The sequence below is a fragment of the Kitasatospora sp. NPDC043949 genome (genome assembly GCF_056435365.1).
Genome location: NZ_JBWKEQ010000048.1, coordinates 1 through 56,358, shown reverse-complemented (window position 1 = coordinate 56,358; position 56,358 = coordinate 1). Strand labels below are relative to the sequence as shown.

Genomic DNA, 56,358 nt, shown 5'->3' with positions numbered 1-56,358 from the left:
CCGCACCGCAAAGGACCTGGGTCTGTTGGTGCTGCCCGCTCCGAACAAGCGGGAGCTGGTGACCGCGTTGGTGTCCGCTCCGGACGATCCGTGGTGGGAGGTGCGGGTTTTGCACGTCAGGCTCTATCCGGTTCGGGACCGTGGGGTGTGACTGCTGCTGCCCTCACCTGCGCCGTGGGTCCGTGCATGGCGCGTCCCGTCGCCTGGTCGTGCCTGCCCAGTCTCACTGATCATGGCGGTGGCGCTTGTGCTGGGCTGAGGCTCGTGTCGAGCGGCACCAAAGAGTGCAGTACCGCAGGGAACAGTGCAGTAGGTAGTTCAGTGCCGCGCGGAAGAGTGCAGTCGGCTGGACTTTCGCCAACGTCTCCGCTGGTCAACGGACTTTCCGCCTCATCAGCGGACCGCCCGTCCGCCAGCGCGGGTCGAACCTTGCTCATCGGCTTGCGCCCTTCCGCGCGGTCGACGGCACCCGGCCCACCGCACGAAACAGTGCAGTCCGCAGGTCAGCGGGCTGCCGACTGCACTCTTCCGCGCCGCTCAACAGCTCGCCAGGTTTCATGAGACGGATCGGGGATGCCAAGCTCAGGGATCATGGCATTTCTTGACTGGCGCCATCGGTGTCGTCCCCGGGTGAGTTTGACCGCATCCCGTTTGGGGCACGACGTGCTCTCACGCGCGGTTGTCGCGCTCACGTGGGAGGCACGTGTCCGACGGCGGTTCCCACACGAGTCCTTCCGCCTCCAAACTGTCGATGATCCACTTCCGGCCAGTCTCCCCTGCCACTGCCCAGGTGTATTCCATACAGCGGCGCCGCTTCCGGCGGAGCCTCCACAGCCTCGTTCGCCCACGAGGCCCTGCCAGGTTGTGCACGAGGTCGGCAAGCCACCCGATGCAGACGACGTAGTCATCGCCCATCCACTGGTAGAAGGGCTGTCGCCGCCGGGCCATAGCGCGAATCTGAATCACAGCGAGGTACGTCAGGGCCGCAGCGGCCTCGTCATCATCTACCGCCTTCATAGCGAGTCCCCTCTCCTCCAAGCCGCCGAGTCCCACCCTGCCAAACTCCAGTGGCAGGAAACTACCGGTCGTCAACGCTCAGTGGCGAACGGTCAGGGTCCAGTGACGCCGGACAGAGTGGTTCGCCACCGGCCAGGCTCGCCGAGACTCCGCCAACGCCCAGTGCGAGCCCGGGACCGCGACCGGCAGGGCCAGACGTCCTTTGAGCGGGCGTGTGCTCACCGGGTGAGACCCACGTCAGGGAGGGCTTGGAGGGGGGTAGGCCGGATGGTTCGTGCCGGATGTGGTCCGGTAGGCGCGGTGCTTTCGTGGCTGGCAGCAGGTGGCGCCGGCCGCCCGACACCTCTCACCCGAAGGATGGACGTTCATGCCTGCTGCGCGTAGGGCCACGGTCGCTGCGGTACTTCTCGCCACGGTCGCCTTCACTCTTCCCGCTGCCGCCACCAGCGCGGACGTCGCGGAACCGGGGGTGACATGCGATGACGGCGTCGATACCGGCACGTTCTTTCCCGGGCTGGATGACGTTCCGAAGGACGAGGTCGTCACCCACGCCGAGGTGGGCGGAAACTGTTCGGGGTCCACCGCCGAGGGTCTGACCTCGTTCACCGGCAGCTTCACCGGCATCTCCTGTGGCGGCCCTCACGGGTCGGACTCCCTCGGGTCGGGCACCGAGATTCTGACCTGGAACGACGGTTCGACCTTGACCTGGCAGTTTGACGGACCCTACCTGGACCATTCCCCCAGCGGGATGTACATCGATTACGGCGGCCGGGTCACCGACAGCCGCTACCAGGGCCTGAGTCTCAACTCTCGTCTGAGTTGGCAGAGCTCAACCCGAGCAATAGTCAATACCTGTGGATGGCTTGGTCATGGCCGCGGGTTGGTTCCCCGGATGGCCTGCCAGCCGGAGTGCGGGGCAGCCGAGGTCAGGAGTTGTACTCCTGTGCCCCGGAGAGTCGCCAGCCCGGTGTGGACGGGGTCGAGTTCGTCGACGGATCGTCCGAAGTAGGCGAGGATCTGCGTCAGCTCCAGGTCGATGGCTTCTGCCGAGTCGCGGATGTGGTCGAAGCGGGCGCCGCGACGGACCGGGCCGAGGATGCAGCGCACCGTGGCCATGGCCTCAGCCGAGTTCACGATGGTGACCTGGTCGATCTGCAGTTCCACCTCGGCTGTGTGGCTGCCAGGGCTGAGGAGCTCGGTCACGCCGCCACCTCGGTGCGCTCGACCAGGGCGCTGTTCTCGAACCTGCCGCCGGCGCGGACCACGGCGACCAGGTGGGCGCCGGTGATCGCGCGCCAGCGGTCCAATCCAAGGTGGCACCCACCCACAACTGGTTCACCCTCCTCGACGTCGGAGACTTCGGCTGGCGCTTGGTCCACGGATATCTCGACGGCGCTCAAGGGGAGAATTATTCCATTTTCAAGCCGTACGACTGCATCGGCATGGACACCAGCGGTTACTTGCCCGCACAGGTATGGGGTTCCCAAAAGATGGCCCCGAATGTTCTCTTCCTCGGCAAGGCCCCCCTGACCGAAGTAGGACGTGAACTTGGGCCCTGCCTCCGGAAGCGTGAATATGGACGGATGGTGATGTCGTCAGCGAGTGTGCAGGATGCGGTGCCGCAGGAGGTGCTGGACGGCGGCGTAACGCTCGCGGGTCCGTCGCACGATGAGGCGATGCGGATAGCTCCTGGGTTCGGCCGGCTCGGCTCGTGACCTCTCCTCGTCCGAAAGGCGCCCACCGCGTTCGGCCTCCCTGGACCCAGGTGTTCGCTACCGGGGCGGGCGCCGTTTGAACGGCACGACGTTGGGGCCATCGGTCGTGAGTTCGTCGCGCAGGCTCTGGTTCTCCAGAGTGAGCTGGTTGACCACGCGGACCATGGCGGGAACGTCGACCCGGAGCTGGCTGAGCTCCTTGTTCTTCGCGGCGACGGTCTTCTTCAGCTTGGCGATCGTGGCCCGCAAGCGGGCTTCGGTGTCCAGGACGGCACCGCGCTGCTGGACGTGCTCGTAGAACTCGTTGCGCAGGTCCGGGTGGCCTTGCACGCCGAAGGCATGAGCCCCAGCCGTCCCAGCCCGTCGGCGCCGGGTTCACCACTGTTCCAGGAACGCACGCAGCTCGTCGCGCTGACGGGCTTCGTCGGCGAGGACGGCAGCCAGAACACGTCCCTGCGCCGGCCCAGGGAAGCAGCTGCATGATCTCTGCCGTCGTGGGTACCGTCTGAGTTAGCAGTCGTGGATCCGAAGTACCGCAGCACCGGCAGTCGGAGGACCAGGGCGATCACCTCAACCCCAGGGGTACGCACCAGCGCGTATCTCGTCCCCGACCAGGGAGCAGCAGCATGGCCACCGGCACCGTGAAGTGGTTCAACGCCGAGAAGGGCTTCGGTTTCATCGAGCAGGACGGCGGCGGCCCGGACGTCTTCGCCCACTACTCCAACATCGACTCGCAGGGCTTCCGTGAGCTCCAGGAGGGCCAGAAGGTGACCTTCGACGTCACCCAGGGCCAGAAGGGCCCCCAGGCCGAGCACATCCGCCCCGCCTGACGCTCGCAGCACGACGCCCCGTACCGGTCTGGTGCGGGGCGTTCGTCATGCTCGGACCTGGTCGTGCCGGTCAGCCGGCATGCGGCGCAGCAACTGGGCGGCGAGCTCGGTGTCCAGGCGCTCGGCGTCGCCGGGGAAGCCGTGGCTGGCTCGCAGCGCGGCGCGCAGTTCCTGCAGCGTGTCCATCGGCGGCAGACCGAGACGGCCGCCGCCGGGCCCGTGTTCGGCGGGCTGGGCGCTCATCCCCAGTCCCCCTTCTCTCTGTCGGCTGTGCCCGGCGCCACGCCGGGCCCGGGTCGGCGGGGCGTCCTGGCGCTACAGGTGCGGACCGACCATCAACACGGTTACCGTGCCATCCCTCTCGGCGTCGCCCTGGTGACCGTCGGCGTCGAGGTGGTCGTAGGTCCAGAACAGGCGCCAGGCGCTGGCACCCAGGTCGACGTACGACGTCCACGCCCGGCACCCGCCGTGGCAGGCCGGGGTGGCGGGGGTCGGCGGCCCGCACCTGTAGGGCGCGGCAGCTGACCGGTGCGCTGCGCGAGTCGGTGGAGCAGGTGCGCACCGCCGTCCTGGTGCTGGCCGAGCGGATGCGCAGCGCTGCACGCTGCTTTTCTGTCCTCGACCTGGCCGGTCGAGGACATGCGGACCCGCCTGGCGCGGCGGGCGGTGCGGGCCGAGTTGTCGGCCGTGGACGACAACCGGGTTCCCCAAGGACGGCAAGGCCTCGCCCGGGGTCGCCCGGCAGTACTCCGGCTCCCCCGGCACCGCGCCGCTGCCTGGCGATGGGCACCGCTAGGATCCGGGAGACGTCAGGGGACGGCGGACGGAGTCAGGGCATGGGCAGCGCGGACGAGGCAGCGGTCAAACGGAAGTTGGGGATCGAGACCTGGCGGAGCATGTCCAAGAACAAGGTGCTCAAGTTCGCGGCCGCGATGCCTGAGATGGCCACCGGGGTACGGCTCAAGCTCATCGAGCAGTTCCCCGCCTTCAAGGACCTGGGCAAGGCCGACATCGATGCGGTCAAGGAGGCCCACAAGTCCACGCTCGCGGCCAACGAGAACAGCCAGGAGCACTTCTACCGGGCTTCGCAGGACCAGCGGGACGCCCTGCGGGCCGACCTCGGTCGGGACGACCTCAGCTGGGAGCAGCGGGAGGCCCTCCACGACCGTCTCGACCGGAACGTGCGGCAAGTGTCTGAGAAGGACAGCGAGAGCAAGCAGTTCCTGGGGACAGGGATGAAGGTGGTGGCAGCCGCCGGTGCGGCCGCTCTCGCACTGAGCGTGGTCTTCGTCGGCGGCAAGGTCGGTGGTGCGAGCGAGGGTGGTTCCGAGGGGGCCCAGCAGGACTAGCTAGCGCTGGGCGGCTGAACCACCCGGTCTCTCCAGCGCACGCCTGCCACCTGGCGGCCCCCGGTCCGCGGCGAGGCGTAGCACGGCCGCGCCCGGGAACCTCGGGGGTGCGTTCCGTGCGGGCCCGGCCGGTGGGAGGCCAGCAGCGCCGGGGTCACGGCGCTGCTGCTCTGCTCGGCGCCCTGGTGGTGCTGTGGCGGGACCACCGTGGCGGGAATGCTAGACCTGTCTCCCGCCCGGGAATAGGGCTGCGACCTGCGGGGGCGGAGCACTCCGCGGCCCACCCGGGCGATGCGGCAGGCCGCGACGGCGGCCCGGTAGCCAACCGTACCCGGCGGAGCGGGAGGGCAGCAGGCGCGCCCGGCCGGGGGTGGGGAAGACCGAAGGGGAAGGGACGGAGACCTGGCTCGCGGGCTGGCGGGGCATCGTGGCGCTACAGGTGCGGACCGACGCGCAGCACGGTGACCACCGGGCCGTCGTGCCCTGCGACGTCCTGGTGGCTGTCGGCGTCGACCGGGCCCCAGGTCCAGTGGATCCGCCAGGCGCCGACGCCCTGGTCGACGTAGGACGTCCACGCCGACACCGCAGCGTGGCCGGGTAGGCCGGGGTAGCGATGGCTGCACAGCCCGGGGTGGTGCGGGTCGGCGGCGAGGTGGTCCAGGGCCCGGCGGACCCGGCGCAGCCGGCGCGGGTCGGCGCGGCGGTCCTTCTCCAGGCGGGCCAGGGTACGGGCGGCGGCGGAGGTGTAGCGCAGGCTCGGCATCGCGGTCTCCTTCGTCAGGGCATGCGAAAGGACCCGCCCCCGGTGTGCGGGGGCGGGCCCTGGTGGTGGGTCGTACGGGAGGCGCTGGCCGTCGGATCGGGTGGCGGCCGGGTGCGGGTGTGGGTCAGTCGGCGGCGCGGGCCTGGCTGGCGGTGGCGATGCACTGGACGTCCAGCTGGTGCCGGTGGGGCGCCGCGGCCGTGGTTCCACGGCTGGCCGGTGCACCCGGTTGCGGCGCAGCCTGGCGGTGCCGACCTCGTCGGCGAACAGCAGCCGGTCTTCGTCCAGACGGTCCGCCCGGCCGCAGCCCGCCCGCCCACGGCTCCGTGCTGCGGGCGGCCACGACGGCCAGGTGGAGCTGCGGCGCGGCTGCCGACGGCAGCGGCTGGCGCGTACACGCGCTGACCGTCGACCAGGTCCAGAGAGCTCATACGACCTCCGGGGAGTCCGGGAAGTACCGGTACCTGCCGGTCTTCGCCGTGACGGGCGTGCCGGCACCGGTGCCGGCAGCAGGGCTACAGCTCCAGGTCCATCCACGCGATGTCGTTCAACGCGACGCCCAGGCCGCTGGCACGTCGCCCGCCGTCCTTGAAATACGCGTTCCACAGTGCCTCGGCGAGGATTTTCTCCTGTTCCTCCTGGCTCTCCCCGCCGTCACGCGCGGCGTGGACCGCTGGGCGGCCTCGGGGGGCATCTTCTGCGTGATCATGCAGGGGGGCGAGGTCGCCATGGGGATGTCGCCCCGTCAGATCGACGTCGAGGCTGGCGGCGCGGCGCCCGTCGCACCGCCTGCGGCGAGGACGCAGCGTGTGGGCCTGCTGCGGCCGCAGGCAGTTGAGGGCGCCCGCCTGCTGCGGGTGCCCTCAACTGCCTGCTAGAAGATGCTGTGTTCCTTCAGGAGGTTCTGTGTTCCGAGCCCGGCCGGTGGATGGCCTCGGGAAGGCCCACGGCCAGCACCACGCTTTGGCCCTCCTGCCAGCACCGCAGCGAATCGCCTGACTTATTCTTCATCTGGGACGACTCTCCAGCCCCTTCTATTTTGACCGTCATTGCTTTTTCAGAGCAGCCGACGGTCGCAAAAGTGAAGGGCTGCATCTGGGACGACGCCAGGGTGTATTTCCCTTCAAGAACATTCCCAGGGAATTCCTGGTGGGAGTCCGAGGAACCCGTGCGGCCAGCCGGCCGGGGCGAACCGAGCGATGTCGGAGCCGTGGTGGTCGGCTCGGTCAACGAGTCCGGCAGGAGTGCCACCTGGCACGTTCCGTCCCTCACGGAGAGGACCACATCGGTACCCGAGAGCGCTGCGACCCCCAGGATCTTCGCGGCGCCCTTCGAGGGCGGGGCATCGATACTGTTTTGGACGGGTGCGCCGATGGGCGCGGGGGCGAGCCCGTTCAGGGCCCACGGCCCATCACCACCTTGAGGCGCGGTACCGCCGTCGGTGCATGCGGCGGCGAGGCCTGCTATGAGGAGAAGTGCCGCGCCCGCGAGCCGGCTGGATCGCCGCATGTGCCGAAGTCCCTTAGTTGGCCCAGTGGTTGTGGCAGAAGCCTACCGGGTGGGAGGCATCGCCGCCGCCGCCGTAGCGGTCGCCGACCGAGGTGTCGTAGACGTCGAAGGTGAAGTGGTCGAACAGCGGGTAGGCCTCCAGCGTGTGCCGAACTTGCCGTCCGGAAAAACGGTCAAGAGGGCCATGTACAGCCGAGCGTCCCTCCGTCTCCTACGGATTCGAATCCTCATCCGCCGGCGACAAAGGGCGTGAGGATCACCGGGTCTGCGTTCTATGCTGCTGTCCGGCCCCACGGTCCGAGGAGTCATGATGGCGGACGAGTACGTCTGGCTGATCTGCGATGAGGTGCCAAATGCGGTGGTTCTGACCGACCCCGGGCCCCATCCCATCGAGGTCGTGAAGTTGCTTCACCGGAGGACCGGGCTGAGCCTGTGGCGCAGCAAGTCCCTCATCAGCCGCGTGCCGGCCACCATCCTCGAAGACGTACCGCGCGAGATGGCTGAAGCCGCCGTACGTGAACTCCTCGAGGCAGGAGCCCACGCTGAGGTGCGGCAGCAGTAGCGCCCACAGACCGCTTTCACGGAGGCGCGGGCAGAGCCGATTCCAGGAGGCGCCAACAACGCCTTCGACGTCGCCGCTGGTCGCGACTCCACGCTACGAGGGGAATGGCGTAATAAGCTCCGAGAACGGGAGGACTGCGGCGACTACCACCGCCCGCGCGGTGCTCTCGACGGCCAGACGCCCTACGAACGGCTCGAGCAGAAGATCCCGACGGCGTAGACGCGGACCGGGTCTTTCCCGCTGATCAGGTGGAACCGGGCGGGGTCCGTGTTGACCGCCTTGGCGATCTCGCCGTCCCGCCAGTTGGACGGATCGAGCGCGAGGTACTGCGCACCGCTGCGTCGCAGGTCGGTGTAGAGGGCGTTGAGGTCGTCGGTGGCCGTGACCTGGACAAGCTTGCGTTCCATCTTGAGGCCGATGAGCGGCAGCCGGATGTCCGGTCCCTGGTCCGTGATCGCGATCACGGACCCGTGGGGCAGGCTCCGCACGTGGCCGAACGTGTTCCACGGCCAGACCTGGTCCTGCTGCTTGCGGCGGTGGCGCATCAGGTCGATCGTCTCGTTCACGGTGTAGTAGTGCGGCGCGATCTCCGTCGCCGACACGTGGACGGGTTCGGTTGTCTTCCACACCGAGTCGGCGCTGGTCCCTGCCAGGCCGAACCCGACGGCCACCGCGACCGCCCACCGGACGTATCCCGCCACGCCCGTCGGTCGCTGCCTGGTCCCGGTGATCCAGGTCAGGAACACCGCGAGGAAGACACCGCCGAGGATCGCCAGGTGGATCGTGTAGCGCGCCCACCACGGGCCCGGGCTGCGCGGCGCTTGCTCTTGCCTTTGCGGCGCGAGGTCACAATCTCGTCGCTCGTGGGCGTTGCGAGGGGCCGGCCGCTTGTGGGCGTGCCGCATCTCCTCAATGTGTGTGACCACGTCGGCTGGTGTCGTGTTCGGCTGATGGTGTGGCGTCGAGCTTCGGTCAGTCAACCCGTGTTCGGCGTGTCGCGGGTGCCGGTTCACCCGTTTCGGCGCCGTTGCTCAGGAAGTCCCCGTCCCTGCGGGTGATATGTGTGATCGGACGGGTCTTGCAATGTTCGATCACGCGGTGGCGGCCCTGTGGGGGCAGTGGTGGGTTCGCGTGGGTCATGGTGTCGTCGAGGCGGTGCGGGACGTGTGGTGTTGTGCGCGGGTGACAATGAGTGAGACGTTCTGTCCGCCGAAGCCGAATGAGTTGCTGAGTACGGCCTCCTGGGGGATGTCTCGTCGTGCTGTGGCGACATCGAGGTCGATGTCGGGTCCGATGCCGGCTGCGGTGAGGTTGCGGGTCGGCGGGATGACGCCGTGTTCCACGCTGAGGACGGCGATGAGCGCCTCTATCGCACCGGCCGCGCCGAAGAGGTGGCCGAGTGCCGCCTTGGGGGCTGTGACGGTGGCGCGGCCGAAGACCTTTCTGATCGCGTGTGCCTCGGCGGTGTCGCCGGCCGGGGTTCCGGTGGCGTGGGCGTTGATGTGGCTGATCTGCTCGGGAGTCAAACCGGCTTGGGCGAGGGCCTTGCGCATGGCGGAGACCTGGCCGGAGCCGTCGGGAGCGGGTGCCGTGATGTGGTGGGCGTCGGCGGCGATGCCGGCTCCCGCGAGCACGGCGTGGACGTGTGCGCGTCGGCGGCTGGCATGCTCGGCGCTTTCGAGTACCACGACGGCGGCGCCTTCGCTGAGGACGAATCCGCTGCGGTCCGCGGCGAACGGCCGGGACGCCGAGGCGGGTTCGGCGGTGTACCGCGACAGTGCTTGCGCCTGGGCGAAGCCGGCGACGGTGATCGGGGTGATCGCGGCCTCGGTCCCGCCCGCGATGACCACGTCCGCCTCGCCGGCACGGATGAGTCTGGCCCCCAGGGCGATCGCCTCGGCGCCGGAGGAGCATGCCGAGACAGGTGTGTAGGCCCCGGCCCGTGCGCCGTATTCGATGCTGATCAGCGCCGCTGCCGCGTTGGGCATGAGCATCGGTACCGTTCGTGGTGAGACGCGCCGTGTCCCGGCCGTCTCCAGTACGTCGTCTTCCTTCAGTAGCGTTCGGACGCCCCCGATGCCCGTGCCGATCGCTGATGCGAGCCGGTGCGGGTCGACCTGCGGGGCGCCGGCGTCGGCCCAGGCTTCGGCCGCTGCGGTGAAGGCTGCCTGCTGTGAGCGGTCGAGCCGCCTGGCCTGCGCCGGCGGCAGCGACTGGGCGGGGTCGATCGCCATCGTCCCTGCGGCGGTGTCGGGAAGGCCGGCGTCCTTGTGGCCGCGCAGGGCGCCGCCGCGGATGCCCGACCCGCCGGCGAGCAGGGCTTTCCAGGTGGACTCCACGTCTGCGCCGAGTGGTGTGATCGCGCCGAGTCCGGTGACGACGACTTCAGTCCTGTGCATGCCCTTCAACCTTTCTTGTATGCGATACAAGCGAACGGGCCTAGTTGTATCACATACAATTCGGGTGTGGAGAAGAAGCGAACCGAAGCCCGACCAACGCCGGCCCGGTCGCGTGACCGCGGTCGCGCGACCAGACGCCAGCTGATCGAGGCAACCGCACGGCTCTGCAAGGAGCGGCCCGGCGCCGAGGTGAGCGTCGCGGAGATCGCGAACGCGGCAGGCGCCTTCCCCAACCAGGTCACCTACCACTTCGGCTCCAAGGACTCGCTGCTCGTGCACGCCGCCTTTCTCGGCTTGCTGCACGACGCCCGACGGATCGAGCGCATCGGTCGCCAAGCCCCCGATGCGGCGACGTTTCGGCGCAACATCGCCCGCGCCGTACTGGCCATGCCCTCGCTCCCATCGGTCGCGCGAGCACTCGCCGCCGGGATCTCCAAGCCCGAACTCGCCCCTGTGGTCGACCGGCACCTCCAGTTGCTGTTCCGGCAATCCCAGCGCTTCGTGAGCCAGCTCGTCGACGGTCGCGGCTGGAGGGTCCGTCGACCGCTCGACGTGGAGGCCAGGACGTTCTGGAGCACCGCGCTCGGCGCAGTGCTGCTCGTCCGCGCCGGGGCACACGGCACTGTCGCCGACCTCGACCTTGCCGGAGCACTGACCATCCACGACGAAACCGAACACGGCTAGCCCGGTCGAACGGGCCTGCGGCGACGACGAACGCGGTTCCCGTCCGAAGGCGGCCCTGTCGTGCGAACGCGGCCCTGTCGCGGCCGGCACGTTCGCGGCCGGCATGTTCGCCGTCGCCGACGAACCCCGTTGCGGCTGGGGCAAGGCGTCAAGAACCTGCTCACCGGCAACAGCCCGGCCTGTTTCAGAAGTGGATCAACGGCTGTCGTCCCTCCTGACGTAGCGAAGCGAGCCAGCCCCCGTGCTGGAACTAGGCAGGAACCTCCTCCTCCCACGGATCGACCCCGCGACGCTCCAGTTCGCCGGACCGGCGATCCCGCTGCGACTCGGGAAGGCCCTGTCCGCGCCAAGGGCAGAAGCCGACCGCGATGCCCGATGCGCCACCGTCATGGATGATCAACCCGCGTTCCTGGAGTCCGGCACTGAACCGAATCAGTGCGTCCGGGCAGCCGAAGGGGCCGCCGTGCCGGTCACCAGGCCAGTTCACCCGGCTCGCCACTGCCTCACAGCAGTTGGGGCGGTGGCGAACCGGGGCGCGGGCGGGGCGGGGCACGGGCGGCCCCCCGCCGGCCCTCTTCTCACCCCGATCCGCCTACGCAAACCACCGCACCCGGACTCCCCCGGGCCCGTCCGGCAGGCTTGCCGGTTCACGGCGCCCGGTCTCGACTGACGCTGACCGTTACCGTCCTGCGCGACGGGGCGGGGGTCAGGTGAGTGCTTCCACGATCCGGGCGCAGCGCACCGGGTCCTCGGTGAAGCCGGCGCGCAGGCCCCATATCCAGTACTCGACGGCTCGCAGTAGTGCCCATTTGCGGGCGCGGTCGGGGTCGAGGTCCGCGGCGTCGGTCAGGGCGTCGATGCACCACTGGACGCGCGAGGGGCCGAGTTCGTCGAACCGGCTCCACAGCAGGGGTGCGACCTGGTATTCGAGGACGCCGCGCACGATCAGCGGGTCGACGACCGACCAGTGTCCGTCGGGGGTGCGCAGGACCTGGTCGTAGTGGAGGTCGTTGTTGACCAGGACGGTGTAGTCGTCGTGGGACAGTTCCTCGGCCAGGTCCAGTGCGTGGTCGAGTGTGTGTCGGGGTATCGGGCGGCCGAGTTCCTCCCACTGGGTGGGGAGTTCTCGTCGGTGGCCCGCAGCGATGTCTGCCGTCGTGCGCAGGCCGTCGGGTGGCTCGATGGCCAGCCGCCGTAGCAGTGTCCCGATCACGGGGACGGCCTGTGTCAGTGGCGCGTCGCGCAGTGGACGGGTGTGGTCGAGGCGTTGCAGCAGCATGACGCCCGCCGTGGTGTCGGTGTCGAGCAGGCGGACCGCGCCGTGGCCGTTCCACAGGCGCAGGGCGAGTACCTGTTCCTGCATCTGCTGGTCGGGCCACGTGACTTTCAGTGCCAGTGGCTCGCCGCCCCGGCGGACCGGCACGACGAGGCTGTTGTAGCCGTGCATGGGTGGCCCGTCGACCTTCAGGTTCCAGCGGTCGCACCATTGGGCGACGGTGTCCGGCAGGGCCGCCAGCCACCGGCGGCCCGCTTCGCCCTCGTGCTGCCAGCGGCCGAAGGCCCGAAGGGATTCGGGTACCTGCGTCAGGCGGTGTTGCTGCGGGCTTCCGGAAGTCACGGCGTCTCCATCCGGCGTCTCCGTTACGGTCTGGTCCAGGCCTTGTCGTCGGGCCCGTTCCTCGCTGATCGATGTGGTGCGGTTGCGGTGCACTGCGGGTGCGGCGCGCCTATCGGCGAGGTGCGGTGCGGTGCGTCCGCAGGGGCGGTCGGGTCGACAGGTGATCCTACGCACCGGATGCCCTTGCCTGTCAGGCCAGTTCACGCCGAGGGCCGGAGAACTCCCGTACGGATCCAGGACGGGTGTACCTGTGCGGAGGTGCTTGTGCCGCCCGTCGGCCGTATCCCCGGCCCACGGGAGGGACCACCTCGTCCTGGCCCTTGTGCGGCCCGGGCGGGCGGCCGCCGGAAGCACTCCTGGCCCGTCTCCCGCCCCCTCTGCACCCGGGAACAGTTCCCCGACCGTCTCCCGGCCCTGGGCGGTACCGGGTGGGGTTGTGCAACAGGTCGTCAACAGGTTCCGGTGAAACGGCCACGCAACCGTGGCCCGTGGGCGGATCATGTTCGGGTGCCGATCATTGCGAACCCGCCCCCGTCCCCGCCCGCCAGGCCGCCGTCCTGGGAAGACCGGCTGGAGGCCTGGGTCGGGATATGCGCGGCCCGACTGGCCTTGTGGGGCCACGACTTCACCGACGGCGCGTGGCCCGACACCGAGGACCTCGCCGTCCTGCTCGCCCGAACCGCGGACGAAGTCGCCGAGATCCCCTCGATGCGGCCGGCCCACCAGGCCCTCACCGCCGCCCTCGCCCGCGTCCACGCCGCCGAACGATGGCTCCGCCCCTACAGCGCGGTCTCTCCCTCCATGGCCTGCCACCATCTGCGCCAAGCCGCTGAACACCTCCACGCCGCCCACCGCCACCTCACCGACACCGCGCCCCGAGGCCGTCCCAGCCTTCCACCCCGGCGGGGCCCGGAACACACTCCCCCGAGCCCCTGACCGCACCAACAATCCGACCACCCGCCGACGGGCCGTCAACCCGGCCCGCGAGGGCACGAGGCGGGGAGGAGGCGACCGCGACGACAGTCGGCGATGCGGGGCGGCAGGGCAGCGGGGCGGCAGGGCGGGCAGGCGGGCAGGCGGGGACACCGGGCTCGCCACCATCCTGGCCATGACGGGCACGACGACCACGCGGGCACAGCAGGCCCGAACAGCTCGGCCCCGGGCAGCCCCCCCCTTTTTGCCTCATCCGGCCGGGGGACGACAGTGCGGCAGCCAGGCCGGGAGCGGGCCCGAGCGGGGCAGACCGGGGCAGGCGGTCACCGACGACAGACCGGGGCGGCGAACAGGCTCTCACCACCCCCGAGGCGGGGCGGTGACGACGACCGACAAGAGAACCCCGACAACAGGCTGCGGGCGGCGGCGCCGAAGAGAGCAGCGATCGGGACGACGTCATCCCCGGGGCGCAGCAGGATGGGACGGCCGACGCCTGCCACAACGACGGGGGCACGGCCGGGGACGGCGGGAGGACTGCGGGAACAAGGCCCGGTCGGTCGGGGCGCAGCCGGGCAGGCCACGCGGCACCGGGCGGCCCCGATGGCGCGACGCGCGAAACGGGAAATCCTCCTGTCGTGGATGGCTTCAAGGGGTCATCCGGGCGGGAGCACGCCGAAGAATTTCCGGTCCAGCAGCGCTGACGGGGCTGATGGCCGCTGGTATCGGCGACCCGGGGATGGGCAGTCATGAGGCGATCCACCCGCGCACGACTGTCCTGCGTCCCTACCGGGCCGGCCCACGGCAGCCAGGGCGGTCACCGATGGCAGACCAGACCAGCGAACAAGCGCCCCCGCCCCAGGGGACAAAGCGAGCCGGGACAGGCCACGCAGCCGCCGCGGAACAGCCAGGACGGGGTTGGTTCAGGGGCTCGGGCGGTTGCGTCTGGTGGCCGTGTGGAGGAAGCGCAGGGAGATGGCGAGGCCGGCAACGGCGGCGGTGGCCACGAGGATCATCGTGGGCTGGAGGGCGTCGTCGGGGTAATGGCTGCCGGTGACGCGTGAGGCCTCGGGGTCGTCGGCTGCGACCTCCAGCGGGACCGTCGCACCGATGCCCGGTGACCTGACGCCGTGCGGCGTGAGGGAGTCGGTGCTGTAGTCGCGGTCGGCAACCCGGTAGGTGAGCGTGTACCTCGTTCCGCCCTTCATGGCCACAGCAGCGGTGATGGTCGCGTCCACCCGTAACGGTGCGGCGTCGATGCGGCTCGCCGTCCGCCACTGCGACAGTGCCGCGACCGTGCTGAGAACCAGCGCCAGCAGTGCGGCCAGGGCGCCGGTCAACGGGAGGAACCACGCGCGGCGGATCAACGATCTCATGGTCTGTCACGCTACGCGCCGTCACAACGGTGAGTCGAGGAGTACCCAGCCCCCGTCCACCGGACAGACTTCCTTCCGCGGCTGCGCGGTGACGGATTACCGGCCAGCCGAGGCCGACCGGACGGTGTCCGGCCTTTCCCGCCGGCACGCGCCCGCGCCGCGACCTGGCGGCGTGGTACGGATACGACGATACGGACCTGCGAAGCGGATACTACCACGTCAGGACCCTGCTGGAACGGGCCGTTCGGGCCCTGCGGACCCGGGCCCGCCGAGAACTGCGCAGAGAACTCGGGCCTCTCGACGAACGCATCCTCGCCCGGACAGTCAACGACCCGTTCGCACCGGGTGACCTTCCCTGGTGGAAACGACGGATCGAGATATGACGAGGGGAGAACGCGGACGGGTACCGGGCCGCCGGTCACCCTGGCTGGTCCCGCCGAAAATCCGCAGGTCACATCCTCTGGTCCCTCACGGACCGCCTGCTTCATGAGCTACTGCCGCTGGTCGGACGAGGAAGCGACGCTCCGAGGAACCGGTGGAGTAGGAGGAGGGCTGGGCGACGCTGTGGGAGAAGCGGTCGCCGCCCCGCACGCGACGCGGGCGCGGTCGGGCAGGTCTCGCCGCACAGGAACCCCTTGCGGTGGCGGCATCGACGCGCGGAACGGGAAATCTTCCTGTCATGGATGGCTCTGGAGGGTTAACAGTACGGGATCGTGCCGAAGAATTTCCGGCCCGGTGGCGCCGGCGGGACCTGGTGCCCGCTGGTACCGGCGTCCCGGGGACGGGTGATCATGAAGCGATCCACCCGCGCACAACCGTCCTGCGTCCGCACCGGGCCGGCCCTGCGGCCTTGGAACCCGGACGGTAACCGCCGGCCGCGAGATCGCCACACCCCGGACCCGACCGGCCAGGCAGGCAGGTGGTCCCGGGTTCCGTCACCGCGAAATGGTGACTGGGCATCACGAACAGACCCGCCGTGCGCGTCGGTCCCCGATACAGTCGGCGACTTCCCGGCCGGCCCAAGGAGGTGGCGTCGAGGATCATCCGGGCGACCTGACGGGCGGCCGGTTCCCGGGACGTCAGCTTCGCGGTGCCCTCGACTTCGGGGACACGAGCCTCAATTCGGCCGTACGGGCGTTGACTTCAGCGGCATGCCGGCGCGTGGGCGGCGTGGGCGAGAGCGTCGGCCTGATCGGCCGCGATGGCCGGCGAGCGGGCCGCACCGTGTCGGCGTCTGCTGGCCGCTCAGTCTCCCCGGATGAAGCCGATCTGGATCTCCGCGAGGAACGACCGAACCCCGATGCACGGCCAGCCGGCTGCCTCCACTGCTCTGACGCTCAAGTCGATCTCTTTGCGGATCTTCTTCATCGTCACGCCGGGGCCGTCGATATCAAAAACAGCGGCGAAGTCGGTATCGCCCCGGTCAAAGGCCATCCTGGCGTCCGAAACAAGCTTTTGCATACGCCATGCATGGATCAAATCCCATGGCCATCCCCCTGAGCAGGTGCTGTGTACCTCGGTCCGCCGAGAAACTCGCTCATCAGGAAAGCCTTTACCCGGGCCCCAGTCTCCTAAAGCCCGATCTGGAGGTGCCGTGCCCCGACCCACGGTGGGTCCCTGGGGGCGGAAACCGCCGCCCGATGACCTGCGGTTGGTAGGTTTCCCCCAGGAAAAGCCAGCGGGGCGCCGGTGATGGTCGGTTTCAGGCGAGGCGGCCCGCGCGGGCGGGAGCAGCGGTACCGCTGCCGCGGCGGATCTCGTCGAGGACCGGCGTGCCGCGTTCGTCGCCGCGCAGGGCCAGGGCTGCGGCGGCTTCGAGGCGGGCGTCGAAGTGGGGGTCGGTGAGGTGGGCCGCCAGCACGGCGCGCAGGGCAGGGATGTCCAGCAGGACGCGGGTGCCGAGGGGGAAGTGAGTGAAGCTGTGAAGCGGACCGGGTGACGGAAGCAGGGTCGTCGACCAGGCGCAGAAAAGGACGGCGAGCGTGTCGGGCCGGTCGCCCAGGAGGGCGGGGAACGCCAGAGCGACGCAGTGGCGAACACCCGGGTCCGGGTGGTCGGCGTGGGCCAGGACGGCCGCGAGCTCCTCGCGGGAGCAGTAGCCGGTGAAGGCCGCGATGACGGTGTGCAGGGCGTACGGGTCCTGCTCGGTGTCCAGCCGGGGCCGGAGGAACTATGCGGCCTCCCGGGTGAACGGCGACTCGTCGTCGTTGTCGGCATCGAAGCCGAAGCCGAAGCCGAAGAAGTTGATCACGTCGAACGCGAAGCGCCGGCGATCGAGCTCGCCGCCGTCCTCGGCCTCCTCCGCGACCGCGCGGGCCCAGTCGAACCTGTCCTGGCTCTGCGGCTCGGCGACCCGGAACAACGACGCGAACCAGTCGTCGTGTTCGGGGCCGGCAAGGGCCAGGGCGCGGGCCATCAGCTCGTCCGGCGTGCGGTGGAGCGAGTTTCGCCTCCAGGCCGGTGACGACCGCCCGGTGGGCCGGGAGCGGCACCGCCCCAGTGCCCGCACCGGCCCCGGACTTCAGGGCCGCCCGTCTCCGCACAGGGCCCCGGACGTCCGCTCACCGTGGCAGCAGGCGCTCCAGATGGAACTGCGCCCGCCTGTCGGGCTCGGCCTTCAGCGACTGGACCAGGTAGCGCCCGGGCGGGAGCTCGACGGTCAGGTACTCGCCGCGCTCGAGGACGGCTCACCGTCGTAGAAGACGTCCGTGAGCAGGTACCGCCCGGCGGTCAGGTCGAGGAACGGCCCGTCCTCCCACACCCCCGACCGCAGCGCCTCGCGCACCAGCGGCCGGACGTCGTCCGCGCAGTCGAAGTGGAGCGGCCTGACGAACACCCGCTCCTCGGCCGGCCACCCGACCAGCAGCGGCTCCCCGCCCAACACCAGCACGTCCCCGTGCCCGGGCACCGGGTAGGCGGCCGCGTAGTCCGCAGCGGCCTCCAACAAGGCCTCGTCGCAGCCCGTCCACCCCTCGGCGACCGTCTCGGGACACAGCACGAACAGCCCCGAGTCGGTCCCGTCCAGCCAGCCCTGCTCCACGGTCAACATACGGGGGATCCCCGCACGTCAGAGGGGACTGACGGTGCGCGGGCAGGTGGGCCACACGACCCGCGCGTACCAGGCGATCGCTCACGATCCACGCGCCCGGGCGCAGCACGGCGAGCAGGTCCGTATACGCAACGGCCCGCCGCCGCCTTCCTGGAGGAGCAGGTCGTGCAGGCGCTCCCGCCCGCACAGCCGCAACAGCGCCGCCCCGGTCAGCGCCCGAAACTTCCGACAGCAGAACAAAACCAGCGGCCGAAAGCGGCACGGCCCCGCAGGCCACCCCCATCCACCTAGCTGATCACATCGACGCGGGACACCTACCCGGCCGGCCCGAACGAAGACGCCCGGTCTGGGCGGCGGCTTTGTCGAGCGCGACGGTCATCGGGCCGTCTGCTCCTCGGCCGGGACCTTCTCGCCCGTGTTCTCCGCCAGGACGAGGCCAGCACTGACGGCGACGTCGAGCACGTGCTCGCAGTACGCCGCCGGTGTCCTCCGGTGGTCCGGGCGCAGCGCGGCGGGTTCGGTCCGGGCCGGAAGCGTGGCGGCGGCGCGGCGTCCGGCGACGGTGGGACACCGCAGGGTGCGAGAGTCCGACCGGGTGGTCGTGCGGGCGGGTCCTCCCCTTCATCCGGTGTCGGCAGGATCAGCTCCGGTGGCCAGACAAAGGACCAGGCCCCCGACACGCGACCCGCACCCCGCGCCGAGGGATCGGCGCGGCCCGGACGGCCATGCGGGTCCGCGTGACAGGTGACAGGTGCGACAGGTGCGACAGGTGTGACAGGTGCGGAATTCAGCTCAGCAAAGTCCGGCAAAAGTCCCGGGAAATGGAATGATGTCCGAAAATCGTTACACCAGGTTGTGACCTGAACACCTCTTGTTAGTGTCCCTTCAGTTCGACTCGCATGCCCCACCTCACACACCAGGGAGTTTGCGTCATGCTGAAGCGACGAATCGCCGTGGCCGCCGGGGTCGCCATGATGGCTCTGGCCGTCGGCACCGTGCCCGCCCACGCGACCAACGAAGTCAACTTCGCCGAATGCCTGTTCGCCAGCGACTACTTCACCATCGGCATCACCAACGACAACGGCACCGGTTTCAGGAGGTGCTTCGCGAACGCCGGCGACATCTGGATCGACCAGAGGTCGGTCACGAGTTTCAGCAGCGGCAACAACGCCGGGTACTTCGAGTACGAGCCCGGCGACGGCTCCCTCTACCGCCACACCTTCGGCAAGAACCAGGCCATCACCAAGAACTACGGCACCATCACGACGCTCCACATCAACTGAACCACCGGCCGGTCACAGGAGGCCGTGCCCCTGTGACCGGCCCCCCACGGGGGGCCGTCCCTCGGCGGAGCCGTCGCGGGCGGGCCCCGTGGCACGCGGTCGGCGGGGCCCGGGACGAGGGGCGCGAGGACGCGCTGGGTGGGGTTGACGAACTCGTCGTTGCCGTCGTCGTCCGAGTTCACCGAGGCGGCGACCGACCCCGTCGCCCAGGAGGCCAGGCCGAGCAGGAGGAAGAGGACGAGCAGGCCGCGCCCGGCACCGACCAGGACCAGCGGACGGGTGCCCGACGCCGGGCCCTCCGGTTCGCTGCCCGGCTCCTCGCCGAACAGGCGCTCGGGGTAGGCCGACGAAAGCATCGTCAGGTAGATGGTGTGGCGCATCCGGTAGCGCAGGACCGCGGCCGTCGCCTCGTACAGCGGCTGTGACATCCGGCCGAGGGCCAGGACCACGAGCCAGACCACGAACGACGCCGTCCGCCAGCCCCCGTACGCCAGGCCCTGCGCGATCGAGGCCTCCGACAGCGTTCCCGGACACCCCCCTGTCCCTCGGTGGTGCTCCCTGCAGAACTGACCGACATGCAACTCCAGTGGCTCCATCGGAAGAAGACCGCCGTCCCGCCGCCGTCCGCGCCGCGACCGTGTCCCGGCACCCCCGGTGGCCGACCGGACGATGCGGCCGGCGGGTCGGGCGCGATGGTCCCGGTGTCGGACCCCCCGAGAGACCAGGGAGCGGGTGGTGCCGCGCGGGCAGCCGACCGGGGCCGTGGCGATGATCGCGGCGACGGCGCCGAAGGACGCTGGATCGGTGCCTTCGAGGCGCCCCGCGGTCTGGTGACCGCCTTCCGCGTGCCAGGGAGGCTCGCACTGCTCCCGAGGCCGGGCGAGTCCAGGGAAAACAGACCAGGAAGATGACCTGGACCACATATGCCACGACACATGTGTCGTGTAATGTGTCTGATATGAGCACTTCAGAGAAGAATCCGACCCTCGTCTTCATCCCCTGCTTCTCCGGCGCCCCGTGGAGCGCCGAGCAACTGGCCCCCTACGGCGAGGCACCCAAACGGACGCTGCGCCTGCCCGAGGGCGTCGACGACATCGAGCGCTACGCCGACCACGTCGAGAGCGCGATCGCGGACCTGGACGACTACGTGCTGGTCGGCGACTCCTTCGGCGCGAACATCGCCCTCGCACTGGCGACCCGCCGCCCGCGGGGCCTGCGCGCCCTGGTCGCGTCCGGCGGCTTCGCGGCCAACCCGGTCGACTCGAAGCCGTGGAAGGCCCTGATGCAGGCGATCGGCAGGGCCCGCGGGCCGCTCTACCGGCAGCTGACACTGCGCGCCCACGCCCACCGCCTCACCTCCCCGTTCGACGGCGAGGGCCAGGTGCCCTGGAGCCAGGCGCGCAGCCGCGAACTGTTCCTCGCCAACACCCCCGCCGTCTCCTTCGGCGCCCGCCTGCGGGCCGTCCTCACCGCCGACTACGTCGACGCGCTGGGCCGGGTCCAGGTCCCGGCCCTGATCCTGACCCCCTCCCACGACGTACTGATCGGCGAGAACGCCTCCAAGGTCATGCTCGCGGGCATCCCCGACGCCCGGGAGGTCGTGCTGCCGCGCACCGGCCACATGTTCCGCTTCTCCCACCCGGCCACCTACGCCGCCGCGGTCAACGACTTCCTCGCCACCGTGCCGACCACCCGGCGAGACGCCGATGCGTAAGGCCGAACACCTGCGGTTCGCGATCCTGGCGGCCCAGCGCGAAGGCAACCGGCTGCTGATCCAGGCCCTCAAACCGCACGGCATCACCCCGTCACAGGCCGAGGTGCTGCGCCTGCTCCAGCAGCACGGCACCTTGAGCCTCAACGGGCTCGGGCAACTCCTGGTGTGCGAGAGCGGCACCAACCCCAGCCGGCTGGTCGAACGCGTCGTCGCGGCCGGGCTGGTCGAGCGCCGCACCGACGCCGCGGACCGCCGCTACCTCCAGCTCAGCCTCACCCCCGAGGGCGAACGCCTGGCCACCGCCGTCGCCGGGATCGAGGAGTCCCTCTACGCCGCGATGGACACCGTCTGTCAGGGCCTGGACACCGACGCGATGCTCACGTTCCTGCACAACTTCATCGACCCCCTGCCCTCGGGCGAGGCCCTCAACAAACGCCTCGCCCTCGACTGACACCCCGCCCCCGACCGACGCCACGGCCCGTACGGGACCGCACGGCCGCACAGGACCGGCCGACCGCGCGCCGGGGAAGGAACGACCATGCGATTCGAGAACACCCCGACCGTCGACGCGCCCGCCACCGAGGTCCTCGCCCACCCCGCACGCCCACCTCGCACGGCCACCTCGCACGGCCCGAAACCTCCCGCGCTGGAACTACGCACTCGACACCACCGAGCAGGCCTCCCCGGGACCGATCGGGGCCGGCACGACCTACCGCCGGACCCACACGCTCCCGCGCCCGGCCGAGGAGCACTTCCGCATCACCGCGTACGCCCCCGAACCTGCTGACCGCGGACGGCGACTTCGACCCGTTCACCGGCACCACCACCAACCGGCTCACCCCGCTCGACCAGCACACCACCCGACCGGTCAACACCCGTCCACCTCACCGCCCCCGAAGTCCTCAAGGCCGTCACCACAGTCACCGCCGCGGCGGACCGCAGTTCCTCCTTCTCCGCGCTGGTCAGCCGGTCGTCGCGGCCGGGGCGAGGTCTTCGACCTTGGCCAGGTGGGCTGTGACGCAGTCGAGCACCATGGCGCGCATCCGGTCGACCGTGTCGGCGACGATGGCGCGGATGGCCGGGTTGGTGGTCGCCTCGCCCCAGGTCTGCACGCCGACCCGGGCCTCGGCGGGGTCGATCGTGGCGATCAGGCGGGCGAGCAGTTCGTCGGGGTCGGGCGGGCTGTCGCTCGCGGCGTACTGGCCGAGGGCTTCAGCGCGTTTGGCGAGCAGCGCGTGGGCGGAGGCCCGGACCAGGTCGTCCTTGCTGCGGTAGTGGGCGTAGATCGAGCCGGTCGAGAGGCCGGACTCGGCCGTGATGTCGGCGATCGAGGTCCGCTCCAGGCCGTCGCGGCTGAAGCAGCCTACGGCGGCCTCGGTGATCTGGGTGCGCCGGAGTTCCTTGCGTGCGTCGGTGAGCCGTGGCACCGCGCCCTCCGTCAAGAAGAATTGACGTTCTGCTTGCAGAGGGGACTCTGCAGAATCCCTGCTCTGTTTGGTGCGGGGGCGGGCCACGGGTGGACAAGCCCAGGCCGGAAGGGGGCCGGGAGGCTGTGCTGCCCGTTCCCGTGAACGGGGCCGGGCGCCTGGGCCTCGTGGCACGGGGACACCGCGATGCGCGGCCGGAGGCCCGTGTGGCACTGGCGGTCTGTCGGGCTGCGGGCACGGCGGCTAACGTACGGGTGCAGGCTCGGTGACGCTTCGTCACCAAGCGCCGCCATGGGTCCGCCATGGCCTGCGCAGTACGGACGGGACTCCATGCCCGGACGCACACCTGCCGAAGACGTCCATCGTGCGACTGGAGACCTCATGAATCCCCTCTCCGTTTCCCGCCGGCAGCGCCTGCGCGCTTCCGGCGCCGCGTGCGCCGCGATGGCGTGTGCCGTCGTCCTCGGTGCCGCGACACCGGCGCACGCCTTCAGCGGGGGGAACCACGAGAAGATCACCCGGGCCGCCCTGGGGCCGGGGGGCTGGCACCAGAACTCGCTGACGGCGATGGCGGACGGGAACTCGGGCGCGATCGTCGCCAACGACCACGGCGAGTACTTCGGCATCGGCAAGCTCCACTGCGACAACGCCGACTACCTCGACCCCAGGTACGACAGCCGCTACCCCCGCACCCGCGAGCAGGCCAACGCCGAGATCATCGACTGCGTCGAGGGCTCCATCGACCACGTCAGGAGGGCCGTCGCCGCCGCGGACCGGCTGGTCGACGCGAACGGGCGCGTCATCGCCACCCAGACCTCCATCTCCCCGGCTTGCTCGTGGAACGACCGACCGGGACGGGCGAAGTGCGAGGTGCTGGAGGACCTGGGCCGCGGCTGGCATCAGATCGAGGACTTCTACGCCCACAGCAACTGGGTCGACCAGGCCGGCCCGGGAGCCATCGGTGTCAAGAACCCCCCCGGCCTGGGGCGCACCGACCTGCCCGTGTTCTTCTCCATCGGCCGTTACAGCTCCATGAGCAGGGCGGACTGGGTCAAGGACGCCACTGGCCACATCCCTCACGACCTGGCGACGGGCTGCTATCCGGACCGCGACCACAGCGGGACGGTTTCCAACTGCACGGGTCGCGTCACTCATGACGGGGTCCTGAACAAGGACACGAAGGACAGTCCGCGCTCGGTCGTCGCCCACAACTTCGACCACGCCTACGACCTCGCCGTCAAGGACATCGCACGCCAGTGGAAGGACTTCGAGGACGAGCTTCAGCTCAGGTATCCGAACAACGGCCGGGCAAAGGCGATGATCTGCGCCATCACCCATGACCACCCGGACAAGACCTGCTCCTGACACACCACCGCGGCGCCGGCCAAGCCGGCCCGAACGGCCCGACCACACCCGCCGGTGGCACCAGAAGACCGGCGGACCCGATGTCCCGCATTCCGCAACGGGAGGAAGGCCCCGCGTGTCCCTTCGACGCACGGCCTTGAGGATCGCCGCCGCGGCGGCGGCCGTATCGGCGATCGCCCTGCCCGCCTCCGCCCACGCCACCGGCCTGTCGACGGCCGGACCGGCACACGCGACGGCGGCGGACCGGGCCGGCTTCGTCATGGGCAAGGCCCAGTTCGACCGGATGTTCCCGAACAGGGACCGGTTCTACACCTACGACGCACTGGTCGGCGCGATGAGCGCCTACCCCGGCACCAACCTGACCTGCTGAGCGGAACGGAGAAGTCATGCGCGGATTCCTGACCAGGCTGTTCGTCGCGGCGGCCGCCACCGCACTGACCGTGGTACTGCCGAACGCGGGCGCGGCGATGGGCGCGACCGTCACGGGTGCGACCGTCACGGGTGCGGGCGCGGCGACGGGCGCGACCGTCACGGGTGCGGCGGCGCCGACCCGCACCGCGCCGGTTGCGGCCGCCGCGGTCAACCACACGGTGACGTTCGTGAACCACTCGTCGCAGAAGCTGTGGATCGGAAACGGCGTCAACGCCGACGGGTCGAAGCAGTTCACCCGGCTGCCGGTCCTGGCTCCCGGCCAGTCGGCGACGGTGACGATCCCCGAGACGGCCGCCCCGTTCCACTGGCGTGGGAAGTTCTTCGCACGCCAGGGATGCGGCGGGGCCCTTGGCAGCACCTTCCACTGCCGGGTGGCCGACTGCGGCCCGGCCGCCGACCACTGCACGACGGGCGAACAACCCGCCAGCCTCGCGGAGTTCAACTTCGACGCCAAGGACGGCGCCGCCCCCTGGTACGACGTGAGCTACGTGAACGCGTTCTCGCTGCCGATCACGATCACTCCGGTGAACGCCACGATCCCGGCCGGCGGGGGCTGCGACACGCGGGGCTGCGCGGCGAACCTGCTGCCCTACTGCCCGCCCGCCGACCTGACGCGCGGGCCGGACGGCAAGCCGATGCTGTGCACCAACCCCAGCCGGGACACCCCCAGCAGCTACAGCCGCGCGCTCAGCGCGAAGTGTCCCAAGGCCTACACGTGGTCCAAGCAGGACCAGGTGCCGGGCAACAAGGTGATGCAGCAGTGCAGCCGCTGCAGCGGCTTCACCGTCACCTTCGGCCCCACCGCGTGAGCCACCCGCCCCGGACCCCGGCCCCCGGACTCCAGGGCCGCCGCGGCCCCCGTCACGACCGCGTGACCGAAGAGAGGAACGCCTTGCCACGTCGAATGCGCCTGTTCACCGCCCTGCTCGCGGTGCTCACCTGCCTCACCGTCGGCAGTGCGGCCGACGCGACCGCCGCCCCGGCGAAGAAGAAGGGCGTGAGCGCCTGGAACTTCACCGACGTCACCAAGGCGCTGGCCGACTCCAGGGCCGGCTGGTTCTACACCTGGGCCTCGGACCGCCAGCAGATCAAGCCGCCGGCCGGCGTCGAGTTCGTCCCCATGATCTGGGGCGCGGGCTCGGTGACCGACGCACAACTGCGAACGGCCAGGCAGGAGGGCACGACCCTGCTCGGCTTCAACGAACCCGACCTGCCGGCGCAGGCCAACATGAGCGTGACCAGGGCCCTCGACCTGTGGCCCCGGCTCCAGTCGACCGGGATGCGTCTGGGGGCACCCGCGGTGGCGGGCGGCGGCGACGTCGCGGGCGGCTGGCTCGACCAGTTCATGAAGGGCGCCGCCGCCCGTCACGACAAGGTCGACTTCATCCCCCTGCACTGGTACGGCTCGGACTTCCGCGCCGACGCCGCGACCGGTCAACTGCGCAACTACCTCCAGGCCGTGTACAACCGCTACAAGAAGCCGATCTGGCTCACCGAGTACGCCCTGATCGACTTCTCCAGCGGCACCCCGAAGTATCCGACACCGGAACAGCAGGCCGCGTTCGTGACGAAGTCGACCGCCATGCTCCAGGGACTTCCCTTCGTCGAGCGCTACGCGTGGTTCACCCTCTCCGCGGACCGTGGCGGCACCGGTCTCTACAACCGGGCGACCCCCAACCGGGTGGGTACGGCCTACCGCGCGGCCGGCTGAGCACACACCCCGCCCCCGTCCACGCACGGGCCCGATCGACCACGACACCCGGACCGGCGCAGAACCGGGGGTCGGCGAGCCCGGCGGGTGGACCGACGTGTCCACCCGCCGGGCGACGGCTCGCGGCCGTCGGCTCAGCTCGTGGCCGATCGGCTCGGCTCGTCGGCCGCCCCCGCGCCGGTCCAAGGGATTCCTCAGGTGGTCACCGCCCGCGAGCGCGCTGCTCGTCACGGCCGGTACGGGGTCGCCGCCAGGACCGCCCCGTCAGCGCTGGGCGGCAGCGGCGGCAGCAGCGGCAGCAGCAGCGGCAGCCAGAACGGATCCGGTGCCCAGGCCGGCCGGCCGCCGGCGAACGGACCGGTGCGGTCCTCCCGCATGCCGATCGCCCGGCGTCGGGCCCGCCCGACCTGACGGCCCGCGCAGTCGTCGACCACACCGAGGCGGCGCGGCTGGGCGTACCCCCCGGTCTCCTTCCAGCGGTGCCCCGACAGGTCGGAGGCGGTGGCCAGGCGGCCGGACGGCGGCAACGGTGGCGGCGTCCGGCCCCCGGGCCTCGTTCCCCGGCTCCGTCACGCGGGGCCCGCCGGCGGTCAGCCCCCGGCGCAGCCGCCGTTGCGGCAGTCGCGCCAGAGGCCCCAGGCACCGCCCGGGGCCTGCTCGGAGATCTCGGCGGACAATGAGCTTGTTCTTTTTCTTCGGTCCTCGAACGGCGTCTCGAACGGGGTCGCTCACTTGGGGATTCGCCGGACATGAAGGCGGCCTTCGTCTGATCCTGTGCTCCGACCAAGGTGCACGTGACCACGACGAAGGCCGCGAGGGTGAGTCTGCTGCCTGATGCTGTGCGGCGGGAAGCGTTCGCGGAAGCGTCACGTTTCCGGGGAGAGTTCTACGAGTGTCTGACCGCCCGGCGTGACGAGTTGTTCGAACTCGCCGACGCGGTGCTGTGTGCGGACGGTGCGGTGAAGTCCCGGTGGACCTGACACTGCTGCCCGAGCACCGGCGTGGGCACGGAGCGATGTACGGCGGCCTGAACCAAGGCCGGATCGACGTCGTCCGGCTGCGGACGGTGCTGGCCAGGCTGTCGCTGCCGCGCTTCGACGGCGGGCGCCTGGTCCTGGCGGTCGATGTGTCGCCGTGGCTTCGTTCGGACGCGCCGTGCTCGGCGGAGCGGCTGTTCTGCCACGTCTACGGCCGGGCGAAGACGGCTTCGCAGTTCATTCCGGGCTGGCCCTACTCCTTCGTGGCCGCGCTGGAGCCGGGGGCCACGTCCTGGACCGCGATTCTGGACGCGGTTCGGCTCGGTCCGGCGGACGACGCGACCGCGGTCACCGCCGCCCAGTTGCGGGGTGTCGTGGAGCGACTCATCACCGCGGGCCAGTGGCAGGCCGGAGGCCCGCACATCGTGATCGTCAACGACGCCCGCTACGACGTCACCCGCCTGGCCTGGGTCCTGCGTGATCTGCCGGTCGAGTCGGTGGGCCGGGTCCGCTCCGACCGCGTGATGCGCCTGCCGAAACCACCGAGGATGCACGGCGTCAACGGCCGACCGCCCAAGCACGGCCCGGAATTCCGCTTCGCCAAACCGGAGACCTGGCCCGAGCCCGCGATCACCACAGTCACCGACACCATCAACTACGGCAAGGCCGAGACCCAGGTGTGGGACCGGGTCCGCCCCCGGCTCACCCACCGCTCCTCCTGGCTCGACCACGACGGTGAACTACCTCTGGTAGAGCGAGCGTTGATCCGGGTAAAGGTCGAACACCTGTCGAAGGAACGAGAGGCCCCGCCGGTGTGGCTGTGGTCCTCCGAGACCGGCGCCACACCGGATGACGTGGACCGCTTCTGGCAGGCATTTCTCCGCCGCTTTGACCTGGAGCACACCTTCTGCTTCGCGAAGCAGACCCTCGGCTGGACCACCCCGAAACTCCGTACTCCCGAGGCCGCGGACCGCTGGACCTGGATCCTGATCGTCACTCACACCCAGCTCCGCCTCGCCCGCCCCCTCGCCGCGGACCTGCGCCGACCCTGGGAGAAGCCGGCCGCCTCCGAACGGCTCACCCCGGCCCGGGTCCGCCGGGGATTCAGGAACATCCGCCCCCACCTCATCTGCCCGACCCGTATTCCCAAACCCAGAGGCACGCGTCCCGGACGGTCACCAGGCGCCAAGAACAAACACCGCGCACCCCGCTACGACGTTGGCAAGACCGTCAAACGCCCGGAGACCCTCAAGGCCATCGGCAAACCCGGACGATCTTGGTAGATACTGACTTCGGCTCGTCAGGGTGAACTGTCATGGTTTGCCTGACGGGCTCGTTGTGGTGGCTGTATCCGATGGTGTGTGAGATATGCGGATGGGGGCGGGCTGACCGCCACGGGACGGCTGCGCCGGGAGTCGGTGCGGGTGCAGGCGGCCGAGCTGTTCGAGCAGGAGGTCAAGCCGGCAGAGGTGGCCCGACGTCTGCGGGTGAGTCCGAAGTCGGCCTACCAGTGGCACCAGTTGTGGCGCGAGGGCGGTGTCCAGGCGCTGGCCTCTCGCGGCCTGGGTGGGGCGCGGTGCCGGTTGTCTCCGCGTTGCCTGGAGAAGCTCGCCGCGTACCTGGAGCAGGGCCCGGCCGCACACGGCTGGGTGGAGGACCAGGTGTGGACCGCGGCCAGAGTGGCCACGCTGATCGGGCGGAAGTTCCACGTCTCGTACAGCGTCTCGGGCGCCACGAGGCTGATGCACCGGCTCGGCTTCAGCCCGCAGGTCCCCGTACGCAGGGTGGCCGAGCGGGACGAGCAGGCCGTCACCGCGTGGAAGAAGGTGACGTGGGCGGAGGTAAAAGCGCCCGGGCGGCCTGCGGGGGCTACATCTGCTTCGAGGACGAAGCAGGGTTCACCCGCCGACCGCCCAAAGGCCGCACCTGGGGCCGACGGGGCCGCACACCGGTCGTGACCGTCAGCGGCCGCCGCTCGGGACGCCTGTCGGTGGCCGAGCTGATCGCCATGCGGCCCGGCTCGCGCACCCGGCTGTGCCACCGCCTGCGCACGCACCCCGCAGGCAGGGGTCAGCGCCGCAGCATGGGCGAGCGCGACTTCATCGCCCTGGTCGACGGTGTCCACCACCTCGTCAAGGCACCGATCGTGCTGGTCTGGGACCGCCTCAACACCCACGCCTCCCACGCCATGCGCGAGTTGATCGCCCAGCGCACCTGGCTGACGGTCTTCCTCCTACCCGCCTACTCACCCGACCTCAACCCCGTCGAATGGGTCTGGGCACACGTCAAGCGCAGCCTCGCCGTGGTCGCCCTCGACCGACTCGAAACCCTCGTCCGCAACCGCCTCAAACGACTGCAGTACCGGCCCGACACCATCGACGGCTTCATAGCCGGCACCGGCCTCACCCTCGACACCCCAACCTCACCCTGACAAGCCGAAGTCAGTAACTACGTTGCGTTGTCACACCGCGACTCCACCGCCGCCGGGCTCTACCGCGACACCACTCAGACGAGCTACAGAGAAGTGCATCCGTCACCGTGACGGACATGTAGTCTATGGATCATCGCAGTTCAGAGCCGGTATCCGAGCTCCTGCGGTCGGTAAAGTTGAGTACAAGCGGGCGACTGACGCCGGGGTGATCCACCAGGGGCTGTTCTATCTGTCCTGGCTGATGGACCACCGGGACGAGTTCCAGCGACTGGTGCGTGACCGGCTCGGCGCCGAGGCTGCGGCCGGGGTCCTGTGGAGCGCGCCAAGGCTGATCTGTGTGGCCGGTGACTTCACCCGCTATGACGTCCACGCCGTACGCGAGCACCGCCGCAGCATCGATCTCGTGCGCTACCGCTTCTACGGCGATCACCACATCGGGCTGGAAACGGTGGCCTCCGTCACCGGACACGCCGCTGCTTCCCGGATGGCCTCCCGCCTGCGCGCGGCCGGGGGCCGGAGCGAGCGTACGGCGGGCGGGGCGATGACGGAGCTGGCCGCCGCGGTCGACGAGGCGCTGCTCGGGCTCGGAGACGACATCGTTCCCGTGCAGCGCAAGCAGTACCGGGCCTATCAGCGGCTGCGGAACTTCGCCTGCCTCTGCCCGCCCCAGCAGGCCAAGCTCCTCGTCTACCTGAAGGCCGACCCGGGCACGGTTGATCTCGTCCCCGGCTTCACCCGGGACGTGACAGGACTCGGCCACCACGGAACCGGTGACCTGGAAGTCCAGCTTCGCACGGAGCGGGACTTGGAGCGGGCTCAGGATCTGTTCCGCCTCAGCTGCGCCGCGGCGTAGGAGGGCTCGATCCCGTGTGCGTGTGACGGGCTCCGCTGGGGTCTGGTGTGAAGTTGTGGGTGGGGTGGTCGTTCTGGTGCCTCTCGACGGTGTGGGCAGGGCGTGGCAGTGGAGTAATCAATGGTCCAGTGGTTCTCCGGTTTCGCGAACCGGGGAACCACGGCTATGTTCCGCCGTCATCGCCCGAGAGGGTGGTGGTCCTGGTTGGCCGGCTCAGCGGCGGAGCAGGTCGTCCGGATTGATGGCCAGGTAGGTCTCGGGTGTGGTGGCTTCCAGCGCGGCGGGGCGAGGGTGAAGCCCAGGGTGTTCCCCAGGAGGGCTTCCCAGGCTGGTCCCGGGTGCTGGAGACGGCAGCTCGGAGTCTGCGCTGGACATGGGGCCTGGCCTCAGGTCTTGTCCGTGCAGTCTCCGTGGGGTTAGCGGTCGCCCTCGTGGGGACTCTCATCTCATGTCAGCTCCCGGTAAGTTGTGATCTTGATCGGTTCCGCCAGGAGTGATTCCACCGCGGCGGCGAGGTGCTGGGAGTGCGCGCTTCGGAAGTGGCGCTGGAGGTCTTCGGTGTGTCGCCACCGCTCGATGGCGATGAATTCCTCCGGGGTTTCGATGCTCTGCTGGATGGAGTAGTGCAGGCTTCCCTCCTCGTTCCGGGTGGGTTCGATGACCGCCTGGAGCAGTTGTGCGAGTTCTGCCTCCTTGCCCGCCCTGGCGACGACCCGGCCCACAACCGTTACTTCACTCATCGGCTTCGCCTCTCTCGGTGTTCCGTTTGCGTGTTGTTCCGTTCGGATGGGCGCTCTCCGCCCTTCCTGGCGGACCGGCTCTTCAGGTTCTCCGCTGTCGCCGTCCGACCGCGGGGGTGTGTCCATGGGCAGCGCCGATGGGGAGTGCGGGGAAGACCATGGACGGGTCGTCGAACAGGGAGGAGAGCCGTCGATCGGCGGTGTCGAGCAGACCGTGGTCCTGGAACGACGGTGCGAGGCGGGCGAGCGTGAGCGCGTAGAAGCCGCGTTTTCCACCGGAGACGAGGGGGTGTCGCCGCTGGTGGGTGATGCCCTCCAGACCCTGGGCGGCGAGGAGCACCGGGAGGGTGCTGCCGAGTTCGGGGTGTGCTCCGGCGAGTGTCATCAGCCGGTGCACCGCGGTTGCGAACTCCAGGAAGGCTGTGGCCGCTCTTCTGTCCGGGGCGTGTTTGGCGGCGATGGCGAGTGTCTCGCGACTGACGTCGATCGCTTCGGCGAAGAGCTGCCCGTGTGGTGCCAGCGAGGGGATCAGCCGGGCCAGGACGGATTCGGGGTCCGGCAGATGCTCCAGTACGGATCTGGCGTGGATCAGATCCCAGGAACCTGGTGGCAGAGGGCCTGCGGTGATGTCGTGTTCGATCACTTCGACCCCGGGATGTGCGATGTTCCTCAGAAATCGCGGATCGCTGTCGGTTGCCACCACTCTTCCGGTCTCTCCGGCGAGAGATGCCAGGAGACGGGCGATACTGCCCGCTCCCGCGCCGACTTCGAGGCATGACCACCCGGGTGCCGGGTTCACCCGGGTGAGGATCTCCTCGGTTCCGGGGTCGTAGACCTGCTCGATCGTGCGCAGGCGGTCGAATTCGAGATCCGCTCGGGCGGCTGAATCCAGAACGTAGGGGGCGGGTTGCGGACGGTCCGGGTCGGTCATGGTCTGCCTCTCTGGTTCCTCCGGGCCCGACGAGCGGTGCAGGGCCGCCGACGCGAGCACGAGCAGCCCAGATCAGGGTCCCGCCGGTCATCCGACATGTATGCCGAGTGAGCGAAGATGACTGGTCACCTCACTTGGAGTCTCGGTGGCCAGCGAGATGTATCCGTCCGGTCGTACGAGGAACAGGCCGTGCGGTGCGTACGCGCGGGAGGCGAACCCCGCGGGGTCCGAGACGTCGTGGCCGACGCGCACCACGCGGATCACCGCGGGACCCCGGGCGCTGACAGGCTGGATGGGCGGACTTCCGAAGGAAAGAAGGGTGAAGTGGGGTCCGCGGAAGAGATCGAAGAGACGTACCGGGGCTCCGCCACGGTCGGTACAAGGGGCATCCGGAGCGCGGTCCCCCGCGTGGAGGGCTTCCTCGACGAGAGCGGGGCGCATCTCCGCGTTGGGTGGAATACCCCGGTATCCGAGTGCCAGATGGTGCGTGGTGCGGTCACGGCGCGCGGCCAGCTCCCTGACCCGACCCGCCCCTTGGTGGATGCGAGTGCTCACTCCCAGCACCTCCGCCGCAGCGGGCCGGCGCTCCGCCTCGTAGGAGTCCAGGAGCGAGGGTGCTGCCTGGCCGGTTGCCGCGAGCGCCAGTTTCCATCCCAGGTTGTAGGCGTCCTGGATGCTCGCGTTGATGCCCTGGCCGCCCGCCGGGGAATGAACATGCGCGGAGTCACCGGCCAGGAACACCCGGCCGACCCGGAAGTGCTCCGCCAGCGCTGCTCGTGCCCGGAAGACCGATGACCACAGCACCTTCCGCACCCGCACTCCCGTGCGGGCGGCCACCAGTTCGCGGACCCGCTCGGGAGCGGGGTCGGGGGTTCCCGTCGCGAACCGTGCGATGACCTGGAAGTAGTCCGTTCTGGCGACGGGACAGATCGCGGTCATGATGCCGACCGCGTCACCCCAGGTGTGCCAGTGCTCGCGGTCCAGTCCGGGAATATCGGCATCGGCCACGAGCAGCGGCCGGGTGTCCACGTCTTCGCGGTCGAACCTCACACCCAGGATTTTCCGTACGGTGCTGCCGCCCCCGTCTGCCCCGACCAGGTAGTCGGCCGCGATCTCCCGCGTACCTCCGTCGGTCCGGACAACCTGGGCCAGCACGCCGGCCTCGTCCTGGGAGAATCCGTCGAGCCGCGCTCCGAACTCGACACGGTGGCCCAGATTCAGCAGTCGCTCGCGAAGCAGTTCCTGGGTGCGCGACTGAGGAAGCATCAGGGGCTCGGCATAGGGCGTGGCCCCAGTGGGCTCGCCACGGGCGATGACGTCCCACTCCCTGACGATCCTTCCCTCCTCCCAGGCCACCATCGGCGGCAGCGGCGCTCCCTCCGCCTGTACTGAGTCGATGATTCCGAGGTCGTCGAAGATCTCCAGGGTGCGCGGCTGGAGACCCTTGCCCCGTGATCCCGGAAAGGGACCCGCGCCGGCGTCGATGATCCGGAAGTCGACGTGCCGACGGGCCAGTTCCACCGCCAGGACCAGTCCGGCAGGTCCTCCTCCGGCAATCAGAACAGATGTGTGGTGGCGATTACTGTCCACGGCATGTCCCCTTTCCGGTCCTCCGTCATCGTGATGCGGAGGAGGTCGCAGCCGGCTGTATGCGGTTTCCCCTTTCTGGTGGTTCAGGCAGCCAGGAGCCGTCCTTCCGCGGTGGGATCGAATGTGAGGGTGAGTGATTCGGGGCCGCGGGAGTAGAAGCCGGTCTCTTCGTAGGAGGCGTCCTCGGGGAAGCCGATGTTCTCCATGAGGGCCAGCAGCATCGTCACGACCGTCTCCAGTTCCCTGCGCGCGAATGCGGCCCCGACGCACGAGTGCATGCCCGCGCCGAACCCGAAGTGGGTAGCGGCGGCGGTGAAGGACCGTTCGGGACCGAGGTCGGTGCGCTGGAGGTCGAAGGTGTCGGGCCGTTCGAAGACACGCGGGTCGCGGTTGGCGGCGGCGAGCATGCACCAGACCATGGTCTCGGCGGGTATGGCGACGCCGGAGATCTCGACGTTCTCCGCTGTCCTGCGGGGGATCAGTTGCACGGGCGGTGTGTAGCGGAGCGTCTCCGCGATGGCGTTGGTCACCAGTCCGGGATCGCCGCGGACCAGGGCCATCTGATCGGGGTGGGTGATCAGATGCCGGAACAGCAGGGCCAGTGTCTTGTCCGCCGGTTCGGTCGCGGCGAGGAGCACGTTGTGGCACAGAGCGGTGACCTCGTGCAGGCTCATCCTCCCGCTCTCGTACTCCGTGTGGCACATCAGCGAGATCACATCCTGGCCGGGGTTCTCGCGCCGTTCCTCGATGAAGGGCCGCAGATAGTCCTCCAGCCGGCGGGCGCACTGGACGCAATGCCGGTATCGCTCCTCGGTCAGAGTGACGCTCGTCACGAATTCGGCCACGCCCTGGAACCAGGAGTGCACATTCCGCCAGTTGTCCTTGGGCAGTCCAAGACTGTCCAGCGCGACCCAGATCGCCAGCTGCTGTCCGAAGTCCTTCACCAGGTCGAACCGGCCGCGCCGCAGATGGGGGCGGATGAGCTGCTCCACGTTGCGGCGGATGAGCGGGATCTGGTCTTCCAGCATCGGCCCGGTGTATCCGCGGATCATTGTCCGGTGTTTGGCGGTGTGTTCGGCGCCGGTCATCTGTGCCAGGACGCGACCGCGCATGACCGGCTCGGCCCGTTCCCGTAAGGCTTGGGTGGTGAAGATCTGGTCCTCGGCCAGAACCCGGCGAACGTCTTCGTGCCGGCTCAGGAAGTAGGCGCCGATGCCGGGTTCGTAGTGGACGGGGTCGTTCTCCCGCAGCTGGGGATACCAGGCGTACGGGTCCCGGGCGAACTTGTCGGACAGGACGCTGATGATGCGGGCAGTCGGATGCATGGTGTTCTCCTCTCATCGGGTTGGCCGTCACCAGGCCACGGGCAGACAGGCGGGACGGATGAACGTCAGATCATTTCTCCAGGGAATCTCGTGTTCATACACGGCCAGGCGCAGTTGTGGGAAGCGCTCGAACAGGGCGGGGCAGACGATGGTGAGAACCAGCCTGCTGAGGGCGTCGTCTGCCAGGGGCCCAGGATCCGTGCGAAGGTCTGTGGACCCGGCGTCCGGACGATGGATGTCGAATTTCGCCGGGGTGGGGTAGTGCTCCTCGTCCCAGGCCGCGCCGAGGGGCGAGGCGCATACCGCGTCTCGGGCCTTGATCAGGGTGCCGTGTAGTTCCAGGTCTCTGAGCGCGATATGGGTGGGGCCGAGCACCGTGCCCGGGTGGTAGCGGCGGAGTTCCCCGGCTGCCGCCCGCCACAGCACTGGATCGCGCAGGCACTCCCGTAGCGGTTTGGGGTGGAGCAGGAGAGTGAACGGTCCGGTCAGCAATGCCGAGAAGAGTGACCTCGCGCACCGGACGAGCAAGCCTGTCACCACGGTGTGCGACGGTTCAGTGTCGGCCTCCCGCTGTTCGCGGGCTTTAAAGGGCGTACCGGCGGCATTACCGCGGACGGGGCCATCCCGGAGGTGCTCTGTGAGCGAGTGCAGGACCGGGTGCCTGACAGCCGAATTTCCTGTCGGCTCTTCCTGGATCAGAAGGTTCCGCAATTCCTGGGGATCGAATGACAGCCCGAAGACATCGCGGCACACGGCGGCTGTTAGCGGCGCTGCCAGTTGTTCCAGCAGATCGGCAGGGTTGTTCCCGGTTTCCATGGCGTCCAGGACGAGACCCGTCTGTTTCACGATCGAGGCCCGGTGGGATTCCACCGCCCACGTCGCGCAATACTCGGCACCCGGCTGCCCGGCCCGCGAGCGCGCTGCCCCGCTGATCCCGGCCGGAGGGGGAAGTGCTTCAGCGGCATCGCTCAGGCGCACGAGGTCCGGGTCGGTGAATACTCGCAGGATGTCGTCCCGGCGGGAGATCATCCACAGCCAGGATCCGCCCGGAAGCTCGACCGGGCAGACCGGCTGCCGTCGGCGTGCCCAGTGGATCACGGGCGGAGGCGTGCCCAGGGGGCCCAGCACGAAGGGAAACCTCAACGGTACTTCCGGTGTCCTCGCCGGCATCGGGAGCTGCCTGAGCTGCCTCATCACGAACCACCCGGCAGTACGGGCTCGGCCACCACGAACCCCTGTTGTGCAGCTGACCGCAGCCCGGTCGCCGGACCGGCGAGCAGGGCCGCGGCGAGCTCGATCCGCCGGTGGTAGACGAACACCGAAGAAGCCACGTCAAAGATCGACGGGCTGTCCACGATCAGCGGCAACTCTGCGATCGGATAACTGACGCAGGCGTCGATCTGCTCCTCACCGGGCTCCGTATCCGCGATGGACTGGACCGCTCCCCGGGCAACCGCCCGGCAGGCCGCCCTGAGGGCGGGATCGACTCGGTATGCCGCTCTGGCCCGCTCACGCAACGCCGCGTACTCGGGTCGGCTCATCAGCTGAGTCCAGGTATGGACGCGCCTTTCCGGCGTGGACACACCGGCACGCGACAGCGCAAGCACCGCGGGATTCCTGAGCTGGTTCACAGCTCGCCGCACACGCCCCACTGCCTCCAGCGGCCTGACGCCCGCAGCGGTGAGGGTATGTGCCGCCTCGAATCCGGGAACGAGAACGTCGACCCTCGTGAAATGTCCGGCTGCCCACTGGACCAACGCCTCCACCCGGCATGGTGTGTAGTAGCCGTTGAACGGGCTCAGACCCACGACGCAGTGGTCGGAGGCATCGGCGATCCGACGGCAATTCTCGCTCTGTGGTCGAATCAGGAAATCCACGGTCACCACCGCTTACCTGCATCTGTATGCCACGTTCTCATGCCAATACCTTTCCCGGTCGCCAGGTCTGAAAGTCCGCCATGAAGTGGGCGGCCCAAAGAGAGAACGCCGTCACGCCAGAATTCACACCGAATTCTCTGCCCGAACGGCTCAGGTCATTTGGAGACGAAACCTGTCTTCTCGTCACGGCAGCCCTGCGGGCGGCGCCAATACAACTCGACGGTCGAGCCGTGCGCATCACCCGTGATCACTCCGCAGTGCGCCGACGCCTCCTCGCCGTGCTGCTACACACTACGGGATGTTATGAACATTCGATAGACCTTATTGCTGTATTAGTTTAGGCCCGGGAGGCCGCCCTCGGTGGTGGGCAGTGGAAATCGCCATTGTGTTCGTTAATGGAAATTTAGTTCGAATATACTTTCCCTCGGCTGCATTTCGAGCCCGTCGGCACGATCCTCGCCATCCACGGATCTTCCTCACCGAGGTCCGCTCGGCTCGGCGGCACCACCCGCACGTCGGCAACCGTGTGGTGATGTCGACGCCTGCGCCTGGGGCCTCGCGCCTTGGCGCCGGCCGTGCGTACTGCCCACCGCGCCTCCGATGGCCAGGCCACTTCGGCCCCGATCTCCCCGGGTTGTTCGCGGAACACACCCTCGGCGACGACATCTTCGCTATTCGTGGCGACGGCAGGCACACCGTGCCGCGCTTCCCCGAATGCCGGCCCTTGGGCCGGCTGGTACTCACCGCCTCCGGCGCTTACACCATGACCAATCACCGGCGGTTCAACCGCATCCAGCCGCCCACTGGATACCCTTTCGGCGGCGGCAGCGACAGCGTCGCCCCCACGAAGGAGCGCTTGTGGCCACTGTCGCTCCGCAACCCGTGACGATCTGCCGCTGATCACAGACGTCCACGCGTTCGGGGTCTCCCACCCCGAACGCGGGATCGCCTTACCGACTGCTCCGGCTGAGCACCGGAGAAGACGCATGCGGCTCGTGCGTGCCCTGATCGTGGCGATCGACACCGCGATCTCCCGCCGGCGGACGATCACCAGAGCACGATCAAGCCCGTGACCTGCCCGAGCACCCTGCCCCCGCACCACGCCGGCGCCCGTGACCTGTGGATTTCAGGATGGAATCAGCTCATGGGGAGTCAGTGGCGGGTGCGTCGGCCCCAGGTGGACAGGGTCAGGAGGGCGAGGTCGGTGTACTCTCCGCCTTCCAAAAGCTTCGTACAGTCCGTCAGTTCTTCGGGTGTGGTGAGACGTTCGCGGATCAGGGCTGGGCCGATTTGCTCCAGGGAGAGCCGCAGGAAGGCGTCGGCGTTGCCGTTCCTGCCCACCAGGCCCGGGGTGCAGTGGACGCCGATATCGGTCAGACCTGCCTGTGAGAGGAGTCCCGGCAGTGCGGTGCCCCATCGCTGCTCGGTGCGCATCACGTTCTCGGACAGGGTGAACACGGCGTTGAGACAGCGCTGGTAGGCGTTCCGGGTGCCGGCCGGGGGATGGACCGCCATGACCGTCTCCACGCACACCCAGCCTCCCGGTGCGGTCCAGCGCGCCATCTTGCCGAGGACTTCTGCTCGCTCCGGCAGGTGTTCCAGCAGTGCTCGGGCATGGACGAGGTCGAAGGAGGCCGCCGGAAAGTCCTCCCGGACGACATCGTGGCGTCGGACGGACAGGTTGGGCACGTCCCGGGGCAGCAGGGCGGTGCTGATGTCGGTGCCCACGACCTCCCCTGGGGCACACTGCTCGGCCAGCCAGCGCGCGACGGAGCCGGCACCGCCTCCGAGCTCAAGGCACCGCCAGCCCGGCTGGATGCCGAGACGAGTGATGACGGAGCGTGTGGTGGGGTCGAGGTACGCCTCGAGGGCACGCAGCCGCGCCTCTTCCTGGGGGATGTGGTGGTCGAGGAGCCCCGCCCCGTACTTCTGTGCTGCGAGCCCGTTGGCCATCTCGGTCACGACGAAGCCTCCGGGGTGTTCGGTGGCTGTCCCGGCCACCGTTGCCGCAGGCGCATGGAGAGGGCGTTGGGTGTGAGCGTGATTCGGCGGGCGGGGTGGACGGGCCGGCCGGGAACCGGGTCGAGCTGCCAGCGTGCGGCGATGGAGGCGAGGGCGAGTGTCGCCTCGTTGCGGGCGAAGACCTCGCCGATGCACTTGCGCGGCCCGCTCCCGAAGGGCAGCAGCGTGCCCGGCGGGGGCTTGCCCGCGCCCTGCCAGCGATCGGGGTCGAAGCTGTCAGGAGCAGGGTAGAGGTCGGCGCGGCGGTGGACCTGGTAGGCGCTGAACATCATGGTGGTGCCCGCGGGAAGACGGTGTCCGCCCAGTACGGTGTCGCTGGTGGTGTTCCGGGTGAAGAGCCATGCCGACGGATACAGGCGGAGCGTCTCGCTGACGATCCTGTCGGTCACTTCCAGCGCGGGCAGGTCGGCGTGCTGCGCGGGGCGGCCGTCGAGGACGGTGTCGACCTCGGCCTGGAGCCTGTCCTGGATGTCGGGGTGGGCGCCGATCAGGTGCCAGGCCCAGGAGAGCAGGATGGCGGTGGTGTCGATCCCGGCGAGGAGGAAGGTGAGAACCTGTTCGTGGATCTCGTCGTCGGTCAGGCCCAGCCCGCCCTCCTCCTGGGGGGCCAGCAGGGTGGACAGTAGGTCGCCCCGGTCGACGCCGTCGGCGCGGTGGTTGGCGATCAGAGTGTCGGTGAGCCGCCGGACGTGGACCCGGGCCCGGTCGAAGCGGCGGTTGCCGCGGGTGGGGAGCTTGTCGGCCATCGGCACGGGCATCATGGCCCGTCGGGCGATGCCGCGGGTGATGGCCTCGACGCTGCCGTAGAGGGCGGCGGAATCGGAGGCGTCCATGTCGGCGGCGAACATGCACCGCGCCGTGACGGCCGTGGTGAGCTGGTACATCGCCTTGGTGACGTCGAGGACCTGGCCGTTGTGCCAGGTGCTGGTAAGTGCCGTGATCTCCTGGCTCGTCATCGTCGCGTACCCGGGCAGCCGTCCGCGCTGGAAGGCCGGCTGGACGAGCCTGCGTTGTCGGCGGTGGTCGTGGGCCGGGCAGCCCAGCAGGCCGTTGCCCGCCAGCTCTCGGAACTTGTCGAAAATGGGCCCGCCCTTGTCGTAGACGCGGTCCTCGGCGAGGACCTGGTGGAGCAGGTCGGGATGGCAGACCATGTGCATGGTCTGCGGTCCCAGTTTGATCCGTACGAGATCGCCGTGTGCGGGCAGTTGCCTCACGAAGTCCAGTGGTCTGCGGGCGAGCGCGAGCGCGTGGCCCAGCACGGGCAGGGCTCCCGGAGCGGTCGCCATCGTGTAGGTGGTTGTCACGGTAGGCATGGCCTCCTGTGCTGTGGTGGATTGCGCCTCGTCTTCGTCAGTCCCGGGCGCGGGGTTCACCGTCGGACGGGTTGACCTGGCCGGGTCCGCAGACCCCGGTCCGGACGGCCGGGACAGGCGGGGCAGCCGTCCGGAGCGCGTTCACCAAGTGGGCGGGTCTGCCCGCCGGGACGGCCGCCGACGTTCACCCGCCGGTGCGGCGTCCGGAGTGCGCCACCACCAGCCGATCACGGCGGAATCAAGGGCTGATGCCTCCTCCGTCGGCCGCGGATCCGGTGCGTGCGGGCTGAGAACGAGACGCTCCCGTACCGGACCGGCATAGCGCGTGGTGACAAGGCTGAAATCCAGGTTGGCGCGCACCCATCGGCCAAGACTCTCGACGAACCGCCGGAGTTCGGCACCGACCTCCGGCGTCACCGTACGCTCGCTCAGTTCGACGAAGCGGCGCATCACCGTGTTGCGCAACACGACGGCCTCATGGAGCGACTCCGCGGTCGTTGTCTGCCGCTCCGCTGCCAGCACATCCAGGAGGTTCACCTCCAAAGAGCCGCGCTGGGACTCCTTGTGATGAGAGAAGATATCGTTGTCGAGGGAGACGAGAACCGCGCACATCTCCACCAGAGCCCGGACCTCGGGCGTATCACGCAACTCCTGCGGCAAAACGTATCCGTTGGCCACGTCCAACAGCGCGATACTGCTCTGCATCGCACCGTTGCGCAGGCGCAGTAACAAGTAGTCGTCCAGCCTCTGGGGCTTCTCACCGTTTCGCCGCCGCGACCGCTCCCAGACCAGAGCGGCGAAGTAGGACCGGACGGCGTCAGCCCAGTCGCAGAACTGCGTGGGTGTCGCGCATGCAGAGATGCGTGACGCTACATCACGGAGCGCCCAGGCATAGGCGTTGTCCGGCAGGAGCCCGATGTCCCCGGTTTCGGCCACCCTGTGGAGCCGCGCCAGGAAAGCCGCCCACTCGGTGACATCCATGTCCGCGTTCTCGGCCTCGTCGCAGTAATCGTCGTCAAATGCGAAGAGCCAGGTGTGGTAATCAGCGAAAGCGGCGAGCCCTTCCTCCTTGCCGTGCGGCACAACGCCCGCCGCGAGCGCTCCTGGCCGCATCGTCGAAAACCGTTCCCGACGTTCCCGGTCGGAAGGGATTCCCTGCTTGGCAGCCCAGGCCATCGTGCTTTCATTGATTGCCAATCTGGCCGGGTTCTCAGCTCTTTCGATGGGGCAGTAGAGAGTCAGCCGACTGAAGTGTTCAGGCATTTCAACCTCGAAAAGTGATCTTTGATTGAGGAATCCGACGACGGAAAACGGTGCAACCCTGTTCGCGGGGTGCAAGGTTGATGTCCCGTGGGAGAGGAACTAAACCTGGACACTTGATGTGCTTTATCATGATTTTTAGTCATCGAGGCCCTTGGAGCCTCACGCTCAAGACCTACAGCCGGAGCAGTGGCGTACTACTCCAAGGCGAATAGCGCTGCTTCGGGGAAACCTGGTCGGCTCTGCACCACGCGCGTCTGGTTCGCCCGCCCGGGCCGTTACGGAAGAGCACCGGGAGCGGACGGGGGCGGCGGGGAGCTGATCGCCGCAGACCGGGGAGGCGGCATGGTGCCGGGTCTACGGCCGGATGAGACGGTCCTCAAGCAGCAGGTCGGCTTCACATGCCTCGGACCGAGATCATCTGGTCCACAGCCTGCTGAACCTTCGGCAGGAACGCCGCGATGGTCTCGCTGTTGGGTTCCTCGCCGAACAGGTCCACAGCGGTCGCGCGGGTGAGGACGATGTCCGCCTGGTAGACCAGGCCTGCGGCCCACACGTCCAACTCCGCTTCGGTGCCCCCGCTGCCAGGACCGTAGTTGATGTACAGAACGGGGAACTCAGCGGAAGAGTCCAAAAGGGTACGGATGTCTGCGACGGTAACCTGCGGCGCTGGCCTGTCGACGGTCGGTCCCACGGTGTGACGCTCCTCCGGTTGGTAGTTGGGTCAGCCTATGTCCGCTGCGGCGAGCGTGACGCGCAGCAGCTTGGACGTCTTCGAGGGCATGACGGTGCTCCAGCGGGGAGAGAGGGGTGGGATCGGCCGTGCGTGGTGCTCGGCACACACCGGGCCGTGACGGCTGTCCTGCAGGAGCAGCGGTCGGTGACACCTGGTCCGGTGTGCGCCCCGGGCAGGTGCTCCCTGACGGCGGTCACCAGTCTCACCACCGGTCAGGAGCCTCGAAAGGACCTTGGGCAGGCCGGAACCGGCCAGGCCCGTTCCGGCCTGCCCGGATGTTCCGGCGCTCTCCTTCGCCGGACTCAACCCGCTGGCGGCCCCACCTCGACAGCGACACTGCCCCGGCTTCCCGCCTCCCTCGCCACAAGGGCCGGAGCCACCAACGTCCTGCAGAACTCGTCTGACGCGCCTTCACCCTGAAGCTCGAACACGGCCGCGCCTCGACCGGCGGCACCGGGCGGCGGCACCGGCGGCGAGAACCCGCCTGGCCCCGACGACAAGTCCGGCGCCGCCGGCGCCAACGCCCGGAACGCCTCCGGATCCCGCGGGGGCGACAGCTACGTCCTGATCACCTGGTGACCGGTCGCGAACACGCCCCTACCAGGGCCCGTCGATCCACCAGCCCCTCATGACCGGTATCTGCACCAACGGCTCTGTCCGTCATCGCCGGTGACGAAGCGTGACAGATGCCGCTGGCCGGTCATGCGCCCCTGCCCCGGCTGTGCCCCCGCGGCTACCGAGGTTGCCGAGGTTGCCGGGGAGGGGACCCTCCGAGTGGGGCGGAGTGGGGGTGCCGGGGGCGTGGCTCAGCCGAGCGTCAACGACTTGGCGTGGGTGCGCCAGGCCTCGTCCACCGAGACGGTCTCACCCTTGTAGCTGGGGCTCTCGTAGCCGGTGGCCTGGAATCCGGTGAACAGGTTGAACCAGCAGTTGGCGTACGGGCGCACCGAGTAGACGTGGTCCTGGAGCGGGGCGGGGATGTCGAAGGAGTAGTCGGCGGCGTTCCCGTTGTAGCACGCGTGCGGGCCGGTGAAGGTCACCGATTGGCCCCCGAAGAAGAAGTCCTGGTAGATCGTCCCCAGGACCACCAGGTCGGAGAGGCCGGCCGGGCTGTTCAGTTCCTTGGCGAACGTGCTGTCGCGGGCGGCCTCGGCGGCGGTCGGCGGAGCGTCGGCGACCCGCCCGCCGGTGGCGTAGCTGATGGCCTCCCGGTAGGTGCCGAAGCACTGTGCCTGGCCGCCCTGCGCGTTCACCACGCAGTGCCGGGTCGAGTCTCCGGCCGTCGTGGGTTGAGCGACGGCCGTGGCCGCGCCGGACAAGGACAGTGCGATCGCCGTCGCCGCGAGGACGGATCCGATGCGCTTGAGGGAGTGTGCCATGGTTGATCAACTCCTGGGTCGAAGACCGGCGCCTTTCGGCCGGTGCACGGCAACACTCTCAATCGGCTGCACGATTCTGGCATGATCTGATCACTGCTCTATCGTGACGCGCGCTGCCGTGTGCCGGCACGTGACAGTTCAGGCGACACGCCCGGGGCGCACGGAGTGACGCTTCGTCAATACCGCTGCCTCCCGGGTGAGTTGTCTCAATATCGCCGATGGGGGGAAATGGAGTTCAGGATCCTGGGGTCCCTGGAGGTGCGAGCCGGGGCCGCTCCCGTACGGTTGGGCGGACGCCGTCAGCGGAGTCTGCTGGCGATGCTCGTGGCGCACTCGAACCGGACCGTCCCGCTCCCCCGGCTGGTCGACGCGGTCTGGGACCAGGACCCTCCGGCCACGGCGGACCGCCAGATCCGCAACATGGTCGGCCTGCTGCGCCGCGCGCTCGGCACGGGTCCGGCCTCCCCCATCGTGACCGACGGCGCGGGATACCGGCTGGTGGCGGACGACGCCCAGGTGGACCACCGCCTGTTCGCCTCCCGGGCCGCGGCGGCAGAGGACCTGGACGCGGCCCAGGCCGTCCCCCGGCTGCGCGAAGCCCTGGAGCTGTGGCGCGGCCCCGCGCTGGACGGGTTGCCCGGCCTGGCCTTCGCCGCCCTCGCGGCCGGCCTGGAGGAGCAGCGGATGGCCGTGCTGGAGCGGCTCTACGAACTGGAGCTGGAGGCGGGGCGGCATCGCGAGGTCGCCGCGGAACTGACCGGCCTGGTCGCCGATTTCCCGCTCCGTGACCGCCTGGTGCGGCAGCTGCTGACCGCCCTGCACCGCTCCGGCCGACACAGCGACGGGCTCGAGGCCTACCGGCGCCATGCCTCCCGGCTCTCCGAGGACCTGGGGCTGGACCCGACACCTGAGGCCCAGGCCCTCCAACGGGCCCTCCTCCTCCCCTGTCCGGCACCGACCGCCCGTCCGGACCGGACCGCCCCGAGCACCGGTGTCGCCCCTACAGTGCCCCCAGCGGACCCGCGACCCGAGCAGCTCCCTTCCGGCCTCTCCGTGTTCGTCGGCCGCGCCCCCGAACTGCTCGTACTGGACCGGGTGCTGACCACCGGAGAGCCCGGCGCCCGCCCAACGGCGACACCGTGCGCCGTGATCACGGGTGCCGCCGGAGTCGGGAAGTCCGTGCTGGCGCTGCACTGGGCCCACCTCACGCGGGAGCGGTTCCCCGACGGACGGCTCTTCGCGGACCTGCGGGGCTGGTCCGCCGCCGGCCCCCGCTCCCCGCACGGGGTGCTGGCGGCGTTCCTGCGCGCGCTGGGCGTGCCGGCCGAGTCGATACCGGCCCAGCTGGACGAGGCGTCCGCGCTCTACCGGTCACTGCTGGCGGAGCGGCGGATGCTCGTCGTCCTCGACGACGCCGCCGGCCCGGAGCACGTCAGGCCACTGCTACCGGGCGGCAGCGGCTGCGCCGTCGTGATCACCAGCCGGGACCGTCTCACCGGGCTCGTCGCCCGCGAGGGCGCCCACCGGGTCGGACTCGACGGCTTCACCCCCGCCGAGGGACAGTCGCTGCTCGCCCGTGTCCTGGGCGTCGGCGCCGCCGAGGCGCAGCGGCAGGCCGGTGCCCGGCTGCTCGACGCCTGCGGGCACCTCCCGCTGGCACTCGGCATCGCCGCGGCCCAGCTGCGCGACCGGCCTCAGCGTGATCTCGCCGCCTTCGCCGACGAGCTGGCCTCCTCCACCGACCGCCTGGGCGCCCTGGAGGCCGGAGGTGACGACCGCTCCTCCCTGCGGTCGGCCTTCGGCCTGTCCTACCGGGCGCTCGACCCCGCCGCCCGGCGTCTGTTCCGCCGGCTCGGCCTGTTCCCGGGGGTGGACATCAGCGCCCCCGTAGCCGCCACCCTGTCCGCGGCCGCCGTCGACGAGTGCGAACGGCTCCTCGGCCGCCTGACCACCGCCCATCTGCTCGCCGAGCCGTCACTGGGCCGCTACCGCTTCCACGACCTGCTGAAGCTCTTCGCGGCCGAGCTGGGCACCCGCGAGGAGAGCCCGGAGGAACAGCGGGAGCTGCTCGAGCGCTGGCACGCGTGGTGCCTGCACCACGCGCACGCCGCTGCCCGGGTGCTGACCCCCGGGCGGCGGCAGGTCCCGCTCGGCCCGCCGCCCGAGGGCCTGCGGGTGGCCGACCTCACCGGCCCCGAACAGGCCACCCGCTGGTGCGACGACCAGCGGGCGAACCTGCTCGCCACCGCCCACCACGCCTACGAGCGGGGGCACGACGAAACGGCCTGGAAACTGCCCGCGCTGCTGTGGAGCTACCTCCACCGCACCTCGCCGCAGACCGAAGGGGTGGCCCTGGGCCGGACGGCCGTGGCTGCCGCCCGCCGCCTGGGCGACCTGAGCGCCCAGGCGCACGGCCTCAACGATCTGGGCCACGTCTGGGGCGCCCTGGGCGAACTCACCCTGTCCCGGCGGACATTCCAGCGGGCCAGGGTCCTCGCCCACGACGCCGACGACCGGTGCACCGAGGGCCGGGCGCTGGCCTACCTCGGCGCTTACCACTACTTCACGGGCCGCTACGCCGACGCCGGGGAGTACTACGAGCGGGCCCTCGACCTGCTGACGGCCGACGGCCCGGAGACCGATGACTGGACGGCCGACCTCTGCCGTGCCAGCCTGGCCCCGACCTACCTGCTCCTGGGCCGCTACCAGGAAGCATCGGACCACGCGAGCCGGGTGCTCGCCCGGCCCAGGGCCCAGCGGAACGGGCCGATGGACTGCTCTCTGCTCAACACCCTGGCGGCGGCGCAGCACGCCCTCGGGCGGCCGGAGGGGGCGGTCGGGCACTACGAACGGTCCCTCGCCGTGAGCAGCCGTCTGACGGGCTATCCCGCCCAGCGGGCCCACGCCTTGGCGGGACTGGCCGCCGCCCACCGGGCGCTGGGGTGCGAGCAGCGCTCACGTCAGGCCTGGGACTCCGCGCACGAGATCTACGCGGAGCTGCCGGCGCACCAGCTGACCTCGAACCTGCCGATCCTGGCCGCACTGGGCTTCACTCCGCCCGCCACGACCGACCGGCGGCGCTAGCCTCGGCCGACTCGCCGCTCAGGTGGCCACCGACCGGCCCGGCCGTGGGGTCGGGGCCGAGGGAGTCGAGCAGCCGGGCGGCGTGCTCGGTGGTGAGGTCCACCAAGGCGCGGGAACCGTTTCTGCAGCCCCCTTTGATGCCGCCGCCATCGCGGCCAGGAAGGCGTGGGCGAGCATGGCCGGGGTGATGTGCCGCATCCAGCCGGTGTAGCGACGGACCTCGTACTGATCCAGGCCGAATTCGTTCTTCGCAGCCTGGAAGCACTCCTCGATCGCCCAGCGCGTCCCGGCAATTCGCACCAACTGCTCAACATTCGTTTCGAGTTGCGAGTAGGCGAGGTAGTAGGCGATCTCGTCGGGCCTGCTCAGACTGCGGCGGGCCAGTGCCCACCGCTGGCGAGCCTGGACCTCGCCCTGGTAGCCGAACTCCGCCACCGCGGGCAGCCGGATGGCCGCCCTGTCGTAGATACACGGTCCCTTGGCACCGTCCCCGCACGAGATCCGCTGCCAGGCCTCGGCCGGGGCCTGGGAGAACAGCCGGTCGATACGTGGACAGCCCACGCTGAACTGGGACTTGGGCACTGCCAGGACATAGCCGACACCGGACTGTTCCAGCAGTCGGCGGAAGCGTCCTAGCCTCGCCGGCGTGGACGGTGCGGATCGCCGCGCCCAGTCCCTCCGGCGGGACGTCCTTGGGCAGGAACCCGTTGGCGCCGGCGCGCAGCGCGGCCACCACGTACTCGTCCATGTCGAAGGTGCTGAGGGCGAGGACTCGGCAGAAAGGGAGGGCGCGGGCCGGCTCCCGGGTCGCGCCGACCCCGTCGAGCACGGGCATCCGGATGTCCATCACCACGACGTCGGGGCGCAGCAGGCGGGCGGCGGTGACGGCCTGCTCCCCGTTCTCGGCCTCGCCCACCACCTCGAAGGACGGGTCGGGGAGAGGATCAGGGGCAGGCCGCGCCGCACCAGCGGCTGGTCGTCGGCGATGAGGACCCGGCGGCCCGGTGCCACCGCGCCCACCGGGCCGCCGTCGTTCGACCTCACCGGGCCGTCGCCGTTCCGTGCTGGACGGCCGCGTCGGCCGTCTCCTCCGGGGCCAGTGGCAGGTCGGCCAGGACGGCGAAGCCGCCCTCCGGACGTGGTCCGGTCCGCAGGGTGCCGCCGTGCAGGGCGACGCGCTCGCGCATGCCGATCAGGCCGTACCCGCTCCGGCCGCCGGCCGGCGCCGCCTCCTGCGGTGCGGCGCCGCCCGTGCCCGCCGTGCCCCCGTCGTCGCGCACCTCGACGGTGACCCGGTCCGGACCGTACGTCAGGGTGACGGTCGCGCGGGCGGGCCCGGCGTGCTTGCGGGCGTTGGTGAGGCCCTCCTGGACGATCCGGAACACGGTCAGGCCGACGGTGGGCGGCAGCGGGCGGCGGGGCCCGTGGACGCCGAAGTCGGTCGGCAGGCCGGCCACCCGGGACTCGTCCACCAGTCGGCCGAGGTCCTCGGCCCCGGGCTGGGGCGAGGGCGGGGCGGTGTCCGGTTCGTCGCCGGCCCGCAGGACGTCCAGGAGCTGGCGCATCTCCCGCAGGGCCAGTCGCCCGGAGGACTCCAGGGTGACCAGGGCGTCCCGGACCACCTCCGGGTGGGTGAGGTTGGCCCGGGCGCCGCCGGCCATCAGCTGCATGGTGGTGATGTGGTGCGCCACGATGTCGTGCAACTCCCGTGCGATGCGGCGGCGTTCGTCGGCCACCGCGCGGTCGGCCAGCAGTTTGCGGTTGGCCGCGACCTCCCGCTGCCAGCGTGCCACGGCGAGGCCGACGCCGGCCACGAGCAGGGTGGAGCAGGAGGTGCCGGCGAGCGCCTGCCAGGAGGGGACGCGCAGGTGGCTCTGGCTCAGCGTGGTCAGCACCGTCGTCACCGCCGCGGCGGCCGCCGCCACCGGGGCGGGGCGGGCCCGGGCGACCGAGTACAGGCTGACCATCAGGACGGCGCCGAAGTGGGTGCTCGCCGGTGTGGACAGGTCGATCGCGGACTCGACGGCCAGGACCACGGCGAGCGCCGGCACCGGGTGGCGGCGCCGGACGAGCAGCGGCAGGGCCGACAGCGCGACGAGGAGCAGGCCCGGCGGGGTCACCCGGCGTACCCCGTCCATCTCGCTGAAGAGCAGGTAGTTGAGCAGGTCGAGCGTGCAGGCGCCGGCGGCCACCAGCGCGTCGGTGTGGGTCCACGGCGCGCCGTCGGTCTCCGGCGGCGCGTCCGCCACCCCGCCGGGCCCCGGGCTCCCGCTCGCCCGGTGCGCCGGGTGCGGCGGGTCCGCCCCGAGTGCCGCGTCCATCGCGGGGCGCTGATGACCGCCCATGTCCGTTCCCCCTCCGTGCCCGGCCCGCGCCGCGCCTCACCGATGAGCCCTGACAAGCCCTGACGAGCCCGATCAGGCCCCGATCAGACCCTGTTTCAGACCCTGCACAGGCTCTGAACAGGCCCGATGAACCATTCTGGCATTGGCCCACCCCGCCCCGGCATGGTCCCCACGGCCGATCACGGGGGCCCGGACCAGGACCACGGTCCCGGGTCCGGGCCCGGCCGAGGAGCAGGGGCCCCGGTGCGGATCGTCCGTCGCAGGGACGTCCGCGGCCCACCCCGGGTGATGGTCTGGAACCCGGCCGGGAACCCCCGGAGCCGAGACCGACCTTGCGGACGCTCGCGTCCACCGCCGGAGGAAACCGTGATCCGCGCACTGACCGGATACTCCACCAGGAACCCGCGGAAGGTGATCACCCTCTGGGTGGTGCTGGCAATCTCCCTGGCCCTGCTGAGCCCGATGCTGCTCGCCCGCGTCACCCAGTCCCAGACCGGGGACTTCCTGCCCAAGAGCTACGACTCGGCCGCCGCGCTGCGGATCGCCGAGGAGAACTTCGGGATGAAGCCCGACGCCACCACGGTCACGGTGCTGGTCGCCAGGACCGACGGCCGGGCGCTCACCGCCGCCGACCAGCAGCGGGTCGAGGCCGAGGCGGCGAAGCTCGCCCAGCGCCGGGTCGTCATGCCCAGGAAGGACGACGAGCCGGCCTTCCTCGTCCCCGACCGGTCCCAGACCCCCCGGGTAACCCCGGCCATGGTGGCACCCGACCGCGGCTTCGAACTGCTCTCCGTCGAACTGACCGGCAACGCCGCGGACGAGGGCGTCCAAGGCGTCTACCGGGCGTTCCGGGACGCCACCCGGGCCCAGTTCGCCGACGCCGGGATGCGCACCGGGTTCACCGGGGGACTGGCCGACGCCGTGGACACCGCCGACTCCCACCGCACCGCCGCGACGGTCGGCAGCGCGCTCGTCATGGGGCTGATCGTCCTGCTCAACGTGCTGGTGTTCCGCAGCGTGGCGGCGGCCCTGCTGCCGCTGCTCGCCGTCGCCATGATCGGCAGCGTGGCCGGCGGAGCCGTGGCCGTCGCCGCGACGCTGACCGGCCTCAAGCTCGACGCCGGCACCCCCGGGCTGGTCTCCGTGGTCCTGCTCGGCATCGGCGTCGACTACCTGCTCTTCCTGCTCTTCCGCTTCCGCGAGCACCTGCGGGCCCGGCCCGAGCAGCCCGCCCGCGAAGCCGCCGCCCAGGTGACCGCCCGGGTGGGCACCGCGATCACCTCGGCCGCGCTGACCATCGTCGCCGCCTTCGCCACCCTCGGCGTGGCCAGCTTCGGTCAGTTCCGCTCGCTCGGCCCGGCCATCGCCGTCGCCGTCCTGGTCATGCTGCTGGGCAGTCTCACCATGATGCCCGCCCTGCTCGCCGCCTGCGGCCGCGGCATGTTCTGGCCCTCCCGCAGCCTGCGTCGCCAGCCGGGCGAGGGCTTCGCCGCCCGCTTCGGCACGCTCGTCGCCCGGCGGCCGCTGCCCATGCTGCTCGCCGCCCTCGCCCTGCTCGGCGCGCTGGCCGCCGGGATGACCGGGATCCGGATGGACTACGGCCTCGGCGGTGCCGGCGACCGGACCCCGGCCGCCGCCACCGCCGCCGAGATCTCCCGCACCCTGCCGGCCGGCGTCTCCGACCCGACGAGCGTCTACGTCGTCACCACGGACGGCACCACCCTCACCCCCGGCCGGCTCGACGGCCTCTCCCACGCCCTCACCCAGGTCGAGGGCGTCGGCATGACGGGCGGCACCGTCCTCAACGGGGACCGGCGCGCCGCCCGGATCGACCTCTACCTGACCGCAGACCCGCAGAGCCGGCGCGCCCGCGACCTGGCCTCCGGCCCGGTCCGCGCCGCGGTCGCCGCCCACACACCCGCCGGGACCAGCGCCCACGTGGGCGGCACGGCGGCGATCTTCGCCGACATCTCCACCGCCGTCGACCACGACCTGGCGATTGTCTTCCCGGTCGCGGCCGCCCTGATCGCCCTGATCCTGCTGCTGCTCCTGCGCAGCCTGCTCGCCCCGCTGGTCCTGATGCTCTCTGTCGGGCTCGGCTTCGCCGCCACCCTCGGCGCCGCGACCCTGCTGTTCCAGCACGGGCTGGGCGAACCGGGCGTCAGCTTCACCCTCCCGCTGGTGCTGTTCCTGTTCGTCGTGGCGCTGGGCACCGACTACAACATCCTCATCACCGACCGGATCCGCGAGGAGATGCAGCGCCCCGGCCCGCCCCGCGCCGCCGTCGCCCGCGCCGTACGGCACACCACGCCCGCCATCGCCACGGCCGGCCTGGTCCTGGCCGGTTCCTTCGCGACCCTCGCCGCCACCCCGGGCAGCGAACAGGTCGCCTTCGCGCTGACGCTCGGCATCCTGCTCTCCGCCGTCGTCCTGTCCCTGGTCCTGGTGCCCGCCGTCGCCGCCCTGCTCGGCCGCGCCCTCTGGTGGCCGCTCCGCCCGGCCCGCCACCACCACCGGGCCGAGCCGGCCCCGGAGCCGCACCGCGTCCCGGTGCCCTGACCGGCGAGCCGTCAGTACTCCAGTGAGAGTTCTCCATGTGGCCTGGTCAGCGCCCTGGGGGCGGTGATCGTAGCGGGGCTGTGGCGTGGGTGGGGCGGCTTTGACGTGGATGTCCCACCCACGGGTGGCCGCGCCGCATGTAGTGACAGCGGCGGGGAGAGAGCATCGGTGTGAATGATGATCTGCCGACGGATCTGTGGGATCGGGAACTCAACGAGCTCTTCCTGCGAATCGGGATTGTCGGCAGGTGATGCGAGACTCGGCCCCATGAAGCCCAACGACCCCAAAGACGACCTACACCGCTACCTCAAGGCGGCCCGCGAAGCCATCATCTGGAAGCTGGACGGATTGTCCGAGTACGACGTCCGGCGCCCCCTGACGCCGACCGGCACCAACCTCCTCGGCCTCGTCAAGCACCTCGCCAGCGTCGAACTCGGGTACTTCGGCCCGACGTTCGGCCGCCCGCACAACGAATCCCTCCCCTGGCACGAGGAGGGCTCCGAGCCCAACTCGGACATGTGGGCACCCGCCGACGAGTCACGCGAGGACGTCCTCGGCCTCTACCACCGCGCCTGGGCGCACGCGGACGCGACGATCGAGGCGCTGCCGCTCGATGCGATGGGCCACGTCGCGTGGTGGGGCGACGACGGCGACGTGACGCTTCAGCGGATCATGCTGCACATGACGGCCGAGACGAACCGTCACGCCGGCCACGCCGACATCGTCCGCGAGCTGATCGACGGCAAGGCCGGCATGCGGGAGACCAACAGCAACATGGACGGCGGCGACGAGGCCTGGTACCAGGAGTACTGGAACAGGCTGGAGGCGTCCGCCAAGGAGGCCCAGGCCAAGCCGAGCTGAGCTGAGCTGAGTTCGTTCGGGGAGGTAGGGGCTTGCCGTGGTAGCTCGTGCTGTCGCCTACCTCCCCACCCGGTGCCGCAGTTGTCGCAGGGCGCCCACCGCAGAGTGCGCGCCACTGGACTTCCCGCCCGAGGTCCACCACCGCTCCCTGGACCGCTCCCAACGCCGGTCGATCAGGCCGCGATGGCGACGTCGGCCCAGTGGACGGCGTGTCCGAGCTCCGCGCGGTCGCCGTGCGCGACGGTGAGCCGGTCGATGATCTGCAGCCCGCGGCCGTGCTCACCGCGGGTACAGCTGGCCGCCCAACCGCCCTGCGCGGCCGCAGGGCCTCCGTCGCAGACTTCGATGTGCACCCGCCGGGCACCCTGGGCGCGGCTCAGTCGGAGGTGCAGTGGAGGTTCGGCGTGCTCGACGGCGTTGGTGACGAGTTCCGAGACGGTCAGCAGCACCGAGTCGGCCGCCTCGTCGGCGACCCGCCACCCTGCGAGGACCTCTTGGGTGATCTTGCGGGCGTCTCCGGCGGCTTCCGGGCGGTGCGCCAGGGCCCAGGCGTGGCCCGATGGCGGCGAGCGCCGGGTCATGGCCGGCCATGGGGAGATGTCCGGGGCGTAGGTGCGGATCACGGTCATCACCTTCTTCCGGCGCCGCGGTGGCGCCTTGGCTGTGACCAGAACCCCTAACGATCCACTTCCCATCTATATCACTCAGATATATAGACAGTCAATATAGATGAGTGATATAGATGAGGTATGGATGGGACACCCGAAGAGGGTCTCCAGGAGGTGGCGGCGGCACTGAACGAGCTGGCCACCGGGCTGGTCAGGCATCTCCTGTCGGACCGGCAGGGCATGAGCCTGACCACCGTCGCGGCGCTCGGCCGGCTGGAGCGGGAGGGTCCGATCCGGCTGACCGCGCTGGCAGCGGCGGAGGGCATCGCCCAACCGTCGATGACCGCGCTGGTACAACGACTGGAACGCCAGGGCCTGGCGTCGCGGATGGCGGATCCCGAGGACGGGCGTGTCTGCCTCGTCGCCATCACGGATGCCGGGCACGAGCTGCTGGCCGAGCGCCACCGCGCGCAGCGAACCCGGGTGGCCGGCCTGCTGACCGCGCTGCCCGATCAGGACGTGCAAGCGCTGAGCGAGGCCATGCACGCGGCCTTGCCCATCGTCCGCCAGCTGCTCCGGGAAGTCCCGTCGCCCCGCACCACCCGTGGCGGAACGGCTTCCTGAACCCTCGGGGCACCCTCTTCGACATCTCCTCCCGCAGGCGGCAGGACCTGCTCCGCTGCCCCGTCTCGCGCCCCGCGCGCGCCGGGCCCCGATCCCGCCACCTGCCCTCCTATCGGACTTCCGAAAGGGCGGAGAACCATGAGCACCATCTCGGCATCCGGCACCGACGTCCCGCCGGCGGAGGTACCGGACTACCCCATGACCCGGGCAGCCGGCTGCCCGTTCGACCCACCGCCGACCCTGCACGCCCTGCAGGAGCAGGCCCCGATCAGCCGGGTGCGGCTGTGGGACGGCAGCACCCCGTGGCTGGTCACCCGCTACGAGGACGTGCGGACCCTGCTGGCCGATCCGCGGATCAGCTCGGAGAGCACCCACCCGCACTACCCCCACCAGAGCCCGGCCACGAAGGAGCGCCGCAGGCAGTCACGGACCTTCATCACCATGGACGATCCGGAACACGCCCGGCTGCGCCGGATGGTCACCGCGACCTTCGCCATCAAGCAGGTGGAGGCGCTGCGGCCGACCGTTCAGAAGATCGTCGACGACCTGATCGACGCCATGCTCGCCGGGCCCAAGCCGGTGGACCTGGTCCAGGCGTTCGCGCTGCCGGTGCCCTCACTGGTGATCTGCGCGCTGCTCGGCGTCCCGTACGCCGACCACGACTTCTTCCAGGCCAACAGCAGGCTCCTCGTCAAGCGCACCACGACCCCGGAGCAGGCACGGGCTGCCACCCAGCAGCTGACCGACTACCTGGACCGGCTGATCGGCGACAAGCTCGCTCACCCGACCGACGACCTGCTCTCCGCCCTCGCCGAGCGGGTCAGGGGCGGCGAACTCTCCCGGCACGAGGCGGCCAACATGGGGATACTGCTGCTGATCGCCGGGCACGAGACCACCGCGAACATGATCGCGCTGGGCACCCTGGCCCTGCTGCAACACCCCGACCAGCTGGCCCGGCTGCGCGAGAGCGACGATCCGAAGCTGATCGCCTCGACGGTCGAGGAACTCCTGCGCTACCTGACCATCGTGCACAGCGGACGGCGCCGCGTGGCCCTGGCCGACATCGAGATCGGCGGGGTCACCATCCACGCCGGCGAAGGCGTCGTCCTCGCCAACGACATCGGCAACCGCGACCCCGCCGCCTTCCCCGACCCCGACCGGCTCGACGTCGCCCGCAACCCCCGCCACCACGTGGCCTTCGGCTTCGGCGTCCACCAGTGCCTGGGCCAGCCGCTGGCCCGGGTCGAGCTTCAGGTCGTCTACGGCACCCTCTACCGCCGCGTCCCCGCCCTGCGGCTCGCGGTCGATCCGGACCGGATCCCGTTCAAGCACGACGGGAACGTCTATGGCGTCTACGCGCTGCCCGTCACCTGGTGAGCGCGGACAAGTGCCGTGCGGACAAGGAGGATTCCGATGAAAGTCATCGTCGACCAGCACAAGTGCGTCGCCTCCGGCCAGTGCGTACTGACCGCGCCCGAGGTGTTCGACCAGCGTGAGGAGGACGGCATCGTCGTCCTGCTCACCGAGACCCCGCCCGACCACCTGATGGACGACATCCGGCAGGCCGCCGTCCTCTGCCCGGCCCAGGCGATCTGGGTGGCGGAACAGGAGAAAGCGGAACAGGAGGAACAGGAGGGCGAACAGTGAAGCGGATCGTCATCGTCGGGGCCTCGGCCGCGGGCCTGGCCGCGGCCGAAACCCTCCGCCGCCGGGGCTGGGACGGCCACCTCACCCTGATCGGCGACGAGCCCCACCCGCCCTACGACCGGCCACCGCTGTCCAAGCGGATCCTGACGGGTGATTGGCCCGCCGAGCGAGCCGTCCTGCGCTCCCCGCACGAGCTCGCGCGCTTGGAGGCCGACCTGCACCTCGGACAGCCCGCCACCGCCCTCGACGCCGCGGGGCACCGGGTACGGCTGGGCGGCGGCGAGAACATCCGCTTCGACGGTCTGGTCATCGCCACCGGGGTGACCCCCCGGCGCCTGCCCGGCACCGATCTGGCCGGGGTGCACGTCCTGCGCACGCTCGACGATGCGCTCGCCCTGCGAGCCGCGCTGCTCGCCGCGCCCCGGGTGGTCGTGGTGGGCGCCGGCTTCCTCGGCACCGAAGTCGCGGCGGCAGCCCGGGCCATGGGCCTGGAGGTGACCGTGGTCGAGCCGGAGCCCGTCCCGGTGCGCCGCCCGTTCGGCGAGCGCATCGGCGCCCTCGTCGCCGACCTGCACCGCGCCCACGGGACCCGTCTGCGCTGCGGGGTCCCGGTGCGCCGGATGCGCAGCGCAGACGGCCGGGTGACCGGGGTCGAGCTCGGCGACGGCACCACGCTGCCGACCGACCTCGTCGTCCTGGCCGTCGGCGCGACCCCCGCGACCGGCTGGCTGACCGGCTCGGGCCTGCGCCTGGGGAACGGGGTGGTGTGCGACGCGTGGTGCCGGGCCGCACCCGGCATCTACGCCGCCGGCGACGTCGCCTCCTGGCACAACCCCCACTTCGGCACCCGCATCCGGCTGGAGCACCGGATGAACGCCACCGAACAGGCCGTCGCCGCGGCCGGCAACCTGCTCGGCGACGCCACCCCGTTCGCCCCCGTGCCCTACTTCTGGACCGACCAGTACGACACCAGGATCCAGGCGTACGGCATCTTCCCGCCCGACGCGGACCTACGCATCCTCTCCGGCGACCCGTCCAACGGCCACTTCACCGCCGCCTACGGCCACCGAGGAGTGGTGGTCGGCGTGCTCGGCTGGAACGCCCCCCGCGAACTGCGCATGCTGCGCCGGCTGGTCGTCGAGCGCGCGCTCTGGACCGCCGTCACGGACGCCGGGCTGTGTCCCCCACTGACGGTCGACCGTTGTGGTGACTGGACTCCGACAGCCTGATCAACTGGACCACCCTGCCCGAGGACACGGTGTACGAGGGCGGGCAGCCCGGGCGCTGGGTGAAGACGCAGCGGGCCGCCCGGCCGGACCTGGAGGCGGGCTGGAGTCGTTGCCCGGCGTTACGCTGCCGGGCCCTGAGCTTGTTGTTTAACCTCGGCGGTCACTCGACCTGCTGATCTGCGGTTCTTCCCGGGACAGTGGAGACGGCCGTTCTCCACGCTTCGAGATGTCGAG

At 70.2% G+C, this 56,358-nt stretch carries 53 protein-coding genes and 5 pseudogenes (1 of these 58 only partly in view); 26 read left to right on the top strand and 32 right to left on the bottom strand.

All coding sequences use genetic code 11. From position 1 onward, the window contains the following. A protein-coding gene (locus AC07AL_RS30420) for a hypothetical protein (protein ID WP_363633136.1) crosses the window boundary here: on the top strand, positions 1 to 151 show its end. 176 nt of this gene lie to the left of the window's left edge; 151 of the gene's 327 nt are visible here — the last part of the coding sequence; its start codon lies beyond the left edge, outside the window; its stop codon occupies positions 149 to 151. Positions 152 to 1,884: 1,733 nt separating this feature from the next. On the opposite strand, the gene AC07AL_RS30415 is transcribed toward AC07AL_RS30420, so the two are convergent. Further along, positions 1,885 to 2,220 (bottom strand): hypothetical protein, encoded by a 336-nt coding sequence (locus AC07AL_RS30415; RefSeq protein ID WP_363586080.1) that lies wholly within the window; start codon positions 2,218 to 2,220, stop codon positions 1,885 to 1,887. 110 nt (positions 2,221 to 2,330) lie between these two features. Between AC07AL_RS30415 and AC07AL_RS30410 the strand changes: the two genes are divergently transcribed. After that, positions 2,331 to 2,732, top strand: coding sequence for a hypothetical protein (locus tag AC07AL_RS30410; RefSeq protein ID WP_478318935.1), 402 nt, complete (start codon positions 2,331 to 2,333; stop codon positions 2,730 to 2,732). 57 nt (positions 2,733 to 2,789) lie between these two features. On the opposite strand, the gene AC07AL_RS30405 is transcribed toward AC07AL_RS30410, so the two are convergent. Further along, a complete protein-coding gene (locus tag AC07AL_RS30405) occupies positions 2,790 to 3,062 on the bottom strand; it encodes a hypothetical protein (RefSeq protein ID WP_400989320.1) in 273 nt (90 codons plus the stop codon). A gap of 296 nt (positions 3,063 to 3,358) precedes the next feature. Between AC07AL_RS30405 and AC07AL_RS30400 the strand changes: the two genes are divergently transcribed. After that, a complete protein-coding gene (locus tag AC07AL_RS30400) occupies positions 3,359 to 3,562 on the top strand; it encodes a cold-shock protein (protein ID WP_363586077.1) in 204 nt (67 codons plus the stop codon). 45 nt (positions 3,563 to 3,607) lie between these two features. Here the strand turns inward: AC07AL_RS30400 and AC07AL_RS30395 are convergent, their stop codons facing one another. Next, entirely contained in the window at positions 3,608 to 3,805 is a 198-nt protein-coding gene (locus tag AC07AL_RS30395) for a hypothetical protein (protein WP_478318934.1), read from the bottom strand. A 372-nt stretch (positions 3,806 to 4,177) separates the two neighbouring features. Between AC07AL_RS30395 and AC07AL_RS30390 the strand changes: the two are divergent. Both AC07AL_RS30390 and AC07AL_RS30385 read left to right on the top strand, forming a co-directional pair. Beyond that, a pseudogene (locus AC07AL_RS30390) lies at positions 4,178 to 4,325 on the top strand (transposase); the annotation flags it as partial. 73 nt (positions 4,326 to 4,398) lie between these two features. After that, complete coding sequence (locus AC07AL_RS30385; protein WP_363586076.1) at positions 4,399 to 4,911, top strand: hypothetical protein; 513 nt, start codon at positions 4,399 to 4,401, stop codon at positions 4,909 to 4,911. Between the two features lie 433 nt (positions 4,912 to 5,344). On the opposite strand, the gene AC07AL_RS30380 is transcribed toward AC07AL_RS30385, so the two are convergent. Continuing rightward, positions 5,345 to 5,674 carry a hypothetical protein gene (locus tag AC07AL_RS30380; protein ID WP_478318933.1) on the bottom strand — a complete coding sequence of 110 codons (330 nt, stop codon included), beginning with the start codon at positions 5,672 to 5,674 and terminating at the stop codon, positions 5,345 to 5,347. 326 nt (positions 5,675 to 6,000) lie between these two features. Here AC07AL_RS30380 and AC07AL_RS30375 point away from each other — a divergent pair, with 326 nt between their 5' ends. After that, the gene (locus AC07AL_RS30375) at positions 6,001 to 6,552 is read left to right on the top strand and encodes a hypothetical protein (RefSeq protein ID WP_478318931.1); all 552 of its coding nucleotides are present in this window, start codon (positions 6,001 to 6,003) and stop codon (positions 6,550 to 6,552) included. 16 nt (positions 6,553 to 6,568) lie between these two features. On the opposite strand, the gene AC07AL_RS30370 is transcribed toward AC07AL_RS30375, so the two are convergent. Continuing rightward, positions 6,569 to 6,925, bottom strand: a complete 357-nt coding sequence (locus AC07AL_RS30370; RefSeq protein ID WP_478318930.1) for a hypothetical protein — start codon at positions 6,923 to 6,925, stop codon at positions 6,569 to 6,571. Positions 6,926 to 7,493: 568 nt separating this feature from the next. Between AC07AL_RS30370 and AC07AL_RS30365 the strand changes: the two genes are divergently transcribed. Further along, on the top strand, positions 7,494 to 7,745 hold the full coding sequence (locus AC07AL_RS30365; RefSeq protein ID WP_478318928.1) for a ribosomal protein L7/L12: 252 nt from the start codon (positions 7,494 to 7,496) through the stop codon (positions 7,743 to 7,745). A 182-nt stretch (positions 7,746 to 7,927) separates the two neighbouring features. On the opposite strand, the gene AC07AL_RS30360 is transcribed toward AC07AL_RS30365, so the two are convergent. Both AC07AL_RS30360 and AC07AL_RS30355 read right to left on the bottom strand, forming a co-directional pair. Beyond that, positions 7,928 to 8,671 carry a hypothetical protein gene (locus AC07AL_RS30360; protein WP_478318927.1) on the bottom strand — a complete coding sequence of 248 codons (744 nt, stop codon included), beginning with the start codon at positions 8,669 to 8,671 and terminating at the stop codon, positions 7,928 to 7,930. A gap of 210 nt (positions 8,672 to 8,881) precedes the next feature. After that, positions 8,882 to 10,144: a beta-ketoacyl-[acyl-carrier-protein] synthase family protein gene (locus AC07AL_RS30355; protein WP_478318926.1), complete on the bottom strand. Its 1,263-nt coding sequence runs from the start codon at positions 10,142 to 10,144 to the stop codon at positions 8,882 to 8,884. Positions 10,145 to 10,210: 66 nt separating this feature from the next. On the opposite strand from AC07AL_RS30355, the gene AC07AL_RS30350 reads away from it, so the two are divergent. Further along, positions 10,211 to 10,828, top strand: a complete 618-nt coding sequence (locus AC07AL_RS30350; protein WP_363586073.1) for a TetR/AcrR family transcriptional regulator C-terminal domain-containing protein — start codon at positions 10,211 to 10,213, stop codon at positions 10,826 to 10,828. Between the two features lie 250 nt (positions 10,829 to 11,078). Here the strand turns inward: AC07AL_RS30350 and AC07AL_RS30345 are convergent, their stop codons facing one another. Continuing rightward, the gene (locus AC07AL_RS30345; RefSeq protein WP_400989328.1) at positions 11,079 to 11,381 is read right to left on the bottom strand and encodes a DUF6980 family protein; all 303 of its coding nucleotides are present in this window, start codon (positions 11,379 to 11,381) and stop codon (positions 11,079 to 11,081) included. 153 nt (positions 11,382 to 11,534) lie between these two features. Then, on the bottom strand, positions 11,535 to 12,446 hold the full coding sequence (locus tag AC07AL_RS30340) for an aminoglycoside phosphotransferase family protein (RefSeq protein WP_363633121.1): 912 nt from the start codon (positions 12,444 to 12,446) through the stop codon (positions 11,535 to 11,537). Positions 12,447 to 12,953: 507 nt separating this feature from the next. Here AC07AL_RS30340 and AC07AL_RS30335 point away from each other — a divergent pair. Further along, positions 12,954 to 13,382: a hypothetical protein gene (locus tag AC07AL_RS30335; RefSeq protein ID WP_363633119.1), complete on the top strand. Its 429-nt coding sequence runs from the start codon at positions 12,954 to 12,956 to the stop codon at positions 13,380 to 13,382. 917 nt (positions 13,383 to 14,299) lie between these two features. Here AC07AL_RS30335 and AC07AL_RS30330 read toward each other — a convergent pair. The 5 genes from AC07AL_RS30330 to AC07AL_RS30310 form a co-directional block, all read right to left on the bottom strand. Next, positions 14,300 to 14,752: a hypothetical protein gene (locus AC07AL_RS30330; protein WP_363586069.1), complete on the bottom strand. Its 453-nt coding sequence runs from the start codon at positions 14,750 to 14,752 to the stop codon at positions 14,300 to 14,302. A 1,245-nt stretch (positions 14,753 to 15,997) separates the two neighbouring features. Next, positions 15,998 to 16,213 carry a hypothetical protein gene (locus AC07AL_RS30325; protein WP_363633117.1) on the bottom strand — a complete coding sequence of 72 codons (216 nt, stop codon included), beginning with the start codon at positions 16,211 to 16,213 and terminating at the stop codon, positions 15,998 to 16,000. A 241-nt stretch (positions 16,214 to 16,454) separates the two neighbouring features. Next, complete coding sequence (locus tag AC07AL_RS30320) at positions 16,455 to 16,613, bottom strand: hypothetical protein (RefSeq protein ID WP_363633115.1); 159 nt, start codon at positions 16,611 to 16,613, stop codon at positions 16,455 to 16,457. 309 nt (positions 16,614 to 16,922) lie between these two features. Beyond that, positions 16,923 to 17,168 (bottom strand): hypothetical protein, encoded by a 246-nt coding sequence (locus AC07AL_RS30315; protein WP_363633113.1) that lies wholly within the window; start codon positions 17,166 to 17,168, stop codon positions 16,923 to 16,925. Positions 17,169 to 17,411: 243 nt separating this feature from the next. Next, the gene (locus AC07AL_RS30310; RefSeq protein ID WP_400989331.1) at positions 17,412 to 17,801 is read right to left on the bottom strand and encodes a hypothetical protein; all 390 of its coding nucleotides are present in this window, start codon (positions 17,799 to 17,801) and stop codon (positions 17,412 to 17,414) included. A 932-nt stretch (positions 17,802 to 18,733) separates the two neighbouring features. Here AC07AL_RS30310 and AC07AL_RS30305 point away from each other — a divergent pair. Then, positions 18,734 to 19,084, top strand: a complete 351-nt coding sequence (locus AC07AL_RS30305) for a beta/gamma crystallin domain-containing protein (protein ID WP_363586064.1) — start codon at positions 18,734 to 18,736, stop codon at positions 19,082 to 19,084. Here the strand turns inward: AC07AL_RS30305 and AC07AL_RS30300 are convergent. Further along, a complete protein-coding gene (locus AC07AL_RS30300; protein ID WP_363586063.1) occupies positions 19,051 to 19,680 on the bottom strand; it encodes a DUF4389 domain-containing protein in 630 nt (209 codons plus the stop codon). The two genes, AC07AL_RS30305 and AC07AL_RS30300, sit on opposite strands and share 34 nt — an antisense overlap. 362 nt (positions 19,681 to 20,042) lie before the next feature. Here AC07AL_RS30300 and AC07AL_RS30295 point away from each other — a divergent pair, with 362 nt between their 5' ends. Together AC07AL_RS30295 and AC07AL_RS30290 are read left to right on the top strand one after the other, a co-directional pair. Then, a complete protein-coding gene (locus tag AC07AL_RS30295; protein ID WP_363586062.1) occupies positions 20,043 to 20,798 on the top strand; it encodes an alpha/beta fold hydrolase in 756 nt (251 codons plus the stop codon). Next, positions 20,791 to 21,249 (top strand): MarR family winged helix-turn-helix transcriptional regulator, encoded by a 459-nt coding sequence (locus tag AC07AL_RS30290; RefSeq protein WP_400811942.1) that lies wholly within the window; start codon positions 20,791 to 20,793, stop codon positions 21,247 to 21,249. Before AC07AL_RS30295 ends, AC07AL_RS30290 begins: the two co-directional genes overlap by 8 nt. A gap of 511 nt (positions 21,250 to 21,760) precedes the next feature. On the opposite strand, the gene AC07AL_RS30285 is transcribed toward AC07AL_RS30290, so the two are convergent. Beyond that, a complete protein-coding gene (locus AC07AL_RS30285) occupies positions 21,761 to 22,225 on the bottom strand; it encodes a TetR/AcrR family transcriptional regulator (protein WP_478318922.1) in 465 nt (154 codons plus the stop codon). A gap of 381 nt (positions 22,226 to 22,606) precedes the next feature. On the opposite strand from AC07AL_RS30285, the gene AC07AL_RS30280 reads away from it, so the two are divergent. From AC07AL_RS30280 to AC07AL_RS30265, 4 genes are all read left to right on the top strand, one after another. After that, positions 22,607 to 23,590 (top strand): hypothetical protein, encoded by a 984-nt coding sequence (locus AC07AL_RS30280; protein ID WP_400811938.1) that lies wholly within the window; start codon positions 22,607 to 22,609, stop codon positions 23,588 to 23,590. Positions 23,591 to 23,705: 115 nt separating this feature from the next. After that, positions 23,706 to 23,960: a hypothetical protein gene (locus AC07AL_RS30275; RefSeq protein ID WP_363586058.1), complete on the top strand. Its 255-nt coding sequence runs from the start codon at positions 23,706 to 23,708 to the stop codon at positions 23,958 to 23,960. 16 nt (positions 23,961 to 23,976) lie between these two features. Continuing rightward, positions 23,977 to 24,831 (top strand): thaumatin family protein, encoded by an 855-nt coding sequence (locus AC07AL_RS30270; RefSeq protein ID WP_478318920.1) that lies wholly within the window; start codon positions 23,977 to 23,979, stop codon positions 24,829 to 24,831. Positions 24,832 to 24,914: 83 nt separating this feature from the next. Beyond that, positions 24,915 to 25,733: a glycoside hydrolase family protein gene (locus tag AC07AL_RS30265; protein WP_363633099.1), complete on the top strand. Its 819-nt coding sequence runs from the start codon at positions 24,915 to 24,917 to the stop codon at positions 25,731 to 25,733. A gap of 227 nt (positions 25,734 to 25,960) precedes the next feature. On the opposite strand, the gene AC07AL_RS30260 is transcribed toward AC07AL_RS30265, so the two are convergent. Further along, positions 25,961 to 26,260 carry a hypothetical protein gene (locus AC07AL_RS30260; RefSeq protein WP_478318919.1) on the bottom strand — a complete coding sequence of 100 codons (300 nt, stop codon included), beginning with the start codon at positions 26,258 to 26,260 and terminating at the stop codon, positions 25,961 to 25,963. Positions 26,261 to 26,551: 291 nt separating this feature from the next. Between AC07AL_RS30260 and AC07AL_RS30255 the strand changes: the two are divergent. From AC07AL_RS30255 to AC07AL_RS30245, 3 genes and pseudogenes are all read left to right on the top strand, one after another. Then, positions 26,552 to 27,993 (top strand): annotated as a pseudogene (locus tag AC07AL_RS30255) (NF041680 family putative transposase). Between the two features lie 78 nt (positions 27,994 to 28,071). Then, positions 28,072 to 29,141 (top strand): IS630 family transposase gene (locus AC07AL_RS30250; RefSeq protein WP_478318917.1). Its coding sequence is split into 2 segments (ribosomal slippage): positions 28,072 to 28,573 and positions 28,573 to 29,141, totalling 1,071 coding nucleotides; the frame shifts between segments, so codons are not numbered across the junction. A 175-nt stretch (positions 29,142 to 29,316) separates the two neighbouring features. After that, positions 29,317 to 29,994: pseudogene (locus tag AC07AL_RS30245) on the top strand (DUF5655 domain-containing protein); the annotation flags it as partial. A 446-nt stretch (positions 29,995 to 30,440) separates the two neighbouring features. Here the strand turns inward: AC07AL_RS30245 and AC07AL_RS30240 are convergent. From AC07AL_RS30240 to AC07AL_RS30190, 11 genes are all read right to left on the bottom strand, one after another. Next, positions 30,441 to 30,734 carry a putative quinol monooxygenase gene (locus AC07AL_RS30240; protein ID WP_363586043.1) on the bottom strand — a complete coding sequence of 98 codons (294 nt, stop codon included), beginning with the start codon at positions 30,732 to 30,734 and terminating at the stop codon, positions 30,441 to 30,443. Positions 30,735 to 30,816: 82 nt separating this feature from the next. Continuing rightward, the gene (locus AC07AL_RS30235; protein WP_363586042.1) at positions 30,817 to 31,665 is read right to left on the bottom strand and encodes a class I SAM-dependent methyltransferase; all 849 of its coding nucleotides are present in this window, start codon (positions 31,663 to 31,665) and stop codon (positions 30,817 to 30,819) included. 87 nt (positions 31,666 to 31,752) lie between these two features. Beyond that, positions 31,753 to 33,255 (bottom strand): FAD-dependent monooxygenase, encoded by a 1,503-nt coding sequence (locus AC07AL_RS30230; protein ID WP_363586041.1) that lies wholly within the window; start codon positions 33,253 to 33,255, stop codon positions 31,753 to 31,755. Positions 33,256 to 33,338: 83 nt separating this feature from the next. Then, positions 33,339 to 34,580 (bottom strand): cytochrome P450, encoded by a 1,242-nt coding sequence (locus AC07AL_RS30225; protein ID WP_400989348.1) that lies wholly within the window; start codon positions 34,578 to 34,580, stop codon positions 33,339 to 33,341. Between the two features lie 27 nt (positions 34,581 to 34,607). Further along, positions 34,608 to 35,708, bottom strand: a complete 1,101-nt coding sequence (locus AC07AL_RS30220) for a cytochrome P450 (protein ID WP_363586039.1) — start codon at positions 35,706 to 35,708, stop codon at positions 34,608 to 34,610. A 65-nt stretch (positions 35,709 to 35,773) separates the two neighbouring features. Continuing rightward, complete coding sequence (locus AC07AL_RS30215) at positions 35,774 to 36,463, bottom strand: tRNA-dependent cyclodipeptide synthase (protein ID WP_478318915.1); 690 nt, start codon at positions 36,461 to 36,463, stop codon at positions 35,774 to 35,776. 1,146 nt (positions 36,464 to 37,609) lie between these two features. After that, a complete protein-coding gene (locus AC07AL_RS30210) occupies positions 37,610 to 38,410 on the bottom strand; it encodes a class I SAM-dependent methyltransferase (RefSeq protein ID WP_363586111.1) in 801 nt (266 codons plus the stop codon). Between the two features lie 5 nt (positions 38,411 to 38,415). After that, positions 38,416 to 39,792: a cytochrome P450 gene (locus AC07AL_RS30205; protein ID WP_363633284.1), complete on the bottom strand. Its 1,377-nt coding sequence runs from the start codon at positions 39,790 to 39,792 to the stop codon at positions 38,416 to 38,418. Positions 39,793 to 39,933: 141 nt separating this feature from the next. Next, the gene (locus tag AC07AL_RS30200; protein WP_363586036.1) at positions 39,934 to 41,130 is read right to left on the bottom strand and encodes a terpene synthase family protein; all 1,197 of its coding nucleotides are present in this window, start codon (positions 41,128 to 41,130) and stop codon (positions 39,934 to 39,936) included. Positions 41,131 to 41,449: 319 nt separating this feature from the next. After that, entirely contained in the window at positions 41,450 to 41,686 is a 237-nt protein-coding gene (locus AC07AL_RS30195) for a hypothetical protein (RefSeq protein ID WP_478318914.1), read from the bottom strand. A 908-nt stretch (positions 41,687 to 42,594) separates the two neighbouring features. Further along, positions 42,595 to 43,167, bottom strand: a complete 573-nt coding sequence (locus AC07AL_RS30190; protein WP_363588408.1) for a hypothetical protein — start codon at positions 43,165 to 43,167, stop codon at positions 42,595 to 42,597. Between the two features lie 228 nt (positions 43,168 to 43,395). Here AC07AL_RS30190 and AC07AL_RS30185 point away from each other — a divergent pair, with 228 nt between their 5' ends. Next, positions 43,396 to 46,251 (top strand): AfsR/SARP family transcriptional regulator, encoded by a 2,856-nt coding sequence (locus AC07AL_RS30185; protein ID WP_478318913.1) that lies wholly within the window; start codon positions 43,396 to 43,398, stop codon positions 46,249 to 46,251. 18 nt (positions 46,252 to 46,269) lie between these two features. Here the strand turns inward: AC07AL_RS30185 and AC07AL_RS30180 are convergent. From AC07AL_RS30180 to AC07AL_RS30170, 3 genes and pseudogenes are all read right to left on the bottom strand, one after another. Next, positions 46,270 to 46,911, bottom strand: a pseudogene (locus AC07AL_RS30180) (IS701 family transposase); the annotation flags it as partial. After that, positions 46,874 to 47,295 (bottom strand): annotated as a pseudogene (locus AC07AL_RS30175) (response regulator); the annotation flags it as partial. The pseudogenes AC07AL_RS30175 and AC07AL_RS30180, both read right to left, overlap by 38 nt. Then, positions 47,292 to 48,596, bottom strand: coding sequence for a histidine kinase (locus tag AC07AL_RS30170; protein ID WP_363633290.1), 1,305 nt, complete (start codon positions 48,594 to 48,596; stop codon positions 47,292 to 47,294). The pseudogene AC07AL_RS30175 and the gene AC07AL_RS30170, both read right to left, overlap by 4 nt. Positions 48,597 to 48,962: 366 nt before the next feature. On the opposite strand from AC07AL_RS30170, the gene AC07AL_RS30165 reads away from it, so the two are divergent. Beyond that, positions 48,963 to 51,155 (top strand): MMPL family transporter, encoded by a 2,193-nt coding sequence (locus tag AC07AL_RS30165; protein WP_478318911.1) that lies wholly within the window; start codon positions 48,963 to 48,965, stop codon positions 51,153 to 51,155. Positions 51,156 to 51,422: 267 nt separating this feature from the next. Continuing rightward, complete coding sequence (locus tag AC07AL_RS30160; protein WP_363588416.1) at positions 51,423 to 52,016, top strand: DinB family protein; 594 nt, start codon at positions 51,423 to 51,425, stop codon at positions 52,014 to 52,016. 173 nt (positions 52,017 to 52,189) lie between these two features. Here the strand turns inward: AC07AL_RS30160 and AC07AL_RS30155 are convergent, their stop codons facing one another. Continuing rightward, positions 52,190 to 52,639 carry an ATP-binding protein gene (locus AC07AL_RS30155; RefSeq protein ID WP_478318910.1) on the bottom strand — a complete coding sequence of 150 codons (450 nt, stop codon included), beginning with the start codon at positions 52,637 to 52,639 and terminating at the stop codon, positions 52,190 to 52,192. Between the two features lie 126 nt (positions 52,640 to 52,765). Between AC07AL_RS30155 and AC07AL_RS30150 the strand changes: the two genes are divergently transcribed. From AC07AL_RS30150 to AC07AL_RS30135, 4 genes are all read left to right on the top strand, one after another. Then, positions 52,766 to 53,248, top strand: coding sequence for a MarR family winged helix-turn-helix transcriptional regulator (locus AC07AL_RS30150; RefSeq protein WP_363588420.1), 483 nt, complete (start codon positions 52,766 to 52,768; stop codon positions 53,246 to 53,248). 138 nt (positions 53,249 to 53,386) lie between these two features. After that, complete coding sequence (locus tag AC07AL_RS30145) at positions 53,387 to 54,625, top strand: cytochrome P450 (protein ID WP_478318908.1); 1,239 nt, start codon at positions 53,387 to 53,389, stop codon at positions 54,623 to 54,625. 36 nt (positions 54,626 to 54,661) lie between these two features. Next, complete coding sequence (locus AC07AL_RS30140) at positions 54,662 to 54,895, top strand: ferredoxin (RefSeq protein WP_363633301.1); 234 nt, start codon at positions 54,662 to 54,664, stop codon at positions 54,893 to 54,895. Beyond that, a complete protein-coding gene (locus AC07AL_RS30135) occupies positions 54,892 to 56,124 on the top strand; it encodes an NAD(P)/FAD-dependent oxidoreductase (RefSeq protein WP_478318906.1) in 1,233 nt (410 codons plus the stop codon). The genes AC07AL_RS30140 and AC07AL_RS30135 overlap by 4 nt, the downstream gene beginning before the upstream one ends. The last annotated feature ends 234 nt before the right edge of the window (positions 56,125 to 56,358 follow it).

Bases quoted from the DNA above. Each gene is read 5' to 3' on its own strand.
- AC07AL_RS30400 (WP_363586077.1), top strand. From the start codon at position 3,359: ATGGCCACCGGCACCGTGAAGTGGTTCAACGCCGAGAAGGGCTTCGGT.
- AC07AL_RS30395 (WP_478318934.1), bottom strand. From the start codon at position 3,805: ATGAGCGCCCAGCCCGCCGAACACGGGCCCGGCGGCGGCCGTCTCGGT.
- AC07AL_RS30385 (WP_363586076.1), top strand. From the start codon at position 4,399: ATGGGCAGCGCGGACGAGGCAGCGGTCAAACGGAAGTTGGGGATCGAG.
- AC07AL_RS30380 (WP_478318933.1), bottom strand. From the start codon at position 5,674: ATGCCGAGCCTGCGCTACACCTCCGCCGCCGCCCGTACCCTGGCCCGC.
- AC07AL_RS30365 (WP_478318928.1), top strand. From the start codon at position 7,494: ATGGCGGACGAGTACGTCTGGCTGATCTGCGATGAGGTGCCAAATGCG.
- AC07AL_RS30355 (WP_478318926.1), bottom strand. From the start codon at position 10,144: ATGCACAGGACTGAAGTCGTCGTCACCGGACTCGGCGCGATCACACCA.
- AC07AL_RS30330 (WP_363586069.1), bottom strand. From the start codon at position 14,752: ATGAGATCGTTGATCCGCCGCGCGTGGTTCCTCCCGTTGACCGGCGCC.
- AC07AL_RS30325 (WP_363633117.1), bottom strand. From the start codon at position 16,213: ATGCAAAAGCTTGTTTCGGACGCCAGGATGGCCTTTGACCGGGGCGAT.
- AC07AL_RS30315 (WP_363633113.1), bottom strand. From the start codon at position 17,168: ATGGCCCGCGCCCTGGCCCTTGCCGGCCCCGAACACGACGACTGGTTC.
- AC07AL_RS30310 (WP_400989331.1), bottom strand. From the start codon at position 17,801: ATGTTGACCGTGGAGCAGGGCTGGCTGGACGGGACCGACTCGGGGCTG.
- AC07AL_RS30305 (WP_363586064.1), top strand. From the start codon at position 18,734: ATGCTGAAGCGACGAATCGCCGTGGCCGCCGGGGTCGCCATGATGGCT.
- AC07AL_RS30300 (WP_363586063.1), bottom strand. From the start codon at position 19,680: ATGGAGCCACTGGAGTTGCATGTCGGTCAGTTCTGCAGGGAGCACCAC.
- AC07AL_RS30295 (WP_363586062.1), top strand. From the start codon at position 20,043: ATGAGCACTTCAGAGAAGAATCCGACCCTCGTCTTCATCCCCTGCTTC.
- AC07AL_RS30290 (WP_400811942.1), top strand. From the start codon at position 20,791: ATGCGTAAGGCCGAACACCTGCGGTTCGCGATCCTGGCGGCCCAGCGC.
- AC07AL_RS30280 (WP_400811938.1), top strand. From the start codon at position 22,607: ATGAATCCCCTCTCCGTTTCCCGCCGGCAGCGCCTGCGCGCTTCCGGC.
- AC07AL_RS30270 (WP_478318920.1), top strand. From the start codon at position 23,977: ATGCGCGGATTCCTGACCAGGCTGTTCGTCGCGGCGGCCGCCACCGCA.
- AC07AL_RS30240 (WP_363586043.1), bottom strand. From the start codon at position 30,734: ATGAGTGAAGTAACGGTTGTGGGCCGGGTCGTCGCCAGGGCGGGCAAG.
- AC07AL_RS30235 (WP_363586042.1), bottom strand. From the start codon at position 31,665: ATGACCGACCCGGACCGTCCGCAACCCGCCCCCTACGTTCTGGATTCA.
- AC07AL_RS30225 (WP_400989348.1), bottom strand. From the start codon at position 34,580: ATGCATCCGACTGCCCGCATCATCAGCGTCCTGTCCGACAAGTTCGCC.
- AC07AL_RS30210 (WP_363586111.1), bottom strand. From the start codon at position 38,410: ATGGCCAACGGGCTCGCAGCACAGAAGTACGGGGCGGGGCTCCTCGAC.
- AC07AL_RS30205 (WP_363633284.1), bottom strand. From the start codon at position 39,792: ATGCCTACCGTGACAACCACCTACACGATGGCGACCGCTCCGGGAGCC.
- AC07AL_RS30190 (WP_363588408.1), bottom strand. From the start codon at position 43,167: ATGGCACACTCCCTCAAGCGCATCGGATCCGTCCTCGCGGCGACGGCG.
- AC07AL_RS30185 (WP_478318913.1), top strand. From the start codon at position 43,396: ATGGAGTTCAGGATCCTGGGGTCCCTGGAGGTGCGAGCCGGGGCCGCT.
- AC07AL_RS30170 (WP_363633290.1), bottom strand. From the start codon at position 48,596: ATGGGCGGTCATCAGCGCCCCGCGATGGACGCGGCACTCGGGGCGGAC.
- AC07AL_RS30160 (WP_363588416.1), top strand. From the start codon at position 51,423: ATGAAGCCCAACGACCCCAAAGACGACCTACACCGCTACCTCAAGGCG.
- AC07AL_RS30150 (WP_363588420.1), top strand. From the start codon at position 52,766: ATGGATGGGACACCCGAAGAGGGTCTCCAGGAGGTGGCGGCGGCACTG.
- AC07AL_RS30145 (WP_478318908.1), top strand. From the start codon at position 53,387: ATGAGCACCATCTCGGCATCCGGCACCGACGTCCCGCCGGCGGAGGTA.
- AC07AL_RS30140 (WP_363633301.1), top strand. From the start codon at position 54,662: ATGAAAGTCATCGTCGACCAGCACAAGTGCGTCGCCTCCGGCCAGTGC.